General features: G+C 71.4%; 42 protein-coding genes, 1 tRNA gene and 1 pseudogene (1 of these 44 cut by a window edge). 22 read left to right on the plus strand and 22 right to left on the minus strand.

Annotated elements, in window-relative coordinates; genetic code table 11:
- Window positions 1-176 precede the first annotated feature (176 nt).
- Together ACFVX4_RS23565 and ACFVX4_RS23570 are read right to left on the minus strand one after the other, a co-directional pair.
- On the minus strand, window positions 177-770 hold the full coding sequence (locus ACFVX4_RS23565; RefSeq protein ID WP_389980514.1) for a dienelactone hydrolase family protein: 594 nt from the start codon (window positions 768-770) through the stop codon (window positions 177-179).
- Window positions 771-932: 162 nt separating this feature from the next.
- Entirely contained in the window at window positions 933-1,376 is a 444-nt protein-coding gene (locus ACFVX4_RS23570) for a hypothetical protein (protein WP_389980516.1), read from the minus strand.
- A 398-nt stretch (window positions 1,377-1,774) separates the two neighbouring features.
- Between ACFVX4_RS23570 and ACFVX4_RS23575 the strand changes: the two genes are divergently transcribed.
- A complete protein-coding gene (locus tag ACFVX4_RS23575) occupies window positions 1,775-2,689 on the plus strand; it encodes a diiron oxygenase (protein WP_389980517.1) in 915 nt (304 codons plus the stop codon).
- Between the two features lie 28 nt (window positions 2,690-2,717).
- A complete protein-coding gene (locus ACFVX4_RS23580; RefSeq protein WP_389980519.1) occupies window positions 2,718-4,367 on the plus strand; it encodes an FAD-dependent oxidoreductase in 1,650 nt (549 codons plus the stop codon).
- 228 nt (window positions 4,368-4,595) lie between these two features.
- Here the strand turns inward: ACFVX4_RS23580 and ACFVX4_RS23585 are convergent, their stop codons facing one another.
- A complete protein-coding gene (locus tag ACFVX4_RS23585; RefSeq protein WP_389980521.1) occupies window positions 4,596-5,123 on the minus strand; it encodes a DoxX family protein in 528 nt (175 codons plus the stop codon).
- A 239-nt stretch (window positions 5,124-5,362) separates the two neighbouring features.
- On the opposite strand from ACFVX4_RS23585, the gene ACFVX4_RS23590 reads away from it, so the two are divergent.
- Together ACFVX4_RS23590 and ACFVX4_RS23595 are read left to right on the plus strand one after the other, a co-directional pair.
- A complete protein-coding gene (locus tag ACFVX4_RS23590) occupies window positions 5,363-7,378 on the plus strand; it encodes an FAD-dependent oxidoreductase (RefSeq protein ID WP_389980523.1) in 2,016 nt (671 codons plus the stop codon).
- Window positions 7,379-7,455: 77 nt separating this feature from the next.
- On the plus strand, window positions 7,456-7,995 hold the full coding sequence (locus tag ACFVX4_RS23595) for a PadR family transcriptional regulator (protein ID WP_389980525.1): 540 nt from the start codon (window positions 7,456-7,458) through the stop codon (window positions 7,993-7,995).
- 86 nt (window positions 7,996-8,081) lie between these two features.
- Here ACFVX4_RS23595 and ACFVX4_RS23600 read toward each other — a convergent pair whose 3' ends face one another.
- Together ACFVX4_RS23600 and ACFVX4_RS23605 are read right to left on the minus strand one after the other, a co-directional pair.
- Window positions 8,082-9,062 (minus strand): hypothetical protein, encoded by a 981-nt coding sequence (locus tag ACFVX4_RS23600; RefSeq protein WP_389980527.1) that lies wholly within the window; start codon window positions 9,060-9,062, stop codon window positions 8,082-8,084.
- A complete protein-coding gene (locus ACFVX4_RS23605; RefSeq protein ID WP_389980529.1) occupies window positions 9,059-9,940 on the minus strand; it encodes a phosphatase PAP2 family protein in 882 nt (293 codons plus the stop codon). The genes ACFVX4_RS23600 and ACFVX4_RS23605 overlap by 4 nt, the downstream gene beginning before the upstream one ends.
- 162 nt (window positions 9,941-10,102) lie before the next feature.
- Between ACFVX4_RS23605 and ACFVX4_RS23610 the strand changes: the two genes are divergently transcribed.
- The 6 genes from ACFVX4_RS23610 to ACFVX4_RS23635 all read left to right on the plus strand — a co-directional run bounded on the left by ACFVX4_RS23610 (window position 10,103) and on the right by ACFVX4_RS23635 (window position 15,031).
- Window positions 10,103-10,777: a TetR/AcrR family transcriptional regulator gene (locus ACFVX4_RS23610; RefSeq protein WP_389980531.1), complete on the plus strand. Its 675-nt coding sequence runs from the start codon at window positions 10,103-10,105 to the stop codon at window positions 10,775-10,777.
- Between the two features lie 259 nt (window positions 10,778-11,036).
- Window positions 11,037-11,858 (plus strand): SDR family oxidoreductase, encoded by an 822-nt coding sequence (locus ACFVX4_RS23615; RefSeq protein WP_389980533.1) that lies wholly within the window; start codon window positions 11,037-11,039, stop codon window positions 11,856-11,858.
- Between the two features lie 88 nt (window positions 11,859-11,946).
- Complete coding sequence (locus ACFVX4_RS23620; RefSeq protein WP_389980602.1) at window positions 11,947-12,960, plus strand: SPFH domain-containing protein; 1,014 nt, start codon at window positions 11,947-11,949, stop codon at window positions 12,958-12,960.
- Window positions 12,957-13,856: a hypothetical protein gene (locus ACFVX4_RS23625; RefSeq protein WP_389980535.1), complete on the plus strand. Its 900-nt coding sequence runs from the start codon at window positions 12,957-12,959 to the stop codon at window positions 13,854-13,856. The genes ACFVX4_RS23620 and ACFVX4_RS23625 overlap by 4 nt, the downstream gene beginning before the upstream one ends.
- A 124-nt stretch (window positions 13,857-13,980) precedes the next feature.
- A complete protein-coding gene (locus ACFVX4_RS23630) occupies window positions 13,981-14,481 on the plus strand; it encodes an NUDIX hydrolase (protein WP_389980537.1) in 501 nt (166 codons plus the stop codon).
- A gap of 55 nt (window positions 14,482-14,536) precedes the next feature.
- Window positions 14,537-15,031, plus strand: coding sequence for an FBP domain-containing protein (locus ACFVX4_RS23635; protein WP_389980539.1), 495 nt, complete (start codon window positions 14,537-14,539; stop codon window positions 15,029-15,031).
- A gap of 26 nt (window positions 15,032-15,057) precedes the next feature.
- On the opposite strand, the gene ACFVX4_RS23640 is transcribed toward ACFVX4_RS23635, so the two are convergent.
- Window positions 15,058-16,284: a cytochrome P450 gene (locus tag ACFVX4_RS23640; protein WP_389980541.1), complete on the minus strand. Its 1,227-nt coding sequence runs from the start codon at window positions 16,282-16,284 to the stop codon at window positions 15,058-15,060.
- A gap of 1,193 nt (window positions 16,285-17,477) precedes the next feature.
- Between ACFVX4_RS23640 and ACFVX4_RS23645 the strand changes: the two genes are divergently transcribed.
- A complete protein-coding gene (locus ACFVX4_RS23645) occupies window positions 17,478-25,574 on the plus strand; it encodes an Ig-like domain repeat protein (protein WP_389980543.1) in 8,097 nt (2,698 codons plus the stop codon).
- A 4-nt stretch (window positions 25,575-25,578) separates the two neighbouring features.
- Here ACFVX4_RS23645 and ACFVX4_RS23650 read toward each other — a convergent pair whose 3' ends face one another.
- A complete protein-coding gene (locus ACFVX4_RS23650; protein WP_389980545.1) occupies window positions 25,579-25,815 on the minus strand; it encodes a hypothetical protein in 237 nt (78 codons plus the stop codon).
- A gap of 792 nt (window positions 25,816-26,607) precedes the next feature.
- Here ACFVX4_RS23650 and ACFVX4_RS23655 point away from each other — a divergent pair.
- Window positions 26,608-27,037 (plus strand): annotated as a pseudogene (locus ACFVX4_RS23655) (tyrosine-type recombinase/integrase); the annotation flags it as partial.
- Window positions 27,038-27,136: 99 nt separating this feature from the next.
- Here ACFVX4_RS23655 and ACFVX4_RS23660 read toward each other — a convergent pair.
- Window positions 27,137-27,210 (minus strand) — tRNA-Pro (locus ACFVX4_RS23660).
- A 49-nt stretch (window positions 27,211-27,259) separates the two neighbouring features.
- Complete coding sequence (locus tag ACFVX4_RS23665) at window positions 27,260-29,893, minus strand: ATP-binding protein (RefSeq protein ID WP_389980547.1); 2,634 nt, start codon at window positions 29,891-29,893, stop codon at window positions 27,260-27,262.
- A 107-nt stretch (window positions 29,894-30,000) separates the two neighbouring features.
- On the opposite strand from ACFVX4_RS23665, the gene ACFVX4_RS23670 reads away from it, so the two are divergent.
- Window positions 30,001-30,537 (plus strand): DUF309 domain-containing protein, encoded by a 537-nt coding sequence (locus ACFVX4_RS23670; RefSeq protein WP_389980549.1) that lies wholly within the window; start codon window positions 30,001-30,003, stop codon window positions 30,535-30,537.
- A 133-nt stretch (window positions 30,538-30,670) separates the two neighbouring features.
- On the plus strand, window positions 30,671-31,039 hold the full coding sequence (locus tag ACFVX4_RS23675) for a hypothetical protein (protein ID WP_389980551.1): 369 nt from the start codon (window positions 30,671-30,673) through the stop codon (window positions 31,037-31,039).
- A 7-nt stretch (window positions 31,040-31,046) separates the two neighbouring features.
- Here the strand turns inward: ACFVX4_RS23675 and ACFVX4_RS23680 are convergent, their stop codons facing one another.
- From ACFVX4_RS23680 to ACFVX4_RS23690, 3 genes are read right to left on the minus strand one after another with little or no spacing between them, the layout of a single operon-like run.
- Window positions 31,047-32,279, minus strand: a complete 1,233-nt coding sequence (locus ACFVX4_RS23680) for an FAD-dependent oxidoreductase (RefSeq protein ID WP_389980553.1) — start codon at window positions 32,277-32,279, stop codon at window positions 31,047-31,049.
- Window positions 32,276-33,724, minus strand: a complete 1,449-nt coding sequence (locus ACFVX4_RS23685; RefSeq protein ID WP_389980554.1) for an NAD(P)/FAD-dependent oxidoreductase — start codon at window positions 33,722-33,724, stop codon at window positions 32,276-32,278. Before ACFVX4_RS23685 ends, ACFVX4_RS23680 begins: the two co-directional genes overlap by 4 nt.
- A gap of 19 nt (window positions 33,725-33,743) precedes the next feature.
- The gene (locus ACFVX4_RS23690; protein ID WP_389980556.1) at window positions 33,744-35,177 is read right to left on the minus strand and encodes an FGGY family carbohydrate kinase; all 1,434 of its coding nucleotides are present in this window, start codon (window positions 35,175-35,177) and stop codon (window positions 33,744-33,746) included.
- 443 nt (window positions 35,178-35,620) lie between these two features.
- Between ACFVX4_RS23690 and ACFVX4_RS23695 the strand changes: the two genes are divergently transcribed.
- Both ACFVX4_RS23695 and ACFVX4_RS23700 read left to right on the plus strand, forming a co-directional pair.
- Window positions 35,621-36,628, plus strand: coding sequence for a hypothetical protein (locus tag ACFVX4_RS23695; protein WP_389980558.1), 1,008 nt, complete (start codon window positions 35,621-35,623; stop codon window positions 36,626-36,628).
- Window positions 36,629-36,714: 86 nt separating this feature from the next.
- Window positions 36,715-38,244 (plus strand): amino acid permease, encoded by a 1,530-nt coding sequence (locus ACFVX4_RS23700; RefSeq protein WP_389980560.1) that lies wholly within the window; start codon window positions 36,715-36,717, stop codon window positions 38,242-38,244.
- An 89-nt stretch (window positions 38,245-38,333) separates the two neighbouring features.
- Here the strand turns inward: ACFVX4_RS23700 and ACFVX4_RS23705 are convergent, their stop codons facing one another.
- The 3 genes from ACFVX4_RS23705 to ACFVX4_RS23715 are packed head-to-tail and all read right to left on the minus strand — an operon-like array spanning window position 38,334 to window position 42,132.
- Window positions 38,334-39,599 (minus strand): MFS transporter, encoded by a 1,266-nt coding sequence (locus ACFVX4_RS23705; RefSeq protein WP_389980562.1) that lies wholly within the window; start codon window positions 39,597-39,599, stop codon window positions 38,334-38,336.
- 5 nt (window positions 39,600-39,604) lie between these two features.
- A complete protein-coding gene (locus ACFVX4_RS23710; protein WP_389980564.1) occupies window positions 39,605-40,210 on the minus strand; it encodes a DUF5825 family protein in 606 nt (201 codons plus the stop codon).
- Window positions 40,207-42,132 carry a RiPP maturation radical SAM C-methyltransferase gene (locus tag ACFVX4_RS23715; protein ID WP_389980566.1) on the minus strand — a complete coding sequence of 642 codons (1,926 nt, stop codon included), beginning with the start codon at window positions 42,130-42,132 and terminating at the stop codon, window positions 40,207-40,209. Before ACFVX4_RS23715 ends, ACFVX4_RS23710 begins: the two co-directional genes overlap by 4 nt.
- A gap of 426 nt (window positions 42,133-42,558) precedes the next feature.
- Between ACFVX4_RS23715 and ACFVX4_RS23720 the strand changes: the two genes are divergently transcribed.
- From ACFVX4_RS23720 to ACFVX4_RS23730, 3 genes are all read left to right on the plus strand, one after another.
- Window positions 42,559-43,695 (plus strand): substrate-binding domain-containing protein, encoded by a 1,137-nt coding sequence (locus ACFVX4_RS23720; RefSeq protein WP_389980568.1) that lies wholly within the window; start codon window positions 42,559-42,561, stop codon window positions 43,693-43,695.
- Between the two features lie 392 nt (window positions 43,696-44,087).
- Window positions 44,088-45,128, plus strand: coding sequence for a hydroxyacid dehydrogenase (locus tag ACFVX4_RS23725; RefSeq protein ID WP_389980570.1), 1,041 nt, complete (start codon window positions 44,088-44,090; stop codon window positions 45,126-45,128).
- Window positions 45,125-47,026 (plus strand): DUF2264 domain-containing protein, encoded by a 1,902-nt coding sequence (locus ACFVX4_RS23730; protein ID WP_389980572.1) that lies wholly within the window; start codon window positions 45,125-45,127, stop codon window positions 47,024-47,026. Before ACFVX4_RS23725 ends, ACFVX4_RS23730 begins: the two co-directional genes overlap by 4 nt.
- A gap of 50 nt (window positions 47,027-47,076) precedes the next feature.
- Here the strand turns inward: ACFVX4_RS23730 and ACFVX4_RS23735 are convergent, their stop codons facing one another.
- From ACFVX4_RS23735 to ACFVX4_RS23760, 6 genes are all read right to left on the minus strand, one after another.
- The gene (locus ACFVX4_RS23735; RefSeq protein WP_389980574.1) at window positions 47,077-47,709 is read right to left on the minus strand and encodes a lactate utilization protein C; all 633 of its coding nucleotides are present in this window, start codon (window positions 47,707-47,709) and stop codon (window positions 47,077-47,079) included.
- Complete coding sequence (locus tag ACFVX4_RS23740) at window positions 47,706-49,253, minus strand: lactate utilization protein B (protein WP_389980576.1); 1,548 nt, start codon at window positions 49,251-49,253, stop codon at window positions 47,706-47,708. The genes ACFVX4_RS23735 and ACFVX4_RS23740 overlap by 4 nt, the downstream gene beginning before the upstream one ends.
- The gene (locus tag ACFVX4_RS23745; protein WP_389980578.1) at window positions 49,250-50,017 is read right to left on the minus strand and encodes a (Fe-S)-binding protein; all 768 of its coding nucleotides are present in this window, start codon (window positions 50,015-50,017) and stop codon (window positions 49,250-49,252) included. The genes ACFVX4_RS23740 and ACFVX4_RS23745 overlap by 4 nt, the downstream gene beginning before the upstream one ends.
- Window positions 50,018-50,183: 166 nt before the next feature.
- Window positions 50,184-50,930: a FadR/GntR family transcriptional regulator gene (locus ACFVX4_RS23750; RefSeq protein WP_389980580.1), complete on the minus strand. Its 747-nt coding sequence runs from the start codon at window positions 50,928-50,930 to the stop codon at window positions 50,184-50,186.
- Window positions 50,931-51,075: 145 nt separating this feature from the next.
- Window positions 51,076-52,122 (minus strand): S66 peptidase family protein, encoded by a 1,047-nt coding sequence (locus ACFVX4_RS23755; protein WP_389980582.1) that lies wholly within the window; start codon window positions 52,120-52,122, stop codon window positions 51,076-51,078.
- Between the two features lie 92 nt (window positions 52,123-52,214).
- Window positions 52,215-52,994 carry a crotonase/enoyl-CoA hydratase family protein gene (locus ACFVX4_RS23760; RefSeq protein ID WP_389980584.1) on the minus strand — a complete coding sequence of 260 codons (780 nt, stop codon included), beginning with the start codon at window positions 52,992-52,994 and terminating at the stop codon, window positions 52,215-52,217.
- A gap of 108 nt (window positions 52,995-53,102) precedes the next feature.
- Between ACFVX4_RS23760 and ACFVX4_RS23765 the strand changes: the two genes are divergently transcribed.
- Both ACFVX4_RS23765 and ACFVX4_RS23770 read left to right on the plus strand, forming a co-directional pair.
- Window positions 53,103-53,987, plus strand: coding sequence for a DUF2510 domain-containing protein (locus tag ACFVX4_RS23765; RefSeq protein ID WP_389980604.1), 885 nt, complete (start codon window positions 53,103-53,105; stop codon window positions 53,985-53,987).
- 121 nt (window positions 53,988-54,108) lie between these two features.
- Entirely contained in the window at window positions 54,109-54,435 is a 327-nt protein-coding gene (locus ACFVX4_RS23770; protein WP_389980586.1) for a hypothetical protein, read from the plus strand.
- A 19-nt stretch (window positions 54,436-54,454) separates the two neighbouring features.
- Here the strand turns inward: ACFVX4_RS23770 and ACFVX4_RS23775 are convergent, their stop codons facing one another.
- Complete coding sequence (locus tag ACFVX4_RS23775; protein WP_389980588.1) at window positions 54,455-55,087, minus strand: class I SAM-dependent methyltransferase; 633 nt, start codon at window positions 55,085-55,087, stop codon at window positions 54,455-54,457.
- A 534-nt stretch (window positions 55,088-55,621) separates the two neighbouring features.
- Between ACFVX4_RS23775 and fusA the strand changes: the two genes are divergently transcribed.
- A protein-coding gene (fusA, locus tag ACFVX4_RS23780; protein WP_389980590.1) for an elongation factor G crosses the window boundary here: on the plus strand, window positions 55,622-57,671 show its 5' portion. It continues 56 nt past the right edge of the window; the window shows 2,050 of its 2,106 coding nt (coding positions 1-2,050); its start codon is at window positions 55,622-55,624; its stop codon lies beyond the right edge, outside the window.

A 57,671-nucleotide genomic window follows, 5' to 3' on the forward strand; every position in this document is an offset into this window, starting at 1 on the left:
CCGGGTCCGTGTTAGGGGTTCTTGCAGGTGTGGAGAGGGGGGAGAGCGGGCCCTGGGGTGGAAAAAAGACGGGAGTGACGTGGGCGCGGGCGGCCGCCCGGGAACAAGGGGTGTGCCCCCGGGCCGTCACCCGCCGGACAGGCCCTGGCGCTCCCGCCGGAACGCAGGGCGCCGCGTCATGCGTCGCGGTGGTCCGCGTCCCGGGAACGGAGGAACGCCAGCGTGCGGTCGAGCAGCAGCGCGGCGGCCTCGGCGTCGTAGGACGGCAGCGAGCTGTCGGCGAACAGGTGCTGATCGCCGGGATAGAGGTGCAGTTCGGCGTCGGTGGCCTCGTCGACGAGGGCGCGGGCGGCGTCCGCGTCGCCCTCGTCGGTGAACAGACGGTCCGCCTCCATGGCATGGATACGGACCGGGAGCCGCGACGGCCACGCTCCGAAGGCCGAGCTCGGGACGCAGGAGTGGACGAACACGGCGCCGAGTGCCCCCGGCCGGGTCTGAGCCAGCTTCTGGGCCGGCAGCACGCCGAGGGAGAACCCGATGTGGACCAGCTCCTCCGGTGAGTCCGCCGCCGCCCGGACGCCGCGGTCGAGCAGCTCGTCGAAGCCGGTCCTCTCCGCGTACGCCAGCCCCGCGTCCAGGGTGTCGAAGGTGTGGCCCTCGTACAGGTCGGGGGTGTGCACGATGTGCCCTTCGCCGCGCAGCGCGTCGGCGAAGGCGATCACCCCGGGGGTCAGGCCCTGGGCGTGATGAAACAGGAATACTTCGGCCACCGTGAGCCTCCAACAGCTTCCGGACAGGGATTGATCCATGAATCTAGAAGGTCCGGGCGCGTTGACCAACCGCGGCTTCCCGGGCCACGGAAGGTTCCATTGGCCAACGGCGGCTTCCCGGGCCACGGACCCGACGACCGGACCGCGCGGCCGACCGCCTCCTCACTCCTCGGGCGGGGGCCCCAGAAGCACCGGCCAGCCGTAATCGGCGTCGAGCATGCGATCCGGAGCCCCGGTGAACACCGCGGTCGCGGGCGCCGCCCGCGCGTAGAGTTCCGGGTCCGTCTCGGTCTCCGCCCGGAGAACCAGCAGCGCCTCCGGGTCGGCGGCCGAGCGGCCGGGGAACGCCGCAAGGTCCGCACCCGTCTGCCCGAGCGCGGACGGGTACACGGCGATGTCGACCGTCAGGCGGCGGCCGTCGAGGGTGTGTTCGGCCCAGCCGTCGGTCCCCGCCAGGAACAGGACGCCGTCGCCCTCGTAGCAGTGGTCACCGAGCCGGGCGACGGCACGCTCGCCGGGTGAGCCCTCCGGGTCGACGCAGAGCGTCACGACGGGCACATCGGGCTCGTCGGGGTTGACGCCGGGACGGATGTGGAGCCGTGCCATGGGCGGCCTCCGGTGACGGTGACGGGTGGGGCAGGTGGGGGACCAGTACAGCACGACGGCCCCGGCGTCCGGACCGCGGGCGGCCTCGGATGTCCGCCGGTCCGTCCGCCCACGCGGAACCGCCCAACGCCCTGGCTTCCGCGCCGTGTTCACCCGGGCGAACGGCCGGCGGGTCCCGGTCGATCCAGTCCGTCGCACCGAAGATCGATCGAGCGGATTCGCTACGAGGGGTAGGCCCGCACGGCACTCTTGCTATACGTTCCGTCCAACAGCTTGCTAGACATGGTGTCTAACAAGCGAGGGAGGCGCTCGGCAGCCACAGATCCCATCGAGCGCGCACGGGATGGGGTCACGGCCGGCCGGCGTGGAGTCGATCAGTCGATTCGAGGAGCCGCACCATGGCAAGCAGCACCGTTCGGCCGGAGGACCAGGACCGGCTCGACGAGCACGACGTCGCACGGCGCCTGCTCGACTCGTCGGCGAAGCTCTCGTACGACCCGGTCACCGAGGTGGACTGGGACACCCCGCTGGACAGGGACTTCCACGGTGCGAGCCCGGAGTGGAGCACGCTCTACGGCACCGCGTACTGGAACGAGTTGACGGACGCGCAGCGCAAGGAACTGACGCGACAGGAGGCCGCTTCGGTGGCCAGCACCGGCATCTGGTTCGAGATGATCCTGCAGCAGATGGTGCTGCGCGACATCTACACGACGGACGCGACCGACCCGCGGTTCCAGTGGGCCCTCACGGAGATAGCCGACGAGTGCCGGCACTCCATCATGTTCGCCCGCGGGGCGGCGAAGCTGGGCGCCCCCGCCTACCGGCCGCGCCGCGCGGTGGTCGAGCTCGGCCGGGCGTTCAAGACTCTCGCGTTCGGCGAGACCGCGTACGCGGCGATCCTGGTCGCCGAGGAAGTGCTCGACGTCATGCAGCGGGACTGGATGCGGGACGAACGGGTCGCGCCGTTCGTACGCACCATCAACAACATTCATGTCGTGGAGGAGTCACGGCACATGAAGTTCGCCCGCGACGAGACCCGCAAGCGGCTCCGGCACGCGGGCCCTCTGCGCCGGCAGATCAACGCGTTCGTGATCGCCGTCGCGTCCTACTTCATCGTCACCAGCATGGTGAACCGGCAGGTCTATGCGAACGCCGGGCTCGACACCCGGCGCGCGGTCGCCGAGGCCGGTGCGAACGAGCACCACAAGTCCCTGATGCGCTCCAGCTGTTCGGGCCTGATGGAGTTCCTGGCCTCGGCCCGCCTCCTCACCAAGCCCGCGCTGGCTCTCTACAAGCGCGCCGACCTGATCTGATCCGAGCCGAGCGACCCGAGCTGACGAGATGACCTACGCGATCACCCAGACCTGCTGCAACGACGCCACCTGCGTCGCCGTGTGCCCCGTCAACTGCATCCATCCGACACCGCAGGAGCGGGCGTTCGGCAGCACGGAGATGCTGTACGTCGACCCGAAGTCCTGTATCGACTGCGGTGCCTGTGCCGACGCGTGCCCGGTCGACGCCGTCTTCCCGGTGGACAGCCTGCCCGCCGCGCAGCAGGGCTACGCCGCGATCAACGCGGCGTACTTCGCCGGGCAGGAGCCCGAACAGGGCGGCCGGGGCCCCAACTTCCACCACTGGGACGCGCCGTCGTTCGAGCGCGGCCTGCCGTCCGACTTCGCGCCGATCCGCGTCGCGGTCGTCGGTACGGGCCCGGCGGGCATGTACGCCGCCGAGGACCTGCTGCTGCACACCAACGCCGAAGTGACTCTGGTCGACCGGCTGCCGGTGGCCGGCGGGCTCGTCCGGTACGGCGTGGCGCCCGACCACCCCGCGACCAAGAAGGTGGGCGAGACCTTCGCACGCTTCCACACCCACCCCCGGGTACGGATGCACCTGGGAGTGGAGATCGGCAAGGACATCACCGCGGAGGAGCTCGCCGCCCACCACGACGCGGTCGTCTACGCGGTGGGCGCCTCCACCGACCGCCGCATCGGCATCCCGGGCGAGGAGCTGCCGGGCAGTATCTCGGCGACCGCGTTCGTGGCCTGGTACAACGCCCACCCCGAGGTCGCGCCGGACACCGTCGACCTGTCCTCGGAACGGGTGGTCGTGGCCGGAAGCGGCAATGTCGCCCTCGACGTCGCCCGCATCCTCGTCGCGGATCCGTCGGCCCTGGCAGGCACGGACATCGCGGATCACGCGCTGGCGGCACTGCGCGACTCGAAGGTGCGCGAGGTGGTCCTGCTCGGCCGGCGCGGCCCGGAGCACGCGGCGTACAGCACCTCCGAGTTGCTCGCCCTCAAACATCTGCCCGGCGTGGAACTGGTCGTCGACGACCACGATCCGCGGACCGGCTCGACGATCGACGGCGCGGCCCCGGACGAGAAGGCGGGCCTGCTGCGGGGCGTGACCCGCGAGACGGTGGACTGGTCGCGCACACCGGCGCCGGGACGGCGCATCGTCTTCCGGTTCCACTCCGCACCTGTCCGGGTGCTCGGCGACGACAGCGTGCGGGCCGTGCGTGTGACAGGAGATCCGGGCGAGCTGGACCTTGCGGCCGGCACGCTTCTGCGGGCGGTCGGCTACCGCGGCGTGCCCGTCGCGGGGCTGCCCTTCGACGAGGCCACCGGCACCGTCCCGCACGAGGGCGGCCGCGTGACGGGGATGCCGGGGACCTACGTCGTCGGCTGGATCAAGCGCGGGCCCTCGGGCGGCATCGGGGCCAACCGCGCCTGCGCCGCCGAGACCGTCGGCACGCTCCTGGACGATGCCGTCGCAGGCGCCCTGCCCTCACCGGCGCCCGCGCCCAAGGCGTTCCTCCGTCTGGCCCGGAGCCGCAGCCGCCATGTCGTCGACGCCAAGGGGCTGGCCGCCATCGACCGGGCCGAGCTGGCGCGTGGCCGCGACGGCGGACGCCCGCGGGTCAAATTCGACACGGTGCCGGAGCTGGTCGCGGCGGCGAAGGGCAGCCGCTGGAAACTGTCGAGCTGAAACACCCGGACGGTGCCGGGCAGGCCCCGTCCGCAGGCCCCCCTCGACATCCCGGTTCGGGCACGGTCCGCGGTGGCCGGTACGCGGCACGGGTCGTCGCCGTCGACGCGTACGGGAACGCCTCCCCGGCCGCTTCGCTGACCTTCCGCTAGTTGCGGAGCGAGACCGGGTTCGGGACCGGGCGGCTCCCTCCCTGGGGTGCCGTCCGGTCCCTGTCCTGCCGGGCGGTCAGGTCGCGTCGGGATCGACCGCGACCCGCCCCTTGGCGCGCCTGCCGACCACGGCCGCCGCCGCGACAGCGCTGCCCGCGAAGACCAGGGCGACCATCCACGGCTGGTTGAAGACATGCCGGGTGGCATGGTCGACGGAGTAGCGGCCGGGCCCGGTCAGGCCGATCGCCGTGGCGGTGAAGCCGAGGAACGCCGGGTACTCGTAGCCACCGCCCTGCGCGAAGAAACCGGCGGGCGCGTGGACGGCCACGGCGCCCGCCATCGCCCCGGCCGCGGCAGCGCCGGCCGCCGGGGTGGCGAGGCCGAGGGCCAGCAGCGCTCCGCCACCCGCCTCGCCGAGCCCGGCGGCGACCGCGCTGTGCTTCGGCGGGTGGAAGCCCATCGCCTCCATCGCGGCGGTGGTTCCTTGGATGCCTCCGCCGCCGAACCAGCCGGCCAGCTTCTGGGTGCCGTGCGCGGCCAGTACGGCGCCGGTGCCGACGCGCAGGACGAGCAGGCCGAGGTCACGCCGATCGAGGCAGGCCATGGGGTGTCTCCGCAGGGGTTCGGGGGTGGTCCGGGTGTGAGGGGGCAGCCGCGCCGCGTCGGTCGGATGCCTCGGTTCCACTTTCCTTGGCGCGGGGCGCCGACGGGTCCTGGTGTTAGGCCGTCCGGGGGACGGCCCCGTGCGTGGTGCTGAGACGCACACCATTATGCAACTTGTTGCACAATGGCGTTCCGGTCGTCTACAACTGGCGCAGACGACACTGCGCGAGGAGCCGCCGCATGAGCCCGTACCCGAATCTGCTGAGCCCCCTGGACCTGGGGTTCACCACGCTCCCCAACCGGGTGCTGATGGGTTCGATGCACATCGGTCTCGAAGAGGTCGAGCGCGGCTTCGAGCGGATGGCCGCCTTCTACGCGGAGCGCGCCCGGGGCGGCGTCGGCCTCATGGTCACCGGTGGCATCGCCCCCAGCGCCCGGGGCTGCTCCTTCCCCGGCGGGGCCAAGATGACCACCGAGGCGGAGGCCGAGCAGCATGCGCGGGTCACCGCGGCCGTACACGAGGCCGGCGGCCGGATCGCCATGCAGATCCTGCATTTCGGCCGGTACGCGCACCACCGCGACCTGGTGGCGCCGAGCGCGATCCAGGCACCGATCAGCGCCTTCACCCCGCACGCCCTCACCGAGGACGAGGTCGAGGAGACCATCGAGGACTTCGTCAGGGCGGCCGGGCTCGCGCGCCGCGCCGGGTACGACGGGGTTGAGATCATGGGCTCCGAGGGCTATCTGATCAACGAGTTCATCGCCGCCGCCACCAATCACCGCACCGACCGCTGGGGCGGCTCGTACGAGAACCGCATCCGGTTCCCCGTCGAGATCGTGCGCCGGGTCCGTGAGCGGGTCGGCAGCGACTTCATCCTGATCTACCGGCTGTCGATGCTGGACCTGGTGCCGGGCGGTTCCTCGCTGGAGGAGGTCGTGCGGCTCGCCCGCGAGATCGAGTCGGCCGGCGCGACGATCATCAACACGGGGATCGGCTGGCACGAGGCCCGTATCCCGACCATCGCCACCTCGGTGCCGCGCGGCGCCTACACCTGGGTCACGGAGAAGGTGCGCGGGGCCGTCTCCGTGCCGCTGGTGACGAGCAACCGCATCAACACGCCCGAGGTCGCCGAGCAGATCCTCGCCTCGGGGCGGGCGGACATGGTGTCGATGGCCCGGCCGTTCCTCGCCGACCCCGACTTCGTCGCCAAGGCAGCCGAGGGCCGCGCCGACGCGATCAACACCTGCATCGGCTGCAACCAGGCCTGCCTGGACCACATCTTCAGCGGCAAGGTCACCTCCTGCCTGGTCAATCCGCGTGCCTGCCACGAGACCGAGCTCACCCTGTCGCCGACCCGGACCGTGAAGCGGGTGGCGGTCGTGGGCGCCGGGCCCGCCGGTCTCGCCTGCGCCGTCTCGGCGTCCGAGCGCGGGCACGAGGTGACACTGTTCGACGCGGCCGAGGAGATCGGCGGCCAGCTGAACGTGGCGCGCAGGGTTCCCGGCAAGGAGGAGTTCGACGAGACGCTGCGCTACTTCCGTACCCGGCTCCGGGAGGAGAAGGTCGAGCTCCGGCTCGGTACGCGGGTCACGGCCGGCGCCCTCGACGGTTTCGACGAGGTCGTCCTCGCCACCGGTGTCACCCCGCGCTCCCCCGCGATCCCGGGCCGGGACCACCCCAGCGTGGTCGGCTACCTCGATGTCCTGCGCGGCGGGGCGCAGGTCGGCGAACGGGTCGCGATCATCGGGGCGGGCGGAATCGGCTTCGACGTCGCCGAGTTCCTGACCGACTCGGGCGACGCGGCGAGCCGCGACCCCGAGGTGTTCTTCCGGCAGTGGGGCGTCGACACCGACTACCGCGACCGCGGCGGTCTCCGCGCCCCGGAGCGTCCGAGGACCCCCCGGACCGTCCACCTGATCCAGCGCAGGGCCGGCAAGGTCGGCGCGGGGCTGGGGAGGACGACCGGCTGGATCCACCGCACCGAGCTGCGGCACCGCGGCGTCACGACGATCGCGGGCGCCGCCTACGACCGGATCGACGACGACGGCCTGCACCTCACGGTCGACGGCGAGCAGCGCCTCCTGCCCGTCGACACGATCGTGCTCTGCGCGGGCCAGGAACCGCGCCGAGACCTGTACGAGGAGTTGCTCGCCGCGGGCCGTACGGCGCATCTCATCGGCGGCGTCGACGTGGCGGCCGAGCTGGATGCCAAGCGGGCGATCCGCCAGGGCACGGAGCTCGCGGCTTCGCTGTGACCGACGGCCTCGTGGCGCAGGGGCCGCGGGGCCACTGCGTCGTCGGGCCACGGCCGGCCGTCCATAGGATGCACCCCATGTCTCTCCCGCACGCGATTCTCACCGCCCTGCTCGAGAAGCCGTCCTCGGGACTGGAGCTGACCCGCAGGTTCGACCGGTCGATCGGCTACTTCTGGTCCGCCACGCACCAGCAGATCTACCGCGAGCTGGGCAAGCTGGAGCAGGCCGGGCAGATCCGGGCGCTGCCCTCGGAGCAGCCCGCCCGTGGGCAGAAGAAGGAGTACGAGGTGCTGCCGGCGGGCCGCGAGGCGCTCTCCGCCTGGGTGGCCCGCTCCGAGGACCCCAAGCAGGTCCGGGATCCGCTGCTGCTGCGCATGCGGGCCGCGGCGGTCGTCGGGGCACCTGGTCTGGACGCGGAACTCCGTCGCCACCTGGGGCTGCATCGCCGGCAGCTGGCGGAGTACCTGGAGATCGAGGAGCGCGACTTCCCGCCCGAGCGGAACTCCGAGGAGGACCGGCTGAGGCATCTGGTCCTGCGCGGCGGCATCGATCTGGAGAACTTCTGGATCGGCTGGCTGACGCGGGCACTGGATCAGGACGAGAAGCCGGGTCCGTAGACGGGTTGCTTCCGAACGTGACAGTTGGGCGGCAAATATCACGTCCCCGCGACACACCACCGGCCGACAGGCATCGCTTCCGCGCGCTACGAACCGCCCACCGGTGCCCGGCCCAGTTCCGGTCGCAACGCCGGCTGGTCCATCGGACCCCGGCTCGCGATGACGACACGTGACGGCGATCCGGCCCCGGGCTTCGGCTCGCCCCCGGCCGTACCGGCGACGGCCGTACCGGCGACGGCCGGGGTCTCCGCCTGGGCACGGCTGAGCAGGATCACGCCCCGGACGGCCGCCGCCGTCCCGAGCAGGGCCAGGAACAGGCTGGTCGTCCCGCCCTGGAGGCGTTCGCCGAGCAGGGCCAGGCCGATGGCCGCCGCGGCCACCGGATTGGCGAGTGTGACGACCGCCAGCGGTGCGCCCAGGCCGCCTCGGTAAGCGGTCTGGGAGAGCAGCAGCCCGCTCATCGCGAACGCGGAGACCAGCAGCGCGACGACGACCAGACGCCAGCTGAACAGCGGACCGGTGTGGTCGGTGACGGAGACGGTCAGGGTCTGGGTGAGCGCGGACGCGACCCCGGAAGTGATGCCGGACGCGGCGGCGTGCCGCAGGCCGGGGCGCGCTCCAGGCCTGCTGAGTCCGGCGACGACGGCCATGGTCCCCGCCCCGACGGCCAGCGCCTCGGGCAGGCTGAGTGTTTCGTGCGGGGCGGCGCCGCCCGCGGTCATCAGCAGGGCACCGAGACCGAGCAGGGTGAGGATCGTGCCGCGCCATTCGATCCTGGTGACCCGGCGCCCGGCGGTCCTGGCACCCAGCGGGACGGCGGCGACCAGGGTGAGGGCGCCGAGCGGCTGGACGAGGGTGAGCGGTCCGTGCTTGAGCGCCGCGACATGCAGCAGCGCGCCACCGGCGTTCAGCGCGACCGCCGACCACCAGGCGCCTCGCCCGAGCAGCCGCAGCACCCCGGCGTCCGGTTCGGTCCGCCCGGCGAGCCGGGCCTGCGCCACCGCGGCCGAGGCGTAGGCGGCGGCGGAGACCAGGGACAGCGCGACGGCCATCACGGTGGCGTTCATCGCCGGGCTCCGGTCGAGGCGTACGGGGACGCGGAGTACGTCTGCGATCCGGCGTACGCGGCCGGAACGGCGGCCTCGGCGGCGTACGGCACGGCCGACGGCGCGGGTCCGCCCGCCGTGGCCGGCCACGGGAGAGGTGCCCGCACCGGATCCGTGCGCGGCAGCCGCAGTGCCGCGAAGGCCACCGCGAGCAGTGCGGAGACCACGATCGAGTCGAGCCAGTAGTGGTTGGCCGTGCCGACTATCACCACCAGGGTGACGAGCGGATGCAGCAGCCACAGCCAGCGCCACCGCGTCCGGGTCGCGACGATCAGCCCGACGGCGACCATCACCGACCAGCCGAAGTGCAGCGAGGGCATCGCGGCGAACTGGTTCGCCATCGAGTCCGTCGCCGGCGTCGCCCCGTACACCGTCGGTCCGTACACCTGGCCGGTGTCGACCAGTCCGGCGGCGGCCAGCAGCCGCGGCGGGGCGAGCGGGAAGAGCAGATGGAGGGCGAGCGCGGCGCCGGTGAGCGCGGCGAGGATGCGGCGTGACCAGACGTAGTGGCGCGGGCGGCGCCAGTAGAGCCACCCGAGGAAGAGCAGCGTGGCCGGGAAGTGCACGGTCGCGTAGTAGGTGTTCGCGAGGTGGATCAGCGTCTCGTCGTGCAGCAGCAGGCTCTGCACGGCGCCCTCGCCGGGCAGGTGCACGGAGCGTTCGAAGTCCCAGACGTGCCCGGCGTTGCGATACGCCTCGTCGACATGACCGTTCGCGGCCTGTCGGCCGAGCTTGTAGATCACGAAGAGTCCCACGACCAGAAGCAGCTCGCGGACGAGGGGCGGTCGGGCAGAACTGTCCGGCTCCCGACCTGCTGGCTCGCTACCGGCGTACATCACCCGGTGCCCCTTTGCTGACGAAGCGGTGTTACGGCGGCATGGTCCAGTCCATGCCGTATCGATACGCCAGTGTACCGATACGCGAACGTATCGGTACACGCGCGTATCGGTACACTGGCGTATCGAAGGACCTCGTCGCAGCTTCGCCGAGAGGGAAGACACATGTCGCCGCAGGATGTCGCACAGGAACCGGCACACACGCCGCGCCGCTCGAAGATCACGCCGGAGCGGGCGCAGGAGTTCTACGCGGCCGTGCTCGACATGCTGAGAGAGTCCGGTTACGAGGCACTCACCATGGAGGGGGTCGCCTCGCGGACCCGCTGCGGCAAGTCCACGCTCTACCGGCAGTGGGGCTCCAAGCCCGAACTGGTCGTGGCCGCACTGCACGGCACCCGGCAGGCACTGCTTCCGCACATCGACACCGGCACGCTCGCGGGGGACCTCCGCGAGGCGGCGCGGGCGATCGGCGAGGGCTCGGGACGCGACACTCCGCTGATGCACGCGCTCAGCCATGCCGCGCTGCAGAGCCCCGAACTGCTGTGCGCACTGCGCGAGGCGCTGATCGTGCCCGGAATGGCGTCGATCGACGCCATGGTCCGGCGCGGTGCGGAGCGCGGCGAGATCCCGGCGGACAACCCGGCGGCGGAGTTCGTCTCCGCACAGCTCCTGGGCGTGATGCGCGCCCGGCCGCTGCTGGAGGGAAAGAACGTGGACGAGGCGTACCTCACCCGCTTCGTGGAGAACGCGATCCTTCCCTCACTCGGACTGGGCGCGTCCGCGCCCGAGCGTGCGCGCCAGACGCCGCGCGACAGACGGCAGTTTGACGACAGGACCTAGTCCCGACAGACGTGGGCCGTTGTCCGAGCGGATGACGACGACCCGCCGGCGCCGCACCGTGGGGACGGGGGCGGCGCACCATCCGGGCGGCCGGTGACCCCTCGGGGAGTCACCGGCCGCCCGCGGTTGCACCTCCTCTCGCCACATCCGCCCGGCAGGAGCGGCGACTACCCCACCAAACAAACAGTTGGTAGATTTACCGACCGATCGGCACGGACTTCGACTGCACGCGCATTCCGGAAAACGGCGGGGGCGAACCATGGACATCGGCAATCCCATCGACTTCACAGGGCGGGCCGTGATCGTCACCGGCGGCACGAAGGGCATCGGCGCCGTGATCGCCGAGGCGTTTCTCGCCGCCGGCGCGGATGTACTGGTCTGCGGTCGCGGCGAACCGCCGGAGCTGCCCGGGAGCGGCACCCGCCGGGCGCACTTCCGGCGGACCGACGTACGCGACCCGGCCGAGGCCGCCGCTCTGGTCGACGTGGCGATGGAACGCTTCGGACGGCTGGACGTGCTCGTCAACAACGCGGGCGGCTCCCCCGACGCCGACGCGGCCACCGTGTCACCGCGTTTCGTCGAGCGGATCGTCGCCCTCAACCTGCTGGCCCCGTTCTACGTGTCGCAGGCCGCCAACCGGGTCATGCAGGGGCAGGGCGACGGGGGTTCGGTCGTCAACATCGGCAGCGTCTCCGCGCACACCCCGCAGCCGGGCACGGCCGCGTACACGGCGGCGAAGGCCGGACTGCTGGCGCTGACCCGGGCACTGGCCCTGGAATGGGCGCCGAAGGTGCGCGTCAACCACATCACGACCGGACTCGTCCGCACGCAGAGCGCGGCATCGGTCTACGGCGAGGACGATGGCGCCGCGGTGGCCGGGGTCGTCCCGATGCGACGGATGGCGGCGCCGGACGACGTGGCGCGCGCCTGCCTGTATCTGACGGGCGGCCTGGCCTCCTACGTCAACGGCGCCGATCTGGCGGTGCACGGCGGCGGCGAGGTGCCGGCCAGATTCCTCGCGGCGAAGGGCTGCCGGAGCGGCGACCGGCCGGAGACGGTCCGTCCACGGGGGCCGCGCTGACCGAAGCGGGCAGCCGACCTTTCTCGTCCTCTTGATGATAATCAACATCCCCGTTATCGTCCCCATGACGAGAATAAAGGGGGCCGACATGGCCGACATCACCAGGCGCTTCGGCTGGCGCCATCTGCGCTCCGCGCCCACCGCGCACATCCGCCACCACAAGCGCGGCCGACTCGCCCACGACGGGCCGGGACTGAGCTTCTGGTACCGCTCGCTCACTGCCGCGCTCTCGGAAGTCCCGGTGAACGACCGGGAGTTGGCGATGGCGTTCCACGCCCGTACGTCCGACTTCCAGGACGTCACCGTGCAGGCCACCGTGACGTACCGGATCAGCGAACCGGCCGAGGCCGCCGCCCGGCTGGACTTCTCGGTCGACCCGGACACCGGGGTCTGGCGCGGCGCGCCGCTGGAGCAGATCGCCACCCTGCTCACCGAGACCGCCCAGCAGCACACCCTGGACGTACTGGCCAGGACGGCGCTGGCCGAGGCACTGGTCGACGGAGTCGCCTCGGTACGCGACCGGGTCGCCGCGGGGCTCGCCGCCGAACCGCGGCTGCCCGCCACCGGCATCGACGTGGTCGCGGTACGGGTGGTGGCGATCCGCCCCGAGGCCGAGGTGGAGCGCGCCCTGCGCACCCCCGCCCGCGAGCAGATCCAGCAGGAGGCCGACCGGGCCACCTACGAACGCCGCGCCGTGGCCGTGGAACGGGAACGGGCCATCGCCGAGAACGAGCTCGCCAGCCAGATCGAACTGGCACGCAGGGAGGAGCAGTTGGTCGAGCAGCGCGGCACCAACACCCGCCGCGAGGCGGAGGAGCACGCGGCGGCCGACGGGGTGCGCGCCGAGGCGGAGGCGGCCCGCACGGTGCGGCTGGCCCGCGCCGAGGCCGAAGCCGCCCGTGAGGTCGGCGCCGCGCGGGCCGAGTCCCAGGCGGCCTGGCTGCGGGTGCACGGCGAGGTGGACACCGCGACCCTGCACGCCCTGGCAGCGACCAGTCTCGCCGAGAACCTGCCGCACATCGACAACCTCACCCTCTCCCCCGACGTGCTCACCGGCCTGCTCAGCAAGCTCGGCAGCGCCGGCCCGGAGACCCGGGCATGAGCCTCGCCCCGCGCGCGGTACTGGTCCACCGCACCACCGAGTACGAGGAGTTGCTGGCCCGGCACGGCACGCACGGGCAGGCCGCCTTCTTCCTCTCCAGCCGCGGCCGGTCCATCGACGAGGTGGCGCGGCGGCACCGGCGGACCCAGCAGGCGCTCGCCGATGTGGCGGCGGCCGTGCCGCTCCAGTGGCGTCAGTCGCGGGTGGAGCGTGCGGACCTCGACCGTTTCCTGTTCGGACCGGAGGACGTGGTGGTCGTCGTCGGCCAGGACGGGCTGGTCGCCAACGCCGCCAAGTACCTCTCCGGCCAGCCCGTCGTGGGCATCGACTCCGAACCCGGACGCAATCCGGGCGTGCTCGTCCGCCACCGGCCCCGCGACGCGGCCGCCCTGCTCCGGGCGGCCGGGTCCCCAGGCGGCGCGGCGGACGAACTCACCATGGTCGAGGCGGTGGCCGACGACACCCAGCGCCTCCTCGCCCTCAACGAGATCTACCTCGGCCCGCCCGGCCATCAGACCGCCCGCTACCGGCTCGGCCCGGACGCCCCCGACGCCGCCGCCGAGTCGCAGGCCTCCTCCGGCGTGCTCGTCGGGACCGGCACCGGCGCCACGGGCTGGCTCCGCTCGCTGTGGCAGGAACGCCGCAGCGAGCTGCACCTCCCGGCGCCCACCGACCCCCGACTCCTCTGGTTCGTCCGCGAGGCCTGGCCGTCCCCCGCGACCGGCACCTCGCTGGTCGCGGGCGAGCTGGGGCGCGGGCAGGGGCTGAGGCTCACCGTCGAGTCGGACCGGGTGATGGTCTTCGGCGACGGGATGGAGACGGACGCACTGGAGCTGACATGGGGTCAGACGGTACGGCTCGGCATCTCGGGGACATCGCTGCGGCTGGCCGTCTGAGAGCCTGTCGGGTGACCTCTGATCGGGCGGCGACGCGGTTGTCCGTAGGCTGCCCCCGTACGACCGGAGTGCCGGGCCTCGTGTCCATGGCACTCCCCCACCTGCGAGGAGCACAGGGAGCACCATGAAGACCACGCCCGCGGACACCTCTTCCCGCAACACCCGTCCACCGCAGGCGCAGGCGGCGCTCGGCGTGGGGGTGATCGTGCAGGACGAACGGGGGCGGGTCCTCCTCGGCAGGCACCACGGCGGGACCTGGGAGCTGCCGGGCGGCAAGGTCGACCCGACCCACGAGTCCATCGCCGAGGCCGCAGCCCGTGAGCTCCGGGAGGAGACGGGTCTGGAGGCCGACGCGGAGAACGTACGCGTATTCGCCATGCTCCACGACGTGGTCGGGGGGATCAACCGCGTGTCGATGGGCGCCGCAGTGACCGTGCGGTCGGGAAGCCCGCAGGTGACCGAGCCCCATCTCATCAGCACCTGGCAGTGGACCGCACTCGACGCCCTGCCGGAACCGTTGTTCGGTCCCTCCGCCCAAGTGCTCGCGGCCTGGCGCCCCGATCTTCCGATCGAGCATCCGCCCGCGCACCGGCTGGCCGTCACGGACGTCGTGGACGGCGCATAACCTTGCCCCATTAACCATTTGCCTAGCAGTCGTAGGCAGAGTTAGCGTCCCTCGCATGAAGGCCGTGAGTGAGCAGGACATCCGCGCATCGTTCATCAACTGCTCCAAGGGGGAGGCCAAGCGTCTGCCGCTGCCCCGCGACCTCGACGAGCAGCCCTGGGACGATCTGGACTTCCTGGGGTGGCGGGATCTCTCCGCCCCCGGACGCAGCTATATCGTCACCGAACGCGACGGCGAACTCATCGGCGCGACGCTCCGCTTCCCCTCCCAGCAACGCGGCTTCCTCCATCGGAGCATGTGCTCCCTGTGTCTCACCACACACCCGGGGAGCGGCGTCTCGCTGATGACCGCCCGGAAGACCGGCGCCGCGGGGCGCGAGGGCAATTCGGTCGGCCTGTACATCTGCACCGATCTCGCCTGCTCGCTGTATGTCCGGGGCAGGAAGACCCCGGCGCCCGGCGGTCGTTTCAAGGAGACCCTGACGGTGGAGGAGCAGGTGGAGCGGACCAGGGCCAATCTCGACGCGTTCCTGGGCAAGCTCTTCGGCTGAGTCGGCGGGCGGCGCGGCGCACGCCTTCAGGCCGGGGCGTCGGCGGTGAAGGTGACGGGCAGTCGCTCGGGGCCCCGCAGCCCTCCCGGTCGCCACCGCAGCTCTTCGGGCGGCACGGCCAGGGCGAGGCGGGGCAGGCGGCGCAGTACGGTGCCGATGGCGATCTGCCCCTCCAGCCGGGCCAGCGGCGCCCCGAGGCAGTAGTGAATGCCGTGCCCGAACGCGAGGTGGGCGTTGTCCTGCCGTGAGATGTCCAGGCGGTCGGGTTCGGGAAAGTGGTCCGGGTCGCGGTCGGCGATGGCCGATGCGACGAGCACGGTCGCGCCGCGCGGGATGTCCACGCCCGCGATGGTGACGTCCTCGCGCGCGAACCGGGCGATGCCGGGGTTGACCGGTCCGTCGTAGCGCAGGAATTCCTCGATCGCGCCCGGCAGCAGCGCCGGGTCGTCCCGCAGCATCCGAAGCTGGTCGGGGTGGGCGAGCAGCGCCGCGATCCCGCTGCCGATCAGGTTGACCGTGGTGATGTATCCCGCTGCCAACAGCAGGAAGGCCATGGCGATCAGCTCGTCCTCGTCCAGGCTCCGCTCCTCGTCCCGGGCGGTCACCAGCGCGCTGAGCAGGTCGTCCCCGGGGCGGGCCCGCTTCGCCCCGATGAGCCCGGTCAGATACCCGCGCAGGTGCCGCCATGCCTCTTCGGTCCGGGCCGGGTCCGGTGGCTCGGCCCCCTGCAGGACCATGTCGTCGGTCCACCGCTGGAAATCGTGCCGGTCGGTCACGGGCACGCCGAGCAGTTCGCCGATCACGGTGACCGGGAGCGGCAGCGCGTAGCTCCCGACGAGGTCGGCACGGCCGTGCGGCCCGATCTCGTCGAGCAGTCGGTCGGCGATCTCCTGGACACGGGGCCGCAGCTGGGCCACGCGGTGCGCGGTGAACGCCCTGGACACCAGCCGGCGCAGCCGGGTGTGGTCGGGGGGATCGGTGCGGAGCATGTTGCGCAGTACGGACTCGCGGTCCGTGGCGGGCAGCCGCTCGATGAGCCGGGGATCCGACGCATCGCGGACGTCGCTGCTCAGCCGCGGGTCGGACAGGGCCGCGAGGCCGTCCTCGTACCGTGTGACCAGCCATGCCTCCAGGCCGCCGGCGATGATGGCGCGCCGTACCGGGCCGTCCTCGCACAGTTGCCGGTAGACCGGGAAGGGGTCGGCGACGAAGGCCGGATCGGCGTAGGGAAGAAGGACCGGCTGCCGGCTCATCATGCCTCCCGAAGGGCACCGCACCTCTTCGCACGGATGTGTGCGCTCGGAACCATGTGCGCGCTCTTCATCCCAGCGTAGTGGGCCCGAGGCGCCCCGGGCTGCGGGTGCGGTCCCGCGCCGGTCAGGACACCGGTTCGCCGTTCCGGTGGCACCAGGTCTCCAGCAGTACCCGCCGTCCCTTTGCCTCCCGCAGGACGGGCTCGTCCGCGGTGGGCCCGAATCCGGCCGATCGCACCACGGCGGCACTCGGGGCGTTGCCGGCTTCGATCCGGAGCAGCACCCGCCTCGCGTCAAGGCGGTGAACGGCGTATGCGTTCGTGGGCGTACCGGCACAGCGGCGAGTGGCCCTTGTCCTCGATCAGAGGGTTGGCGTTGGTGGTGTAGAGCCGGACTGCGGCCGTTCAGAATCTTGGGCACGGCGGCCTGAAGGACGGGGATGGCAACCCCGACGACAGGTGGCCGCAACTCGCCGAACGCATCAAGGGCGCCGCTTCCCGAGTGCCCCGTTCCCCCGAACCCTTCGGAGCGGCCCTCCTCGGCGTTGAACGTCGGCGCGTTGATGTACGCCTCGTGCAGCGGCCCCTCCAGGCCGTCCGGTTTCACCGTCTGCCGGTGGACCCTGTCGGTGTAACTCCTCGACCGCCGCGTCGAGGGCACCGGGGTCCAATCGCTCGGTGAGGTCGATGCCGAATTCCTCGCCCATGCCGAACACGCTCTTCGCCGGCATCTTCAGGGTGAAGAAATCGGGATGCGTCTCGATGTCACAGGCCGCGCCCAGCAGTGCTTCGCGGGAGCTGCAGTACTGACGCACCGCCCCGTACCACTCGCTGCTGTGCTGATCGGTGATTCCGGAGACCAGCCCGGCGGCCGGCCCGCGCTGCGTCCGCTCCGTCGGCGCCCGATCAGCGGTGGGCTGCCCGCTCCGCCAAATGGGTGACAATACGTCAAGGCTCTCGTGCATACAGCCACTCCAATGGCTTACTGAGGTATCCGAACCGGCGGGCCGCCCATCCCTCTCCGGGGAGCGCGCCCATTGGCCGTCCGCTGACCTCGATTCAGGTGGGGCAGCGTCCGGGCGCTTTGCGTCGTGAAGGGCATCCCCGTAGAGGACTTGCAGCCGTCAGTTGCTGCCGTGGTCTGGCATCAGCTGGTGCAGCAGCGCTCCGCCGCCTCGACATCTAGGGGGCGTCATGAACGGTGTCTTCCCGGAGCAGGGATCCTCAGCCGGCGGGACGCAGGTGGTCATCGTCGGGCGCCACCTCGGCGGCGCGACCGCTGTGCACTTCGGCGCCCGCCCGGCCCTGAGCTTCATGGTCGCCGACGACCAGACCGTGAACGCGGTCGCTCCGTCGGGCAATGGCGTCGTACCCGTGAGCGTCACCACCCCCGGCGGCACCGCCACGATCGGCTCCTTCTTCTATCTCCCCGCGCCCCGCCTGTCCGGGATCGCCCCCGGTGGCGGTCCGCTGGCCGGCGGCGGCAACGTCGCTCTGACCGGCGTGAACCTGTACACCGCGCAGAGCGTGCACTTCGGGGACGCGACGGTGCCCCCGACGGTGCTCACTGACGAGCGGCTGGCCGTCGTCGCTCCTCCCGCTGCGGTGCCCAGCACGGTTCCGGTCTACGCCGTCGCGGTCGGGGGCGTCAGCAACCGGCTGCTCTACATCTACGCCGCGGTTCCGGCGGTCCTCGGCGTCACCCCGGCGAGCGGTCCCATTGCCGGCGGGACGACCGTCGTTGTCAGCGGCACCGGGCTGGCCGGCGCCATCAGCGTGACATTCGGCGGATTCGCCGCGCCCTCCTTCCGCTCCTACTCCGACACCCTGATCGTCGCCGTGACACCGCCCGGACTCACAGGGCCCGCCGCGGTCACCGTCACCACCCCCGGAGGCAGCACCACCCTTCCGAACGCCTTCACCTATCAGGCGGCGTCGGCGACCGTGGTGACCTCCGATCCCGACCCTTCCGTCTCCGGCGAGCCAGTAGCGGTCACGGCCACCGTGACGGGGATTCCGACCACTTCGGTCACGCCGACCGGCACCATCACCTTGGACTTCGGCGACGGGACGCCGGGGGTGACGGCGCCGCTCGCCGGCGGTGCGGCCACCGTCATGCACGCCTACGCCGACCCCTTGGGAAGCCCGTACTCCATCACCGCCGTCTACGACGGCGACAGCGCTTTCCACCCCTCCACCGGTACGGGCTCCCACACCGTCGCTCAGGCAGCGACGACCACGACGATCGCGGGGACGCCGGACCCCGCGGCGTTCGGTGAGGCGGTCTCCCTCAGCGCGATGGTGACCGCTGTGCCTCCAGGGGCCGGCGTGCCCTCGGGCACGGTAACGTTCACCGTCAGCGGCACGGGCGGAGGTACGTTCACCGGCACCCTGAACGGCAGCGGCATGACGACAGTCGTCGTCAGCACTCTCGGCACGGGCGAACACAACATCAGCGCCACGTACAACGGTGACACAAACTTCACCAACTCGACCGGGACCAGCACACAAAGCATCGCTCAGGCGGTGACAACGACGACGTTCACCACGTCGCCGAACCCGTCGGTGTCAGGGCAGACATTCACCTCGACCGCCGTGGTCGCCCCCGTCGCCCCGGGCGCCGGCATCCCCACCGGGACCGTCACCTTCACGCTGAGCGGCGGAGCGAGCCAGGACGCGCCGCTGGACGCCACCGGCACCGCGACCGTCAGCAGCAGCCTGACCGCCGGCGCCTACCTCGGCACCGCCCTCTACAACGGCGACCCCAACTTCACCAACTCCACGGGTACCGACACCCAGACCGTCAACCAGGCATCGACCACCACTACCATCACCTCCGCCCCCAACCCCTCACGCTTCGGGCAACCCGTCACCGTCACAGCGACAGTCGCGCCCGTGGCCCCCAGTACAGGGACGGCCACCGGTTCAGTCACCTTCACCATCGACGGCGGCGGGCCGATCGACGTGCCGTTGGACGGTTCGGGACAGGCGTCGCTTGTCACCAGCGCGCTTGCCCCCGGCGGGCATTCCGTCACCGCGATCTACAGCGGTGACACCGACTTCACCGGCTCGACCGGTACCGGTTCGCAGACTGTCGTCCAGGCAGGGACGACCACGGCGGTCACGTCCAGGCCGGATCCGTCGGTATTCGGTCAGTTGGTCACGGTCACCGCAATCGTCGAGCCCATCGCGCCGGGTGAAGGCTCGCCGACGGGCACGGTCGTCTTCACGATCGGCGGGCCCGGTGGTGGCACCTTCACCGACCCCCTGGACGCAAGCGGTACCGCCGCCGTGACCGTGAGCGGCTTGGAGGCGGGCACCCACACGGTGACCGCGGTCTACGGCGGCGACGCGAACTTCACCACCTCAACGGATACCGACACCCAGACCGTCAGCCAGGCGGCCACTTCCACAACGGTAACGTCCTCGCCCGACCCGTCCGCTTTCGGTGAGGCGGTGACGCTCACCGCGACGGTCGTTCCGGCCACACCGGGGGCAGGGACGCCGACCGGAACAGTCACCTTCACCGTCAACGGTTCAGGTGGTGGCACGCTCACCGGCACGGTGGACGCCAACGGCGTGGCCACCGCGTCCATCGACACCCTGGACTTCGGCGCCCACGCGATCACGGCCGTCTACAGCGGCAACGGCAACTTCGGCGGTTCGACCGGCACCGACTCGCACAGTGTGGTGACTCAGCCATCGACGACCACCGGGGTGACCTCCTCACCGAACCCCTCGCTCTACGGCGAGACCGTCACCTTTACCGCCATCGTCGCCCCGGTGCCACCGGCCACCGGTATCCCGACGGGCACAGTCACCTTCACCATCACCGGCTCCGGCGGCGGAACCCTCACCGGCACGCTGAACACGAGTGGCGTGGCAACCGTGACCACCAGCAGTCTGGGTGCCCAGATCCACGGCGTGACCGCTTCCTACAGCGGCGATTCGACCTTCGACCCGTCCAGCAGCAGCACGACCCATACGGTCGCCCACGCGGCCACCGCCACGGCGGTCCTCACCTCGCCGAACCCCTCACTGTTCGGGCAGCCGTTCACGGTCACGGCGACGGTCGCACCGGTCGCACCGGTCGCGCCGGGCGCGGGAGTTCCCACCGGCGCGGTCACCTTCAGCGTCGCCGGTGGGGAGACGGCGAGGGTGCCCCTGGACGCCGGCGGGGTCGCCGACTTCACCACGAGCACGCCGGCGGGAACCGGCGATCACACCATCACCGCCGTCTACAGCGGCGACGCCAACTTCACCACCTCCACGGGTACCGACACCCAGACCGTCAACCAGGCATCGACCACCACGACGGTCACCTCCTCGCCCAACCCCTCGACGTTCGGTGAGCAGATCACAGCCAGTGCGAGTGTCGCCCCGGTCGCCCCAGGCACGGGCGTCCCGACAGGGACGGTGACCTTCACGATCGGGGGTTCCGGCGGCAGTACCCTGACGGCGTCCGTCGACGTGGGCGGCACCGCCACCGTGACCACCAGCACCCTGGCGGCAGGCAGCCACACCGTGACGGCGGTCTACAACGGCGACGCCGACTTCGCCACTTCCACCGGCACCGACAGCCAGGCCGTCAGCCAGGCGGCGACCACCACGACGGTGACCTCCTCGCCCGACCCCTCGGTTTTCGGGCAGCAGTTCACGGCTACCGCAACTGTCGCCGCTGTCCCGCCCGGTGCGGGCGACCCGACGGGAGCGGTGACATTCACCATCGACGGCCCCGGCGGCGGCACGTTGACGGCACCGGTCGACGCGGGCGGCACCGCCACCGTGACCACCAGCACCCTGGCGGCAGGCAGCCACACCGTGACGGCGGTCTACAACGGCGATGCCGACTTCGCCACGTCGACGGGCACCGATACCCAGACGGTCGGTCAGACGGCCACCTCCACGACGGTGACGTCCTCGCCCGACCCTTCCGTTTTCGGGCAGCAGTTCACGGCTACCGCGACCGTCGGCGCCGTGCTGCCCGGCGCGGGTGTCCCGACGGGGACGGTGACATTCACCATCGACGGGGCGGACCCGTTCGACGTCGCAGTGGACGCCTCGGGGCAAGCGAGCATCACCAACAGCACCCTGGCAGCCGGGAGTCACACCACCACCGCCGTCTACAACGGCGACGCCAACTTCACCGGCTCCACCGGCACCGACACCCACACCGTCGCCCAGGCGGCGACGACCACGACGATCGCGGGGACGCCGGACCCCGCGGCGTTCGGTGAGGCGGTCTCCCTCAGCGCGATGGTGACCGCTGTGCCTCCAGGGGCCGGCGTGCCCTCGGGCACGGTAACGTTCACCGTCAGCGGCACGGGCGGAGGTACGTTCACCGGCACCCTGAACGGCAGCGGCATGACGACAGTCGTCGTCAGCACTCTCGGCACGGGCGAACACAACATCAGCGCCACGTACAACGGTGACACAAACTTCACCAACTCGACCGGGACCAGCACACAAAGCATCGCTCAGGCGGTGACAACGACGACGTTCACCACGTCGCCGAACCCGTCGGTGTCAGGGCAGACATTCACCTCGACCGCCGTGGTCGCCCCCGTCGCCCCGGGCGCCGGCATCCCCACCGGGACCGTCACCTTCACGCTGAGCGGCGGAGCGAGCCAGGACGCGCCGCTGGACGCCACCGGCACCGCGACCGTCAGCAGCAGCCTGACCGCCGGCGCCTACCTCGGCACCGCCCTCTACAACGGCGACCCCAACTTCACCAACTCCACGGGTACCGACACCCAGACCGTCAACCAGGCATCGACCACCACTACCATCACCTCCGCCCCCAACCCCTCACGCTTCGGGCAACCCGTCACCGTCACAGCGACAGTCGCGCCCGTGGCCCCCAGTACAGGGACGGCCACCGGTTCAGTCACCTTCACCATCGACGGTGACGGCGGTGGCAGCTTCACCGCACCCGTCGACACGGCGGGACACGCCACCGTCACGATCCGCACCCTGGAAGCCGGCAGTCACAACATCGCGGCAGTCTACAGCGGCGACACCAACTTCACCGGGTCCAGCGACAGCAACACCCACACCGTCGAACAGGCATCGACCACGACGACGGTGACCTCCGCGCCGAGTCCGTCCGCCTTCGGGCAGGCGGTGACGGTCAGCGCCACGGTGACCGCCGACCCGCCGGGGGCCGGTGTCCCCACGGGCACGGTGAGCTTCGCGATCAGCGGCACCGGCGGTGGCAACTTCACCGCACCCGTCGACGCCGCAGGACTGGCCACCGTCACGATCAACACCTTGACCGCGGGCAGCCACTCCGTCACGGCGGTCTACGGTGGCGACGCCGACTTCACCGGCTCGACCGGCACCCACACGCAAACGGTCACCCAAGCGGCGACGAGTACCACGGTCTCATCGGCGCCCGATCCCAGCGCTTTCGGCGACACGGTGACCCTGACCGCCGTCGTCGCCCCAGCCCCACCGGGGGCGGGTACGCCGACCGGCACGGTCGTCTTCACCATCAGCGGCACCGGCGGCGGCACCCTCACCGGCACGGTGAACACCAGTGGCGTGGCCACCGTAACCACCAACACCATGGGTTTCGGCACCCACGCCATCACAGCGCTCTACAGCGGAGACGCCAATTTCACGTCATCGACGGGCACCACCACACACGGTGTGGCGACGCTGCCCTCGACCGCCACCACCGTCACCTCATCCCCGGAACCGTCCGCCTACGGCCAGTCAGCCACCTTCACCGCCACCGTGAGCGCACTACCGCCGGCCACGGGTACGCCGACGGGCACGGTCACCTTCACCATCAGCGGCACCGGCGGGGGCAGCTTCCCCGGCACCCTGGACGGCAGCGGCGTGGCCACCGCCGCCATCGCCACCCTCGGCGCCGGCACACACAGCGTCACCGTCACCTACCACGGCGACCCCGCCTTCGCCCCGTCCAACGGCAGCACCACCCACACCGTCAGCCAGGCGGCAACCACCACCACCGTCACCGCCACACCCGATCCCTCCACCTACGGCCAACAAGTCACCGTCAGCGCCACAGTCGCCGCGGTCGCGCCGGGTGCCGGCATTCCCACCGGCACGGTCAGCTTCACCTCCAGCACCGGCCGTAACCTCACCGTGCCCCTCAACACGTCCGGCACAGCGACCTACACCACCGACAGCCCGCTCCAAGCCGGCACCGAGACCGTCACCGCCGCCTACAACGGCGACACCAACTTCGCCACCTCCACCAGCACTCACACCCACACCGTCAACCAGGCAACGACGACCACGACGATGACGTCGTCTCCCGATCCGTCCGTGTTCGGTCAGCCGGTGACCTTGACCGCGTCGGTCGCGGCGGTCGCGCCGGGTACGGGAACGCCCACGGGCTCGGTCACGTTCACGGTGAGCGGCGGGGGAACGGCGGTCGTTTCGCTGGATTCGGCCGGGGCGGCGACATTCGTCACTGGTCCGCTCAGCACGGGAAGTCACGCGGTCACGGCGGTCTACGGCGGTGACGCGAACTTCACGTCATCGACCGGTGGCGACACCCAGACGGTCAATCAGGCGGCGACGTCCACCACGGTCACCTCGGCGCCCGCCCCGTCCACCTTCGGGCAGACGGTGACCCTCACCGCGACGGTCGCCGCAGTTCCGCCCGGCGCGGGCGTCCCCACCGGCACCGTCAACTTCAGCATCGACGGCGCCGCCCCCGTCAGCGCGCCACTGAACGCTTCCGGACAGGCCACGGTCACCACCAGCACGCTCGCCGCCGGCAGCCACACGATCACGGCGGTCTACGGCGGCGCGGAGAACTTCTCCTCCTCGACCGGCACCGACACCCAGACCGTCAACCAGTCCGCGACCACCACCACGGCCACCTCGGTGCCCGACCCGTCCACCTTCGGGCAGACGGTGACCCTCAGCGCGACGGTCGCCGCGGTCCCGCCCGGCGCGGGCATCCCCACCGGCTCGGTGACCTTCACCATCAGCGGGACCGGCGGCGGCACCCTGACCGGCGCCCTCAACGCGAGTGGCGTGGCCACGGTCACGAGCAGCACGCTCGCTGCGGGCACCCACACGATCACGGCGGTCTACGGCGGCGCGGAGAACTTCTCCTCCTCGACCGGCACCGACACCCAGACCGTCAACACCGCACCTCCCACGGCGAGTTCACTCGTCCCCACCTCCGGCACCACTGCGGGCGGCACCGCGTTCACCCTGACCGGAACCAACCTCACCGGCGCCGCTGTCACCTTTGGCGGCACCACCGTCACCCCCGTCACCGTCAACGCTGCTGGAACCGTCCTGACCGGCACCACCCCGGCCCATGCCCCCGGCAACGTCATCGTCCAAGTCACCACCACCGCCGGAACCACAACCGTCCCAGGCGGATACACCTACACCCTGCAACGCGCCTACATCACCAACCAGAACTCGAACAGCGTGTCCGTGATCAACACGGTCACCAACCTGGTGATCGGCACCCCCATCACCGTCGGCACCAGCCCGCAGGGTGTGGCGATCACCCCGAACAGCGCCACCGCCTACGTCGCCAACTTCGCCTCGAACAGCGTCTCGGTGATCGACACTGGCAGCAACACCGTCATCAAGACCATCCTCCTGGGCACCGGCCATGGCCCGCAGGGAATGGCGATCACCCCGAACGGCGCCAGCCTCTACGTCACCAACCAAAGCTCGACCACCGTGTCCGTGATCGACACGGCCACCAACGCCGTCATCGGCGCTCCCATCACGGTCGGCACCACCCCGAGTGGTGTGGCGATCACCCCGAACGGCACCCGCGCCTACGTCACCAACTTCAACTCGGCCACCGTGTCGGTCATCAACACCGCCACCAACCTGGTCATCGGCTCTCCCATCACCGTCGGCACCAGTCCGTACGGTGTGGCGATCACCCCGGACGGCACCCGCGCCTACGTCACCAACCAGAACGCGAACAGCGTCTCAGTGATCAACACGGCCACCAACCTGGTCATCGGTGCCCCCATCGTTGTCGGTACCAACCCGCGTGGTGTGGCGATCACCCCGGACGGCACCCGCGCCTACGTCGCCAACTTCAACTCGGCCACCGTGTCGGTGATCAACACGGCCACCAACCTGGTGATCGGCTCTCCCATCGCTGTCGGCGCCAACCCGATCGGTGTGGCGGTCACCCCGGACGGCACCCGCGCCTACGTCACCAACAACGGCTCGACCACCGTGTCGGTGATCAACACGGCCACCAACCTGGTCATCGGCACCGTCACCACCGGCACTGCCCCGGACGGCGTGGCGATCACCACTTTCTGACGACTCACCGGCCGGGGAAGCGGGTGAGGTCGCCGTGAATGAGCTGGGCCGCCGTCTGCCGTACCGGGTGTCTGAACTCCGGTGGAACCGAAATGGTGACCACGCCCGGGAGCGCGAAGGCCGTCACGGGCACGGCGCTCGTCTCGCCGGGCGGCACGATCTCCTTCGCCGGTGAACCGCCCGCGGGCCACCAAGCGTCGTCGGCGTACTCCAGCGCGCCTTCGGCGAACACCGACGCCATCGAACGGGCGGTGCCGCGCGAGACCCCTCCACCGGGTCGACGCAGGCCAGAGCGAACACCGCCGCGAAAGTGGCCCTGTGCCCACTGTGCCGGCACCACGCCCATGGACAGACTGTGCGCGGTAGCTGTTCCGCACGACACACAGCAGCGAACACGCCTGCCCGCGCATCAACGAGCCGTTGCTTGCGAGAGCCCTCATGGCGTCGAGTGTCACTCCCCCGCAGCACAGGGGGTTCGTATTGCTGTGTTGTCGGCCATGGGCCGGCATCCCACAGCGGCTGGGACATGGGCCGGAGCTGACGGCAGGGTGGATGGCCCACTGACTCTGACCCGAGTTCGTTCCGTCGTCGCCAATCCGAGGCAGGACGTACGCATTACAGCGGCCGGGGCTCTCACTGCTCGCCCCGGCGTGCACCAGCAGACGAAGAACCTGCTGGGCGTTCCGCACGCGTGGATCAGCGACACCGCGTTGCGCCACGAAACTCCCAGCGCCCTGCCACACTCACGCAGCCAGCAGATCGCTGACCAGCGACGCAGCACGCCTGATAACCCATCAGAACGAGCGTCAAATGAGCGTCGTTTCAGCGTCAAGATATCACCCGTAACGCCCACACCGCACATGATGCGCATCGACAAAACCGCAGCTCAGAAGCCCTTAGCGGCCGATTCAAGGATGGCAACGCACTCCAAATGATGCGTCATAGGAAACACATGGAGCAACTTAACGAACCGCCCGCTGTGCGCGTTACCCTTCGCCCCGGCGTTCCGGTCCATAGGGACTACACCCCCATCAAGGGCACCAAGGGCAAGCGAGCCCGCAAAGGTTCCCATCGTCGAGGAAATCCGCCCACTCGTCGCCCAGCGCATCCTGTCCGCCGGCCCCAATCCCGACGCCCGCCTGTTCACCGGCCCACGCGGCGGACGCATCTCCACCGCCGTCCTGCACGATGCCACGCACTGGGACGACGTGGTCACCAAGCTCGGCTACGAGCACCTGCGCCGCCACGACCTCCGGCACACCGGACTGACCTGGTTCGCCGACGCCGGAGTCCAAGTGCACGTCCTACGCAGGATCGCCGGCCACGGGTCACTGACCACCACCCAGCGCTACCTTCACCCGGACGTACACAAGATCACGGCTGCCGGCGCAGCGCTTTCCGCGCACCTCAGCGTGCTGCGCGCACCGCGCTCCCTGCCGGGCCCGATCGTCATGACCCGCTGACACCGGTCAAGGAGACTGGTCCCCAACTGGTCCCCAAGAATGACCAAGGGCCGGTTTCGGATGTCTCCGAAACCGGCCCTGACCTGCGACTGTCTCCAGTCGGGACGACAGGATTTGAACCTGCGACCCCTTGACCCCCAGTCAAGTGCGCTACCAAGCTGCGCCACGTCCCGATGCGATTCCCCCGGTGTTGCCGGGCGGCTTCGCAGGACAAACACTACCTCACTCGGAGGCCCGGATCGACGCCCGTGCCTGGTGGGCGCGGTTTGCCAGGGATTCCGCGCCGCATGCGGTGGCCAGTTTGTGAGCTCTGGCGAGTTCGCGCGGTGAGCGGATCGCGATGCCGTAGTCGACGAGGGCCAGCGCGTGTTCGTACGCGGACGGGGATGCCTCCAGGTGGCGGACCGACTCGGCCAGCAGGTGGACGGCGTCCTCGGGGCGGGCGAAGAGGGAAACGTAGCGCAGGGCTTCGCCGATCGCGGTGTCCGTGCCGAAGCGTTCGGCGTGCACCCGGGCCGAGGTGGCGAGTTGGGCGGCGCGCGCCGGGTCCTCCTCGGCCAGGGCGCGGGCGAGGTCGCCGGCCCAGGGAGCCCACACCCCGTTGAACCTGCCGCGGGGTTCGAGGGCCTGGCCCGCCGCTTCGAGTTCGACGATCGCTTCCTTCGTACGGCCTTCGGCCAGCAGCAGCCGACCGCGTACGCACGGCCCGTCGGGCAGCACCATCGCGCTGGGGTAGGGCGCGCCGAAGGAGTAGCGGTCGGCGATCTCGCGGGCCTCGGTGACACGGCCGCGGGCGACCAGGGTGTCGATGAGCAGACAGGCCGCGTCCCAGTGGACCGGAAGTCCGCTGCCGACGCGGTCGGCGAGGCGCAGCCCTTCGCGCAGGAAGCCCTCGGCCTCGGCCAGCCGTCCGCGACGGCGGTGGACCAGTCCGAGCAGGGTGTGCGCGAACGCGAGGTGCGCGCCGCTCCAGCCGGAGATCTCGAAGGCGCGGACGGCCTCGCCGAAGAGTTCCTCGGCCCGGTCGAGCTGGTCGGTGAAGGCGTAGGTGATGCCAACGAGGGTCGGCAGTTCGAAGCCCCACTCCGTATCGGTCCAGCCGAGCCCCCGGGCGGGGTGGCCGTCGACCAGGGCGCGTTCGCAGAGGTCGACGATGAGCTGGGAGTTCTCGCCGCGCAGCATGGCGTCGAAGGCGCGGAGTGTGAGCAGGGCGCGTTCGGCGTTGTCGCGGCCGTGCAGATGGTCGGCGTTCCGTGCGAGCCGGCCGGAGCGCCCGGGGCCGTCCTCCTCGCCGGCCTGCATGCCCTCCCAGAGGAAGTGCGCGGCCTGGAGCCGCATGAGGCCGGGGCCGGGCGCGGTGCGTGCGGCCTCCGCCGCGAGGGCGGTCGCCGCTTCCTTGAGCTGGTTGTTGTGCGAATGCGCGGCCGCGAGCCGGTAGGTGGCGTCGACCCGCTGGTCGTCGTCGAGTCCGGGCATCTTGAGGGCTGCACGCAGGTGCTGGACGGTGGTGGCCGGGGAGCTGAGCAGTGTGGCGCAGCCCAGTTCGTACAGCAGGGTGGCCTTCACGCGCTGGCGCGGTGGTTCCTGCAGGGCGCGTTCGAGGCAGCGGCGGGCGGCCTCCGGGGCACCGACGGCGAGGTGTTGTTTGGCCGCTTCGCGGAGTTGCTCGACCAGTTCCTGGTCGTCGTCCGGATGCACTTCGAGCAGGTGCCGGGAGGCCGCCGCGGGGCCGAGTCCGGCCCGGGTGATCGCCCAGGCGGCCCGGCCGTGCATGGCGGTGCGGGTGGCCGGCGGGATGGACCGGTAGACCGCGCTCGCGATGAGCGGATGGACGAACTCCAGCGGGTCGAAGCCGGTGACGATACGGGCTTCGCGCAGTCGTGCCGTGCAGTCGGCGGCCTCGGCCGGGCTCATTCCGGCCAGTGTGGCGGCGAGGTCCTGGGAGATGTCCGTGCCGAGGACTGCGGCGGCCCAGGCGAACCTGTTGGCGTTGGTGCCGAGCCGTTCGAGCCGGGCGACGAGTCCGCTGCCGCGGGCCGAGGCGCCGAGTTCGCGCAGCAGCCCGGCCGACTCCTCCAGCGGGGCCAGTTCGCGGTCCTGCACCTTGGCGACGAGCTCGACCGCCTCGTAGGGGTTGCCGCCGGTGACGGCCCACACCTCGCGGCAGAACGGGTCGTCGGCGTGTTCGCCGAGGGCCGCGCGGACCAGTTCCGCGGTGGCGTCCGGGGTGAGCGCGCGCAGCGCGACGCGTACCTGGGACGGGTGGGCACTGCCCGGTCCGCTCTCCTTCTGGCGCGCGGCCAGCTCTTCCGGGCGGTGCGCCTGGACGACCAGGACGGGAAGTTCGCCGAGGCGGGCGGTGAACGAGGCGAGCCAGGCGAGGGATTCGCCGTCCGCCCAGTGCGCGTCGTCGATGATGGGCAGCAGCGGGCGGTGGCTCAGCCGGGACGCGAGCCGGGCGACGACGAAGTCGAGGCCGTCCCGCACACCTTGCGGGTCCGGCTGCGGACCGGTCGGTTCGGCCAGCCCGAGGGCCGGCGCGGCGATCTCGAACCACGACCCGAACAGGGCCCGCACCTCGTCGGGCGGGAATCGGTCGAGTGCGGGCTGCAGCAGTTGGCGCACGACGTGGAACGGCACGGATGTGACCGTTTCGCCGCCTCGTGCGGACCAGACCGTGCAGCGGTCGGCGGCGATCGTCCGGATCTCGCCGAGCAGTGCTGTCTTGCCGATGCCTGCCTCGCCGCTGAAGATCAGCAGCCCGCCGGCGGCCTGGGCGCCGCAAAGGGCGTCCACGGCTTGTGCGGCGGCGGCGAGTTCCGGTTCGCGCTCGTACAGCGGCCGGGACGGCTTCATGCCTACCCTCCCCAGGGTGGTACGGATGGCTTTCGACACTAGTCGTGTCCGGGGTCCACGGACAGTGGTTCGGACAGTTCGCCGCAGGTGCGGGGCACAATCGTGGAGTGGACGAGACGCGCAGGGACCGTGACACCGAGGGCAGGGCACGCAACGCACGCCCGCGTGACGGGCTGGGGCGCCCCCTTCCGTACGGGGCGCCGGGAGTCGAGCGGCAGCCGGAAGGGGTGGTCCGCACCCCGGAGGAAACAGTGCGGGAGGCACAGCGGTTGCTGGACGCGGGGATGCCGTTCCATGCGCACGAGGTGTTCGAGGACGCGTGGAAGTCGGGCCCGGTGGCCGAGCGGGAGTTGTGGCGCGGGCTCGCGCAGCTGGCCGTGGGGCTGACCCATGCGGCCCGGGGCAATTCGACGGGCGGGGCGCGGCTGTTGCGGCGCGGCGCGGCGGCGCTCGCGGAGTTCGCCGCGGTCCGGCCGTACGGGATCGGCGTCGACGGGCTGATCGGCTGGGCCGAGGAACTGGCCGGACGCGTGGCGGCGGGGACGGCCGCGGACGACGGGGGCACGGCAGGCGGACGGGCGGCGCGTGCCGAGCCCGTCGACGCGGCCACCGAGGCACCGCATCTGCGGCCCCCGGCCCCGTAGCCCGGACCGGGCCCGGGTCGTACCGGCGCGGGGGGCGGTAAGTGGCCGGGCAGGCATCGGACCTGCGTCATATTCGCCGCCCATCGCCCGGAGCGGTGAACAGGGCGGCCCGCAGCCATTACGATCGCGCGTCATGAGCACTTCTGACCAGGACCAGGCCGTGGACACCCCGATACCCGTCCCGGAGGCCGACCCCGAGGCCGTCGCGGAGACGGCCCCCGAGGAGGCCGACAGGACCGGGGACCGGAAGCTGACACCACGCCAGGCGAGACGGCTGCGCATGGTCCTCTCGTCGGTCGGCATGGCCGCGATGGCGGTGGTCCTCGCGCTGCGGATAGCCAGCCGGTCGTCCGTCCTGGTGGTCGGGGTGTACGGGCTCGCGCTGATCCTGTGCGGGATCGTGATCGAGCTCAGCCGCAACGGCCGCACCCGACTGGGCAGTTGGCTGCTGGCCTTCGGTCTGGTCGCGGCGATCGGATCGGACTGGCTGCTCATTCCCTGACGTATGGTCAGCGCACCGCGATCCGTACGGTCCCGCCGTGCGGATCGACCCGGTCGAGCCAGTCGGCGCGCAGATGGAACGCACGATCCGGGACGGCGGGCAGCAGCAGCCGCTGCCGGTGGAGCTCCCGGCCGTCCTGGCGGACGACGAGCAGCGGCGAGGCGAGTCTCCCGGTGGTGCGCAGGGTGAAGCGGCCGCGGCGCGGGAGGCCGCCGTCGGGGCCGATGAGGTTCGGTGCGATCCACCGCAGCGGGGCGTCGACCGCGATGGGCGTGCGTCCGGTGGGCCACGTGCCTGTGGTCAGGTGGCGCAGTACGGGCGCGGCGGCGGCCCGGCCCTCGGCGAGGGCGACGCCCGCGCTCTCCACGCCGTGCAGCAGATTGCCGACGGCGAAGATTCCGGTCCCGGTCGTACGGTGGGCGACGTCGTACGCGGGGCCGCGGGTGCCGGGGTCGAGGGCGAGCTCGCCGCGCCGGGCCAGTTCGTGGTCGGGGATCCAGTCGCCGGTGAAGACGACGGTGTCGCAGCGCAGGGTCGTGGTCCGGCCGTCGTGGTGGCGCACCGCGACGCCGGTGAGGCGTTCCCGGCCGGTCAGCGCGGTGACGGTGGTGCGGCCGAGGACCGGGGTGCGGTCGCCGGGCCGGGTCAGGGCGGCGAGCCGGGAGGACGGCTGGTCGGTGACCATGGCGACGACGTCCAGGCCGGCGACGCGCAGGGTGTCGGCCGCGGCACGGCTGACCGGTTCGTTGCCGATGACGACGGCGCGGCTGCCGATCCGCTGCCGGTGCAGATGGACGGCCTGCTGGAGTTCGCCGGTGGTGTAGACGCCGGGTGGGCGGCTGCCGGGGACCAGGCGGGCGCTGCGGGGGCGCTCGCGGGCGCCGGTGGCGAGGACGATCGCGCGGGCGGTGATCCGTTCGAGGCCGGTGGGTGCGGTGGTGTCCACGGTCAGCGGTCCGGCCCAGCCGGTGACGGTGACACCGGTGCGCAGGGTGGCCCCGGCGCGCACGGCCGCGGCCACGCAGCCGCGGGCGTAGGCGGGTCCGGTCGTCCCTCCCCCGATGGCGTGGCCGCCGAATCCGCCGTGGTGGCAGTGGCGGGGAATGCCGCCCGCGGTCTGTTCGCGTTCCAGGATCTCGACCCGGCCCGCTCCGGACGCGGCGAGTTCGGCCCCGGCGCCGAGGCCGGCCGGGCCGCCCCCGACGATCAGCACGTCGACGGTCCGCTCGCGCCGGGTCATGTCCGGGCCTCCTCGAACAGTGCACGGACCGCGGCCCCGCAGTAGAAACCCTGGCACCTGCCGTTCCCGGCTCTCGTCCTGCGCCGCAGGCCGTCCGGGGAGTGCGGCGGCACCGTACCGGCCAGGGCGTCCCTGATCTCGCCCGCGGAGACCCGTTCGCAGTGGCAGACCAGCGTGCCGTACGCGGGGTCCGCCGCGATGAGTCCGGCGTCCTGGTACGGGCGCGGAAAGGCCTCGCCGAGGTTGGGCATGGTGACGGGCGGCAGTTCGGACGGTGTCCCGGGATCGAGGCCCGAGTCGCCGAGCAGTTCCATGACATGGGCGGCGATGGCCATGGAGGCGGTGAGCCCGGTGGAGCGGATGCCGCCGACGGCGATGTACCGCCGGTCCGGCCGGGACCGGATGCGGTAGTCCTCCTGGCCGGTCGCGGCGCGCAGTCCGGCGTAGACGGCGGTGACTTCCTCGTCGAGCAGTTCCGGCAGGATGCGGCGGCCCTTCTCCCGCAGCATGGTGATCGCGTCGGCGGTCGATCCGGTGGCGGTCTTGTCGTCGAGGTCCTCGGCGGTGGGGCCGAGCAGCACATTGCCGAAGACGGTCGGTGCGACCAGCACGCCCTTGCCGGCGGCGGTGGGCACCGGGAGCAGGATGTGGCCGACGAGACCGCGGGCGAGCTTGTCGAAGACGATGAGCTGGCCGCGGCGCGGGGTGACGGTGAAGTCGTCGTGGCCGAGTTCCCGGTCGAGTTCGTCGGCGTGGAGTCCGGCGGCGTTGATCAGATGGCGGGTGTGCAGCGTTCCCCGGGTGGTGGTGAGGGTGTGGACGTCGTCGCCGCTGTCGATGTGCCGCACCCGGCAGTTGAGGTGCAGATGGACTCCGGCGCGCACGGCCTGGGTGGCATAGGCGAGCGGCGTCGTCCAGGGGCAGATGATGCTCTCGTCGGGGATTTCGAGTGCGCCGAGGGCGCCGGGGCCCAGATGGGGTTCGCGGGCGCGCAGTTCACCGGCGTCCAGGAGCCGTGCCGCGTGGTAGTCGTTCCGTTTCGCCTTGGCCAACAGGGCGGGCAGTGCCGCAAGTTGCTCCTCGTCCCAGGCGACAAGCAGGGCTCCGACGCGTTCGACGGGAATGCCGGTCTCGGCCGCGTACGCGCGGAGTCTGTGCTGCCCCTCGCGGACGAGCCGGGCCTCCAGTGAGCCGGGTACGGCGTCGAAACCGGTGTGCAGGATGGCGGTGTTGGCCTTCGACGTTCCGTTGCCGATGTCGTCGGAGGCGTCGAGGAGCGCGGTGCGCAGCCGGTAGCGGGCCAGTTCCCGGGCGATGGCGGCGCCGACGACGCCTGCGCCGACGACGGTCACGTCGTAGACCGGGGCGCCCGGCCCGCCGTCCGGCCGGGTACCGGGCAGGTCGTCGGCCGTCAGTTCTCCGGCGGTGGTGATCGTGGGGCTCATCGTGTGACTCTCGTACGTCTCAGGCATGGTCCAGCAGGGTCTGCACGGCGGTCCGGAAGCCGGCGAGCCGTTCGGCCGCCTCGTCGGCGCCGATCCGGGGTTCGTACACGGCGGCGGGCTTCCAGTCGGGCACGGCCCGGCGGAGCGGGAGGCGCGGGTCGAGGCCGAGCCGGGCGACCGCTCCGACGCCGAGGGCGGTGACGTCGGGCAGGGCGGACACCTCGACGGGCCGTTGCAGCAGGTCCGCCTGGGTCTGCATGAGCAGCTCGGAGCGGGTCAGACCACCGTCGACGCGGAGCGAGGTCAGTGGCGAGCCGAGGTCGGTCGCGGCCGCCTCGGTGAGCTCGACGACCTGTGCCGCGATGCCTTCGCACAGCGCGCGCACCAGATGGCCCGCGGTGGTGCCGAGGCCGAGGCCGGTCACCGATCCGCGCAGATCACCGCGCCACCAGGGGGCGGCGAGTCCGGCGAGTGCCGGTACGAAGGTGACGCCGCCGGAGTCGGGGACGGTCGCGCCGACGGGGTCGAGGTCGGCCGCGCCGGAGATCACCCCCAGGCCGGAGAGCCAGTCGACGGCGGACGCGGCGGTGTAGACCTGCCCGTCGAGGCAGTAGTTCGTTCGGCCACCGAGTCGCCATGCGACACAGCTGACCAGTCCGGTGGAGCCGCGGCGCGGGGCGGGCCCGGTCTGGGCGAGCAGGAAGGCGCCCGTCCCGTAGGTGCATTTGGCATTGCCCGGGTCCAGGGCGTTCTGGGCGAGCAGGGCGGCCTGCTGGTCCACGAGCAGGCCGGTCAGCGGCAGTTCACCGCCGAAGGCGGTGGTCGTACCGACGGTGCTGTCGCAGTCGACGACGTCCGGCAGCCGTTCGTCGCCGAGCTCGAAGATGTCCAGGGCCCGGGGTGACCAGCCGACCCGGTCGAGGTCGAGCAACTGGGTGCGCCCGGCCGTCGCCGCGTCCGTGACGAACGCTCCGGTCAGCTGGTGGACGAGCCAGGAGTCGGTGGTGGTGACGACGCCCTCCCGGGTCAGTTCCCGGCGGATCCAGGCCATCTTCGGCGCGGCGAAGTACGGATCGAGGGGCAGTCCGGTGAGATGGGTCAACTCTTCATCGTACGGGGAGAGTTCTTCGCAGATCGCGGCGGAGCGCCGGTCCTGCCAGACGATCGCATCGGTGAGCGGCCGCCCCGTTTCCGGATCCCAGGCGAGCACCGTCTCGCCCTGGTTGGCGAGGCCGACCGCCGAAACCGGTTCGGCGGCTTCCCGCAATGCCCGGCGGCCCGCTTCGACGACCGAGCCGAGCAGTTCGGCCGGGTCCGCCTCGACCACTCCCCCGGCGCCGTGCCGGGGCCTCACCGGAACGGAAGCGGAACCGATCACGCCGCGCTCGGGACAGATCACCAGAGCCTTCGTCCCCGACGTGCCCTGGTCCACGGCGAGTACCGGGCCTGTCATCGACTCTCCAGCGGTGCGGAAGCTCTGCGGCTTGAACGGAAGCGTGATCACTGAACTCGCCGCCCAGAGTGGTGCAGACCACCGCGTACGTCAAGAGCCGACCAGGTCACGACCGGAAGAACCGGTACATCTTTCAACGTCCGGGGGAATCAGCTGACTTGAGTAAGATCCGCGAATCGGTCCGGAGTTCGGAGTGACTGGCCTTACACTCACCGCCGGGCAACAACCGGACACTTTCGAGCAGTTCGTTTTTCAACAGACTGCTTCACCCCCCACGTCCTTGAGGATTGATGAGACCGACACCCTGTACCGAGCCCCGATTCACCGGTTCCCCGGCCTTTCGCATCTGCACGGGTTCCATGCCGCCGCCGGGTTGCGTGACGTGCTGAGGAGATCTTCCGACCGTCGCATGCCGGCCTGTCGTACGGGGGCAGGGCGAGTCCATGGCCAACAGTGATTTCCGGCCGGTCTACCACCCGGCCGGCCATGACAACGATCTGCGCGTCGCGTTACAGGATTTGCGCACCGGCCGCTGGATGTCCATGCGGAGCCTGCTGGAGAGTACGCCGGACTGGACCCTGTGGACCCAGCGCACCCAGGTGCTGGGGGCGGTCGCCGCCGGTTCGGACGCGGTGCAGGCCTGGCTGGCCGAGGACCCCCGGAGTGTCGCCGCCGCGGTGATGCAGGCGCGGGTCGTCGTCGAGCGTGCCGTGCGCGCCCACCGCGAGGGCCATCACCGGGCCCAGGAGCTGTGGGCGGAGGCCTGGCAGGCCTGCCGGACGGCCGCGAACGCCTCGCCCGCGGACCCGGTGCCATGGGTGTGCCTGCTGGCCCTGTCCCAGCTGGACGAGCGGCAGCAGTTGGAGGAGCACCGGCTGCATCCGCCGGGACCGATGCTCTTTCCCGGTCCGTGGGGGCTGCTGGCGGAGGCCGACAAACGCGATCCGTGCAACCGCGAGGCCTATCACCGGATGCTCCAGTTCGTATACGCGCGAAAGGGCGGCGGTTCCCTCTCGGAGGCGGTCAACTTCGTCCAGTGGGCGGCCTCTTCGGCACCCGACGGCTCCGCGCTGCACGTGCTGCCCCTGTATGTGCGGGTCGAGCGCTACCGCCGCGAACAGGGCCACGAGAAGGCCCTGGACCTGCACTGGGTCACCGAGGACGCGGAACGGGACGCGGCCCGTGCGCTGGAACTCTGGTTCCGCCGTACGACACCGATCTCCCACTCCCTGCTCGACCTCAACCATCTGGCCCACGCCCTGTGGGGAGCCCTCCAATTCGCCGAGGCCGCAGCGGTGTTCGAGGAACTTGGCCCCTATTTCACCTCGGTTCCCTGGGCGTACCGCACACGTGGCCGCAAGGGCCCGGGAGACGCCGAGGATGTCTTCCTGCGCGCCCGCAGCCGCTGTCTCGCGGCGCCCCGTACCCCCGGGCGGGGGCCCCAGCGCTGACTGGAGGCGCCGCGACGCCGTGCCTCCTGCCCGCCCCGAACCGATCCTGTCCGTCCCTTTCCATCCCGCTCACGGAGGTTTTCCCGATGTCCATATCCACCCCGACCCAGTCGGGTGCGGAGGCAACCCCGCCGAAGGACGAGGAGGAGCGACTGCGCGAACTCGGCTACCAGCCGGTGCTCGCCCGCCGTATGGGAGGCTTCGGCAACTTCGCCATCAGCTTCTCCGTCATCTCGATCCTCTCCGGCTGCATGACCCTGTACGGCTTCGGCATGTCGACCGGTGGACCGGCCGTGATGCTCTGGGGCTGGGCCGGTGTCGGTCTTTTCGTGCTCTGCGTCGGCATGGCGCTCGCCGAGGTCACCAGCGCCTACCCGACCTCGGGGGCGCTGTACTACATGGCCGACCGGCTCGGCGGCCGCAAGTGGGGCTGGTACACCGGCTGGCTGAATCTGCTGGGTCTGCTGGGCGCGATCGCGGGCATCGACTACGGTGCGGCGCTGTTCACCGGTGCGCTGATGAATCTGCAGTGGGGCTTCACTCCCACACCGGGCAAGACAATGATCATCTTTGTCTGCATCCTGCTCCTGCACGCCGTGCTGAATCTCTTCGGCGTCCGCCTCGTCAGCGTGCTCAACTCCATCAGTGTGTGGTGGCATCTCGCCGGTGTCGCGGTGATCGTCACCGTGCTCGCGATCGTGCCCTCGCACCACCAGTCGCCGTCGTTCGTCTTCACCGAGTTCGTCAATGACACGGGCTGGCACAACCCGTTGTACGTGGCGGCGATCGGCCTGCTCCTCGCGCAGTACACCTTCTGCGGCTATGACGCCTCGGCCCACCTGTCGGAGGAGACGTCCAACGCCTCCGTGACGGCCGCCAAGGGCATCGTCCGCGCGATCTGGGTCTCCTGGGTCGCCGGTTTCGTCCTGCTCGCCGGGCTGACCTTCGCCATCCAGGACTACGCGGGCACCCAGAAGAGCGCCACCGGTGTGCCTCCGGCGCAGATCCTGATCGACGCGCTGGGCACCTCCGGGGCCACCGCCATGCTGCTGATCGTGATCGCGGCACAGCTGTTCTGCGGCAACGCCGAGGTCGCCGCCGCAAGCCGGATGGTGTTCGCGTTCAGCCGCGACAACGCCCTGCCGGGCTCGGCTCTGTGGCACAAGGTGAGCGCGCGCACCCAGACGCCCGTCAACGCGGTGTGGCTGTCGGTCGTCGTCGCCGGAGTGCTCGCGCTGCCGTCGCTGTACTCCGCCACCGCGTACGGTGCGGTCACCGCGATCAACGTCATCGGCATCACGCCCGCCTACGCGATCCCGATCTTCCTGAAGCTGCGCTCCGGCAGCCGGTTCGAGCGCGGACCGTGGCACCTGGGCCGCTGGAGCAAGCCGATCGGCTGGATCGCCGTCGTGTGGGTCGCCATCGTGACCGTTCTGTTCCTGCTCCCGCAGTCCTCCCCGGTGACGGTCGACTCGATGAACTACGCGTCGATCGCGCTGGTCGCGGTGCTGGTCCTGGCCACCGTGTGGTGGTTCGTCGCCCGCCGTTCGTACAGCACCCCGTCGGCGTACGGGAACGCCCGCGAGCAGGCGGAGATCGAGGAAGGCATCGTCTGAGCCGGCTCTTCCCCGGCCCTCCCGGAACAGCCCCGACGGCAGGGGGCGCTCCGGGAGGGCCGAGTGCGTGGCGGACCCCGCGGCCCCGGCTATCGCAACCAGAGACAGGCGGCGGCCAGGAGCGACACCGTCGCCCCGCCGGTGAGCACCGGGACGTTGCCCAGCCAGGCGGCGAGCGCACCGCCGCCGAGCGCGCCGATCGGCACCGTGCCGATGAGTGCGGCCTGCAGGACCCCGGCGACCCGGCCCTGGAGCTCGGGCGGTGTGATCAGTTGCTGGGTGGTGGTCATGGAGATGGCCCAGACCGTGGCCGCGAGGCCGAAGAGGAACTGGTACGCGAGCAGCGCCGGGAAGCCGGGTCCCAGGGAGGCGCCCGGGATCAGGAAGATCGCGAGGGCGGCCACCACCGCGCAGATCCGGGTGGCCCTGGCCAGCCCGATGGTGGCGGCGAACCGGCCCGCCAGCAGCACACCGAGGACGGTGGCGACGCTGAACGCGGCGTAGATCGTCCCCAACTGCCAGGCGGGCAGGCCGAGATCGCGGGTGGCGTAGAGCACGAAGAGCGCGTCGGCGGCCCCGCTGCCGAGGTTGAATCCGGCCCCCGCGAGCACCTGCCGGCGCAGCAGCCGTTCGCCGCGCACGACTTCGAGTCCCGCGCGCAGCGCGGCGGTTCGGGATTCCGACGCGCGATTGCCCCGCTGTGCCGGGGTGTTGAGTGCGGCGGGGAGTGCGAGCAGCAGCAGTGCCTCGACGCCGTACGCCACACAGGCGGCCAGCAGCGCCGTCGAGGCCCCGGTCAGCCCCACCAGCACGCCGCCGAGCGCGGGGCCGCCGATCTGCCCGGCGGTCCGGGCGCCGGTCAGCGCCGAGTTGGCGGACAGCAGCTGCTCGGGGTGCACGACCCGGGGCAGGGCCGCCTGGAGGGCGACGGCGAGCATGGAGGTCAGCGCGCCCGACACGGTGGCCACCACGTACAGCTGGGGCAGTCCGAGCCGGCCCAGGGCCGCCGTCAGGGGGACGGAACCGACGACGAGCACCTGAAGAACGGTGAGGAGCACGGTCAGGCCGCGCAGCCGCGCCCGGTCGACCAGCACACCGGCGAACGGGCTGAGCAGCGCGCCCGGCAGATAGCTCAACGCCATCAGCGCGGAGGCGCCGAACGGTCCGGCGTCCAGCAGGGTCACGGCGAGCAGCGCGAGAGCCAGGGTGGTGACCTGACGCCCGACGGAGCTGGCGATCTGTTCCCCGCACAGCAGCGCGAACGGTCGGTGGCGCAGCAGGGTACGTCCGGGACGGTCGGTCCCGGCGGTCTGTGTGCGGGCGGAAGGCGGAGGCGGGTCCGGCAGCTGCTCCATCCGGCTCAGATGTCGGTGCAGGGGACGGGCCACCGGCGGATGCGGGGTGGCAGGGCCACCACCCAGCCGTCGGTCACCCAGGCGAGGCGTTCCGCCGCCAGCAGCTCCACCGCTTCCCGCCCGATGGTGCTCAGTGCGGCGACGGCGGTGGCGTCCTGGACGGTGTGGAACGTGGCGAGCAGGTCGGGGTCGTCGATCGTGAAGCGGGCCGCGGCCGACGGCTCCCGGCGGTCCATGACGGTGACGAAGTCCGGTCCGCGCCGGTGGTAGAGCTGTCCGTAGGCATGGCGGTCCCGCCATGCGGTGAGTTCCGGCGGTTCGCCGGGCAGCGGGCCGGGGGCGGGCAGGTGACGCAGCAGCCCGGCCGTCTCGGACACCTCGTGCGCGGGCCCGGCGAACAGCGGGTCGTCGGTCGCCGGGAGCCAGCGCACGACGAGATCGTGGCTCTGGCACTCGCGCAGGAACTGGACCGCCGCCGTCGCCGGTCTGCCGCCCGCGCCCAGCCGCAGGGGTTCGTCCACCGTGACCAGCCGTCCTCGGATCCGGTGCGGCACCTGTCCGGCCGGCAGGACGGGTGCGGTACGGGTCGGGGGTGCGGGCAGGGGGCTCATCCGGTGGCCTTCTCTCCGTTGTCCGACGCGCCCGATGGCCCGTCGGTCGTCCCGTCCGGGCCCCGGGTGCGCTCGACCGACCGGACCGGGACGTGCCAGGTCGGCAGCGACACGTACGACCGCCCGTCGTCGAAGAGGAGCCCCAGAGCGACCGCGTCGCCCAGCCAGGTGCCGAGTTCCTCGGCGGACGGCGGGTTTCCGTCAGCCGTGAGCAGCCGGTGCAGCGCCGACCGGGTGCGGCCCGCCTCCAGATGGCGGAGGGCGGCGGCCCGCCAGCCGGTCAGGCGGTGGGTACGGTGCGGCCAGCCGTGCCGTCGGTCGTGGACGAGGAGCACTTCCTCGCCGTCCGTGCCGTCGGGCTGTTCCAGGACCAGGGTCGAGGAGGGGTGGCCGGTGTACCAGTCGCGGGCGGCGGCCTTCAGCCGTGCCTCGGTCTCGCCGCCGATCCCGGCGGGCGGGGTGTCGAAGAGATAGACCAGGTCGGCCAGCTGTTCCTCGGGCAGGTCGTAGACGTGGCGGTACATCTCGGCGGGCTGCCGTCGGTGGAAGCCCAGCGCGGGGTTGGCGAAGTTGGGGCTGAACCGCTCCAGTTGGATGCGGTGGGCGCCGCCGGGCGGCTGGAGGTGGACGAGAGCGGGCATCTGGTCGATGACGGGGGCGTAGTCCTCGGCGCGCTCTCCCGGGAACCCGTAGAGATAGTTCCAGGAGCAGGTGAGCGAGTGGTTCTCGCACTCGCGGAGCGTACGGATGTTGCGGGCCGCGCTGACCCCCTTGTCCATCAGCTCCAGAGCCTTGTTGTCGAGGCTCTCGATGCCGGGCTGGATATGGACCGAACCGGCGCGGGCGAGCAGTTCCAGCTGCTCCGGAGTGAGATTGGACTTGACCTCGTAGTGCATGCGCAGGTCCCAGCCGCTGTCGGCGGCGAGCGGGAGGAAGTCCTTGAAGTACGCCATGTCGATGATGTTGTCGACGGTGACGATGTCCAGGATGCGGTGGCGCCGGACCAGGCGGTCGACCTCGTCCCAGAGCCGGTCTCCGGTCTTGGCGCGGAAGGTCATCGCCGATCCGTTGAGTCCGCAGAAGGTGCAGTGGTGCTTCTCGCCCCACCAGCAGCCGCGGGCCCCCTCCACCACCAGTTTCGGATGGACGTACTCCGCGAGCGGGGAGGCGTCGATGGCCGCCTGCCAGAGGTCGTAGTCGGGAGAGGGGATGTCGCCGGGTGCGACGGTGCGCCGGGACTCTTCGTTGGCACGCGACTCGGGCCCGTCCCACCAGCAGAGTCCGGGCACATCGGCCGGTGCGGTGCCCGCTTCGACGTGGGCGAGCAGGGCGGGCAGGGCGTACTCCCCCTCCCCGCGCACCACATGGTCGACAAAACGGTGGTTGCGGTGCAGCGCGTGGCCCATCGGGCCGTCGCAATTACTGCCGCCGAACACGACGGTCAGCCCGGGGCGGCGTCGTTTCAGCTCCGCCGCGAGCGCCAGCGAGGAGACGTTCTGCATGAACGTGGAGGTGAATCCCACGACATCGGGTGCGTCGTCGACTATCGCGCTCGCGCTCTCGTCGATGAACTCCGCCGCGTGGACCCGCATCGCGGTCGCGGTGGATATGTCGGTACCGCGCCGGGTGGCGTACTCCTTGAGCTGTGCCACACCCCATTCGGGATCGTTGTACAGGACGCCGGAGAAGACCCAGTCCCCGAGACCGTCGAAGATGGATTCGCTCCCGACCGCGACATGGTCGCCGGGCCGCAGCGCCCCCCGCGAGCGTTCCAGCAGGAATTCCGCCCAGCGCAGGGAGCCGTGGAACTCGCGCACCTCGTCGTCCGGCCGGGTACGGTCCAGCAGCGAGTGCAGCAGCCCCACCTGGAGCGAGGGAAGCTCGATCGGCTGCCACGGCATGGTCACCAGATGTATGCGCACTGCGTCTCCCACGGCACGGGGGCGGACGCCGGGTCGTGCCCGGCGTCCGCCCTTTTCGTCACTGTCCGGCCGCGGCGCGCCGTCCCCGGCGGGTCGGTCGCGTCCTGCGCCGGCTGCACCGGAACACCCCGGTTCAGCGCGTCGGGCGTTTCTCGATCGTCTGCCGTTCGCGGTTCTTCGCCTCTTCCTCGCGGACCACTACCTTCTTGATCTCCATGTGCCCCTCCCCTCGGCGATCGGCCCCAAGTCCGTTGACGTTAGGCGCCGTTGTGCGAGAGCCGCAAGAGCCCCCCTGGGGCTGGTGGGGTGTACGGGACGGTCCGCACCCGTGGACACCCGAGGGCTGATCGCTATGCTGCGACCCGAACGCTCACTGGAAGCGTTCAAACGAACAACGCGCGGCGGTACGGCGAGGGGGCCAGCAGCATGCGGGAGCCGGTTGAACTCAGGCGTCAGCGAATCCTTTCGGTGGTGGAATCGCGCGGCGCCGTCAAGGTCAGCGTGCTCGCGGCCGAGCTGGACGTCTCGGTGGTCACGGTCCGGCGGGACGTCGAGGAGCTGGCCCGGGTCGGGCGGCTGCGCCGCGGCCACGGGGTGGCCCGCCCGGCGCGGGAGCCGGTGCCGACCGCCGCGGTCCCGGCGGCCCGGGGCGAGGAGCCGGCCGGGGACGCCGGGGCGGTCGCCCTGGTCGTCCCGGAGCGGCATACGTACCTGTACGAGACCCTGCACGGCGCCCGGTCCGTCCTGGAGGAGTCCGGGATACGGATCGCCCTGCACATCGCGCCCCCGTCGGCCGGTGCCGAACGTCCTCTGGTGGAGCGGGCGCTGGCGGACGGGGCACGCGGGCTGCTGATCGCGCCCCGCTGGCCCAGCGCCCGCTCGGAGGAGCTGGACTACGGCTGGCTCGCGGACGTGGCGGTGCCGACCGTGCTGATGGAGCGGCGGCCCCGGCCGGGCAGCGCGCTGCACGCCCTGGACTCCGTGTGTTCCGATCACTGGTACGGAACGCATCTCGCCGTGGAGCACCTGGTGTCGCTGGGGCATCGCCGTATCGTGCTGGCCGCCCGTGACGACAGTCCGACGGCACGCAGCATCCGGGCGGCGTTCGCCGAGATCGCGGCGGCGCGCCCGGAGGTGGAGGACTGGTCGGTGGTGCTGAGCTCCCCGGGGGCCGCGGCGGAGCCCCGCGGGGCCGCGCCGGCGGCCGACGGCCGGGCCGCTCTCGACCTCGCGGCGCTGCTGCGGGAGCGGGGCGCCACGGGGGCCGTGCTGCACGGCGACGTGGATGCGCTGATGCTGGTGCAGCGGCTGGCGGAGAGCGGTGTCGAGGTGCCGCGGGACTGCTCGGTGGTGGCGTACGACGATGTGGTCGCGGCCCTCGGCAGCACGCCGTTGACGGCGGTGGCACCGCCGAAGGCGGAGATCGGCCGGGCCGCCGCCGAGCTGCTGCTCCACCGGCTGTCCGGGGCCGTCGGGGCGACAGGTCCGGTGCGCCGGACGGAGCTGCTGCCCACTCTTGAGGTGCGCGGATCGGCACAGGAACCGCCGCTTTCCATGAAGTGAGCGTTTGACCGCTTTGATCTTCCTCTGAGCGATCTATTGACCAGTACCGATCAGCCGATCAGGATTCCCCGTGAGCCGTTTCAGAAGCCGCGGGAGGCGCACATGCCCGGTCGACAGAGCCCTCGATCCGTGCTTGCCACGATCGCCGCCCTGCCCCTGGCAGGTGCGCTCGGCGCCTGCGGCGGCGCCGACGGGTCGTCCGGACCGGTCAGCACCGTCACCCCGGGCAACCGGGGCGGGAAGCGCGCCGCCCGCATCACCTTCTGGTCCGCGCTGCGCGGGTCCGGTCCGTACCGCGCTCCAGGTCAGGACTCCACTGGTGCGTCCGTCGATCGTGCTGGTCGCGATGTTCACCCTGACCTGCCATCAGTCCGCCCCCTACCAGGAGAAAGATGCCCACCACTGCCTCTGGCACCCCGGTCGCCCGCAGCCGTCCACGCGCCGCAGTCGCCATGAAACCGGCCGCCGCGGCCGCGCTCCTCGATGCCCGGTCCCTGGCCGCGCTCGACGAGGTGTGCGACCTCTCGCCCCTGCCCGTTCTCGACGACTTCGGCACCGACCGGGCCCGCGCCGTGCTGGCCGACGTCGAGATCCTGGTCACCGGCTGGGGCTGTCCACCGCTCGACGCGGCCGCCCTGGACGCGGCGCCGCGCCTGCGCGCGGTCGTCCACACCGCGGGCAGCGTCCGCGGACACATCACCGAGGCCTGCTGGGAACGCGGCATCGAGGTGTCGTCGGCAGCCGCCGCCAACGCCCTGCCGGTGGCCGAGTACACCGTCGCGATGATCCTGCTCTCCGGCAAACGAGTCCTGGAACGGGCCCGCGACTACCGGGCGGAACGCCACCGCGACAACTGGCTCGCCACCCCCGCCCGGGTCGGGAACTACGGCCGCACCGTGGGCATTCTGTCCGCCTCGCTGATCGGCCGACGCGTCATCGAACTGCTGCGGCCCTACGACCTGCCCGTCCTGCTGCACGATCCGTACGTCTCCGACGCGGAGGCCGCCGCGCTCGGCGTCCGGCCCGTCGGCCTGGCCGAACTGTTCGCACAGAGCGATGTGGTGAGCGTCCACACCCCGCTGCTGCCGGCCACCCGCGGGCTCGTCAGCCGTGAACTGCTCACCTCGATGCGCCCGGACGGCGTGCTCATCAACACCGCGCGGGGCGCCGTCGTCGACCAGGACGCGCTCACCGACGTACTCCGGCAGAACCGGATCCGGGCGATCCTCGACGTCACGGAACCCGACACGCTGCCCGCCGCACACCCCCTCTGGGAGTGCGACAACGCTCTGATCACCCCGCACCTCGCCGGCTCACAGGGCAACGAGTGGCGGCGACTGGTCGATCTGGCGGCGGCCGAGGCCGGCCGCTGGGCCGCGGGCGACGGCTTCGCCCATCCCGTACGACGCGAAAGGCTGGCATTTCTCGCATGACCGCTCCCCACCCGACCTCTCCCATCGAACTCCCCGCCGAGGACCGGGCGTCGAGCCCGTACACCGGCTACACCCGCGCGCACTGGGAGGCCGCTGCGGACGGGCTGCTCCGGGCCGCCTGGCAATGGGCCACGCCGGGCGGCGCGCTGCTGGATCTGCCGGGAAGGCCGTCCGCGTCCGGAGTGCGCTCCGACGGTCTGGAGGGCTACGCGCGCACCTTCCTCGCCGCCGCCTTCCGGGTCGCGGGCGCGGACGGCAAGGACCCGCACGGCTGGCTCGGCCGGTACGCGGACGGGCTCGCGGCCGGTACCCGTACCCCCGGCCGTGAGGATGCCGAATCCTGGCCGCTGATCCGCGACCACACCGTCTTCGGCCAGCCCATGGTCGAGTCCGCCTCGGTCGCCATCGGCCTGCGGCTGACCCGGCCGTGGCTCTGGGACCGGCTGGACGCCGGGGTCCAGGACCGGACCGAGGAGTGGCTGCGCGACGCACTGCGGCACGTCCCCTCCCCCAACAACTGGTATCTGTTCCCCTACTCCGTGGCCGGCTTCCTGGAATCCGTGGGCCGTGGTGACGCCCAGACTGCACGGGCGAAGCAGCGTGCCCTCGATCTGCTGGAGGGCTGGTACCGGGGAGACGGCTGGTACGCGGACGGCGACGGCCGGGCCTTCGACCACTACAACGGCTGGGCGCTGCACCTCTACCCCGTGCTGGACGCGTATCTGTCGGGCGACGCGGAGCTGTCCGCGCACTACGGCGCCCGGCTGCGCGAGCACCTGGAGGGCTTCTCGCTGCTGTTCGGCGGCGACGGTGCGCCGATCCACTTCGGCCGCTCGCTGACCTACCGTTTCGCGGCCGCCTCCTCCGTCGCGCTCGGCGCCGTCAGCGGGCACACCCCGCTCACGCCCGGCGCCTCGCGGCGGGTGATCAGTGGATCGTTGCGCTACTTCCTGGACCGGGGCGCGACCGGCACGGACGGGCTGCTGAACCTGGGCTGGCACGGCCCGCACGAGGCGTCGCTGCAGAACTACTCGGCGCCCGCGTCGCCGTACTGGGCGTCCAAGGCATTCGTCGCGCTGCTCGCGCCGGACGGCCATCCGCTGTGGGCCGCGACCGAGGAGCCCGCGCCGAGCGGGGGCCCCGACCGGGTGCTCGCGCTGCCCGCGCCGGGCCTGCTCGTCCAGTCGACCCGTGCGGACGGGATCGTACGGCTGCACAACCACGGCAGCGACCATGTGCGCCCGCACGAGGGCGAGTCGGGTGTGCAGGACGATCCGCTGTACAGCCGCCAGTCGTACTCCACGGTGACCGGCCCCACGTCGAGGGCGAACGCGGCGGACAACCATCTGGCCGTGGTCGTCGCCGGGGCGCGCAGTGAACGCCGCGTCATCCGTGCGCTGGGCGCCGGAGGGGGCGACGGCTGGGGCTGGGCCGCCTCCTGGCACCGCCCGGTGTTCACGTCGGGTTCGCCGATGGTGCCGGGGATGCGGGTGGAGAGCGTCACCGTGGCGCGCGGCCGGTACGAGCTGCGGGTGCACCGGGTGCTCGGCGCGCCGGACGGGGCCCGGGCGGAGCAGACGGGCTGGGCGACCGGCCGCGACGACACCCTGACCTCCGCCCTGCACGGCCTGTACGGCTGGGAGTCCCGGGACGGCGTACGGGCTCCGCAAGGCACCGCGTACACGCCCTGGGCTGTGGTGCCCCGGCTGTCCGCGCCCGCCGAGGGCACGGTGGTGCTGGTCGCGCTCGCCTCGCTGACCGCGGACGCCGACGCGACGCCGCTCGACGCGGTGGTGAGCGGTGTGACGGTGGACGGGGACGTGGCGGAGGTCAGCTGGGCGGAGGATGCGGCGACGACCCGTATCAGCTTCGAGCCGGTGACGGTCACGCACGGGTGAACGCCGGGGTGCGCGGTCTTCGCGCCGCGCACCCCGCCCTCCGAAAGGCCCTACACGTCCGTTCTGATCACCACGGCCAGGGTGCGCGGACCGTGCACACCCTCCACCCGCTCCAGCTCGATGTCGGACGTGGCCGAGGGTCCGCTGATCAGCGTCGTCGGCCGCTGCGGCACCAGCCGCGCCACCGCCTCCGGCACACCGGCCTCGACCGTCGACAGATCGACGACGCAGACATGCAGGTCGGGGACGAGGGACAGCGCCCGCCGCCCCTGGTCGGGCGAGCCGTCCAGGAAGATCGTGCCCGTCTCGGCGCAGCTGACGGCCGAGGCGGTGAGGACCCCGTCCAGGGCGTCGAGCCGGGGCGCCGGGATGTCGCCGGAGTCCTGCTGGACCTCGCCGTCGTAGCCGTCGAGCCACTGCGGGTCGAGTCCGGCCGGCACACCGATCCGCCGCGCCCCGCGCTCCCGCAGCACCTCGGCGACGACCTGGGCCGTGCGGTCGGCGGTGCAGGTGTGCACCGTCGCCTTGTAGTCGACGAGCCGGTCGGTGAAGAGGGCCAGGCGTTCGTCGTCGGGGAGGGTGCGGCCGGTGCGGTAGGCGCGGGGAACGGTGGTGTCCGGGACGGGGGCGAGAGCGAGGGCGTCCTTGATCCGGCCCAGCACCGTTTCGCGAGCGGTCGTCACTTCTCCTCCTCCTTGTGCTGCTTCCGGTTCTTCTCGTACTCGCCCGCGGCGGCCCGCAACGTCGCGGCGCCCTCGGCCGATGCGAGCCAGGAGCGGAAGGTCTGCTTCGGCGGCGCCGCGGTGTCCCGGCTCTCGCTCCAGCCGTCGAACGGCGGTGGCAGATGCGAGATCTTGCCGTCCCGCCCACCGATGACGCGGCCGATGCCCGCGCCCTTCTGCGCGGCGGTGAAGAGCTTCGGGTGCTTCATGACGGTGGCCGCGGCCTTCATGGCCAGCTTCTCCGCCGTCATACCGGACTGTTCGGTGTTCTGGTGGCGCAGTTCGACCAGGAGCGACGGAATGTCGATCTTGACCGGGCAGGCGTCGAAGCAGGCGCCGCAGAGGCTGGAGGCGTACGGCAGCGAGCTGTTGGGGTCGTCCTTGGCCGCGTGCATCCCGGCGAGCTGCGGAGTGAGGACCGCACCGATCGGTCCGGGGTACGTCGATCCGTACGCGTGGCCGCCGGCCCGTTCGTACACCGGACAGACGTTGAGGCAGGCCGAGCAGCGGATGCAGTTGAGGGCCTCGCGTCCGATCCGGTCGGCGAGCGCCGCGGTGCGTCCGTTGTCGAGCAGGACCAGGTGGAAGTCCTGCGGTCCGTCGCCCGGGGTGACCCCGGTCCACATCGAGGTGTACGGGTTCATCCGCTCGCCGGTGGAGGAGCGCGGCAGCAGCTGAAGGAAGACTTCGAGGTCCTGATGGCGCGGCAGCACCTTCTCGATGCCCATGACGGTGATCAGGGTGTCGGGCATCGTCAGACACATGCGGCCGTTGCCCTCGGACTCCACGACGGCGAGGGTCCCGGTCTCGGCGATGCCGAAGTTGGCGCCGGAAACCGCCACCTTGGTCGTCATGAACTTCTCGCGCAGATAGGCGCGGGCGGTGGCGGCGAGATGCGCGGGTACGTTGTCCAGGGCCGGGTCGACGCCCGGGATCTCCTTGAGGAAGATCTGCCGGATCTCGTCGCGGTTGCGGTGGATCGCGGGCACCAGGATGTGCGACGGCTTGTCGTGCGCGAGCTGGACGATCAGTTCGGCGAGGTCCGTCTCGTACGGGGTGATGCCGACCGATTCGAGGTGTTCGTTGAGGCCGATCTCCTGCGTGGCCATCGACTTGACCTTGATGACGTCGCTGCTGCCCGTCGCCTTGACCAGCCGGGTGACGATCTCGTTGGCCTCGACACCGTCGCGCGCCCAGTGGACGGTGCCGCCGCGTTCGGTGACCTTCCGCTCCAGCTGTTCCAGGAGTTCGGGGAGCCGGTTCATGGTGTCGGTCTTGATGGCCGAACCGGCATCGCGCAGTGCTTCCCAGTCGGGCAGCTCACCGGTGACGTCGAGGCGTTTGGCGCGGATGGTGCGGGTGGCCCGGCCGAGGTTGCGGCGCAGTTGTTCGTTGCGCAGCTCGTCGTGTGCGGCCTTGGGGAACTTCCGGTCGCCCCGCAGATTGCCCGTTCCGTACGGGGAACGGGGCGGGGTCGCGGGCATGCCGAGGAAGGTGCTGCTCATCGGACGGCCTCCGTGGGGACGTACGGCGAGGTGCGGGTGGCGGAGAGGATCTGTGCGAGGTGCAGGGTGCGGGTGCCCGACCTGATCCGGGAGAGTCCGCCGCCGATGTGCATCAGGCAGGACGAGTCGCCCGCGGTGCAGACATCGGCCCCGGTGGTGGCGATGTTGCGCATCTTGTCCTGGAGCATCGCGGTCGACGTCTCGGCGTTCTTGACGGCGAAGGTGCCGCCGAACCCGCAGCAGGAGTCGGCTTCGGGGAGCTCGACGAGGTCGATGGAGTCGACCGCACGGAGCAGCTTCAAGGGCTTGTCGCCGACGCGGAGCATGCGCAGGGAGTGACAGGTGGGGTGGTACGTCACCCGGTGCGGGAAGTACGCGCCGACGTCCTCGGCGTCCAGGACGTCCACGAGGAACTCCGACAGCTCGTATGTCTTGGCCTTGACGGTGGCGACGCCCGCGCGCAGGGCCGCGTCCCCGTACCGCTCGGCGACGATCTCGTGCTGATGGCGGACCGAGCCCGCGCACGATCCGGACGGCATGACGACGGCGTCGATCGAGGTGTCGCCGAACTGGTCGGCGAAGTTCCGCACCAGGGGCACGGGTTCACGCTGATAGCCGGTGTTGACATGCATCTGACCGCAGCAGGTCTGCCCCGGCGGGAACACCACGTCGTGGCCCAGGCGGGCGAGCAGGACCGCGGTCGATTTCACCGCCTCGGGGAAGAGCGTGTCTCCCAGACAGGTGGCGAAGAGTCCGATGCGCATGGGGTCTCTCCGATCTTCTGCATTTTATGGTCCGACCATACTAGCCTCGGTCCGGAACATGAAGGCTGTGGCGCCACGAGCCGGCGTCATTTTGCATGCACCTGACAACACCTGAACCCACGTGCACCGGGCTCCGGCCCACCCGGCCGGAGCCCGCGTCCATGTGTCAGGAATCCCGTCGCGCCCGGTCGGAGTTCTCGTCGACCAGCGTGCCGTGGAGACTGCGGATGTGCCGCTCGACCAGGTCGGCGGCCTTCGCACCCTTGCCCGCGCGCACCAGCCTCAGCAGTTCGGTGTGCTCCGCGTTGAGCGCGGCGGCCGTGGCCGGCCAGTCCTCGGCCTCCTCCAGCGCCCGCAGGATCAGCGGTCGCACCGACTCGCGGACGGCGGAGGTGAGCGTGGAGGTCAGTTCGTTGCCGGAGCTGCGGGCGATGTGCACATGGAACCGGGTGTCCAGATCGTTGAACTCCGGCACCGCGACATCCGGCTCCCCCATACGTACGACCAGCGTCTCCGCCTCGTCGAGGTCTTCCGGGGAGGCATGCCGCGCGGCCGCCTCGAAACTGGACCTCTCCAGCACGACACGCGCCTCCAGGACATCCTCCAGGCTGTAGCTGCCCAGCGCGAAGTGCAGTCGCAGCAGCCGCCCGAGCGCGTCGTCGGGGTTGCGTACGATCCGTGCCCCGGCATCCGGCCCCCGGCCCGGCTGTGCGACCAGCACACCGATGGTCTCCAGCACCCTCAGCGCCTCGCGCAGCGCGGACCGGCTGACCCCGAGCACCGGCGCGAGCTCACGCTCGGGCGGCAGCCGGTCGCCCGCCCGGAGTTCGCCGGCGAACACCCGCTCCTCGATGCTCTGGAGCACGAGCTCATGCGTACGGGACTGCCGTACGGGTTGCCATTCGACAGGCATCCGTCACCCCCTGCCTCGGCCGGAATCGTCCGGTTGCCGTCGCTTCTGCTGCCCGGTCTTCAACTATGTCACACACCACATATGGTCGGACCAAAGATCCGGCGCCGCCCGCGCCCCCGCGCCCGCTTCCCCGCCCCTTCCCGGCTCAGTAGGTGACGACGATGCGGCGGCCCACTCCGTCCACCTCGATCTGTCCGCCGAACGGTATGACCAGCTGCGGGTCGGTGTGACCGAGGTCTACGTCGAGGACGGCCATGGTCTCGGGGGCGTACTCGCTCAACGCCCGCAGAACCGCCTGCCGCTGCTCCTCGCGGAACCGCTCCCCCGCCTCGGCGTCGAGCGGCTGCTCGAACGACCAGTTCTTGGCCCGGCCCATGAGGAGGGCGGGGAACTGTGCGAGCAGACCCCGCTCCCCCATGTTCCGCAGAATCCGGTGGACCTCCTCCGCCGAAGGCATCTCCTCACACGTTTCGAGGAACAGCACCCGTCCCGCGTAGCTCTCCACCGGCCGGATCTCGCGATCGGCCATCAGCATCCAGGACAGGATCTCCAGACTTCCGCCCCAGCTCTCGCCCTTCACGGTCCGGCCGTCGGCGTTGTGCCATATCCAGCCGTTGCAGGGCCGCATCTCGGGTTCGGAGTTGAAGGTACGCGGCTCCTCCCACCGGCCGTTCGCCCCGTTGGTCTCCTTGGACGGGGTGAGTTCGAAGGCACCGCGGGTGAAGAGCGCGGCCCGCAGGGAGTCGGCGGTCAGCGGGTGCATCGCGCCGGGACGCCCCATCTCGACCATCACCGTGCCGCCGTGGTAGCCGACGATGCCCAGGTTTTCGAGGAACACCAGCAGGTTGGTGTTGTCGCTGTACCCGAAGAAGGGCTTGGGGTTGGCGCGCAACAGGTCGCGCTCCAGGTGCGGCAGCACGGTGATCTGGTCGTCGCCGCCGATGCTGGAGATCACGGCCTTGATGTCCGGGTCGGCGAACGCCGCGTGGATGTCGGCGGCCCGTTCCTGCGGGGTGGAGCCCATCTTCCGCGTCGTCGGGTATTCCACGGGTTCGAGCCCGAATTCGTCGCGGAGCCTGCGCAGTCCCAGTTCATGGGGCAGGGGCAGGATGCCGGGGAGGCCGGAGGAGGGGGACAGCACGGCGACACGGTCACCGGGCCGGGGCTTGGCGGGGTACTGGTGGGTCGACATCCGATGAGCGTAGGCGGCTCGCGAGGCGGCGTAGTCGAAATTTTCGGTCCGGCCGACGGCGGCGGGGCAGGGCCCCGCCACCGGTCCACCGGTCACTCGTCGAAGGATCCGTGGCGGCCCGCACCGCCCCCGAACCGTTCGGCCCCGGCCTGCGTCTCCCCCGCGGTCAGCGGCACCAGACCGTGCCGGTACTCCGCGGCCAGCGCCTCCGGCTCGCTCAGACCGTGCTGCTCGCGCACCGACAGCCGGTCGTGGCGCAGGCACAACTGCGGGAACACGGCGATCTCCCGGGCCAGCCGCTCCGCCGCGCCGCGTGCCTCGCCGGGTGGCACGATCCGGTTGGCGAGCCCCATGGCGTACGCCTCGGCGGCCGGGACGGGCCGCCCGGTGAGGATCATGTCCATGGCCCGGCTCTCACCGATCAGCCGCGGCAGCCGTACCGTTCCGCCGTCCACCAGCGGCACACCCCAGCGGCGGCAGAACACCCCGAACACCGCGTCCTCCTCGGCCACCCGGAGATCGCACCAGAGGGCCAGCTCCAGGCCTCCGGCCACCGCATGACCGGAGACCGCCGCGATGACCGGCTTACTCAGCCGCATACGGGTCGGCCCCATCGGCCCGTCGCCGTCGGCCAGGACCTTGTTGCCCCGCTCCGTACCGATGCCCTTCAGGTCTGCGCCCGCGCAGAACGTTCCGCCGTCGCCCCACAGCACGGCGACAGACGCGTCCGGATCCTCGTCGAACTCCCGGAAGGCGTCGGCCAGTCGGCTCGCGGTCGGCCCGTCCACGGCGTTGCGGACCTCGGGCCGGCTCAGGATCACCGTGAACACGGCGCCGTCGCGCTCGATCCGCACGGCTGGTTGTTCGCTCATCGTTCGACCTCCCACAGTGGCTGACGCGGGGACGGCGGAGGACCCCGCCGGCACAGCTGATTCATGCGATTCTCACGCAACCGTTCTACGGTGGGGCGCGTGACCCAGATGAGCCCTCCCGGCTGGCACCCAGACCCCGGGTATACAGGAATCGGCCCCATCCACGAGCGCTGGTGGGACGGCACCCGGTGGACCGACCAGCTCCGCGTGCCGCCCGCCGTGGTCCGGCGCCGCCGGACGCGCATCGGACTGGGCATCACCGCCGGTGTGGTGGTCCTCGCCGCCATCGGGGGCGGCGTCTTCCTGCTGTCGGACAAGTCCGGCGACACGGACGAACACGCGGCCCCGACTCCGTCCACCGCACCGTCGGAGGCTCCCGGCCGCGGGCCGGGCGCGCCGGGCGGAGGCGGCGGCGGTGAGAGCAGGGGCCCCGAGCGGCAGATGCCGCAGACCGAGGACGGCTACGCCACGGACCTGACCAGCGGGATCAGTCTGCCGGTGCCCGACGGCTGGAAGGGCAGCTCCGGGATCGCCGGCGCGGGAGTGACCACGGGTGATTACCCCTGTCCCGGCGACACGTCCGAGCAGTGCGTGCGCGGCGGGGTGTTCTCCATGCCCGCGAAGGGCCTGAAGCTCGACACCACGACGGCGAAGGCCACGGCGGTGAAGGACATCTCCGCCAATGCCACGGAGTCGTACGGCGAGAAGATCTACGGCGGCATCACCTCGCATCAGGAACTCAAGTCCGAACCGGTCACCGTGGCAGGCGAGCAGGGCTACGTGGTGCGCTGGAAGGTGGTGACGAAGAGCGGTGACGACGGGTACGTCCAGTCGCTGGCCTTCCCGTCGCCCCGTTCCAAGGACATGCTGATCGTGGTCCGGTCCGGCTTCGACATCAATGCCAAGGCCCCCGCGCTCTCCGTCATGGACGACATCACCAAGGGGATCAAGGCCGCCTCGGGAGCGGGCTCCGGTCCCGGCACCAACGCGTAGGGCCCGTCACCGGACGGGCGTGGTGGCCAGCCCTCGTGCATCCGGGCGTGAGTACGAGGGCGGGTCGAGCTGAGTACGTCGTCCGATCCGGCGGCGGGCAGCCGCTGGTCGAATGACAGTCATGCTTCCTGACGCACCGCTCCGCCCCCGCATCCAGCAGGTCACCGCAGCCGGCACGACCCTGGCACTTTCCCTGGCCCCGCTGGTGATCGGCGTGCTGCTCGCCAAGACCATGGCGACGGATCCGATGACTCCGGTGAACGCGCTGGCCACGCGGGGCGGGCAGGCCGTACCCGTCTCGCCCGCGCAGTGGCGTGGGTGCGGCAGGCAGGCACTGCGGCACTGGAAGGGCCCGCTGCGGTCGGGCGGGCGCCCCGGCGCCCTTGCCCGGCGGTGTCCCGGGGTCCGGCGCGCGCGTCGCCCGGAACGGCTGCCGGTCGAGCGTTGAAAAACCGCCGGGCCCGGTGTCAGGCCCGTCGGCAGTGCAGGAACAACTGGGGCTCGGCCACCGCCGCTTCGTACTCCGGCGTGAAGAGGGTGCTCTGCTCCCACAGCACCGAGAAGCCGGCTTCGGCGACCAGCTCGGTGAACTCCTCCGGACCGAAGCTCGTGGCCCGCACCTCGTGCCCCATGAAGACGACGTCGAAGTCCTCGACGTCCAGCGGCACCGTGGCCACGACCAGATGGCCACCGGGAACCAGCAGCCGCCCGAGTTTCCGCAGGAGCCGGGACTGGTCCTCGCGGGACATCTGAAGCAATGAGAAGTACGCGCAGACCGCGTCGAAACTTCCCTCTTCCAGGGGGAGTTCGTGGATGTCGGCGCACTCGAAGGCCGCGCCGGGAACCTGCCGGGCCGCCAGTTCGACCATGACGGGCGAGACATCGACCCCCAGCACCTCATGGCCGGCCTCGGTCAGGGTCCGTGCGGTCGGCCGCCCCGTTCCACTGCCGACGTCCAGGACCCGGCTGTGCGGCGCGAGATCGCCCAACAACCGGTGCAACGAAGCGCGGTGGGCGGCGGATCCGCCGAATGCCCGCTCGTAATCGGTGCCCAGTGCGTCGAACACCGTGGCGGCGGCGAGGCCGTGATCCTCGTCCATCGATGCGGTTCCTTCCCTTGCCCCCTGCGGTCCACCGGATCGTTTCATCATTCGCCGCCGCCTTCAACGTCCGTTTCTGGCAAGGCACATGTGGACAGACGCCGGTACACGCATCGACGGAACGGGAGCGCAGCACGCCCGCTCTCCCCGGCAGCGGCGGCCTCGAAATCCGGTTCCCTGCCCGTACCGGGGTTCACTACACTCGCCACGAATCGCACGCCGCGACAACACTGCGGCGCGCACCGTGACGAGCGAGGGGAGACCGGCCGTGCGCTACCGCACCGCTGTCGTCGTTCCCCCGTCGCGGTACGAGGTGATCCTGGTGTCTTCGTGCGCCCGGTACGGGCTGCGCGGCCCGTACCGGTCCCCCGGTACGAACAACTGACCCAGCACTGCCCGGTGTTGATATCAACGGGCGGCAGCACACCGGTGTGACGCACCGCTTCAGGGGTCTTCGCCCGGCCTGATCACAGGCCGGTTCGTCCGGGAATCGCGCGCCATCCCATTCCGGATCATTCCGAAAGGCCATGGGCCGTGCGTACCGAACTCCACCGTCAACCCACCAGTCCGTTGACCGCCGTCCGCAATCTGGGCATCCTCGCCCACGTCGACGCGGGCAAGACCACCGTCACCGAGCGGATCCTCTACCTCACCGGCGCCGTCCACAAACGGGGCGAGGTCCACGACGGGACGACCGTCACCGACTTCGACTCCCAGGAACGCGACCGCGGGATCACCATCTTCGCCGCCGCGGTGAGTTGTGACTGGGACGGTCACCGGATCAACCTGATCGACACCCCGGGCCACGTCGACTTCTCCGACGAGGTGGAACGTTCGCTGCGGGTGCTCGACGGCGCGATCGCGGTGTTCGACGCCGTCGCGGGCGTCGAGCCGCAGAGCGAGTCGGTGTGGCGGCAGGCCGACCGGCACGGGGTGCCGCGGATCGCGTTCGTCAACAAGCTCGACCGTGCCGGCGCCGACCTCGACGCCGCGGTCGACTCGATCAGGGACCGGCTGCACACGGTCCCGCTGGTGGTCCAGCTGCCGATCGGGAACGAGGACGGTTTCACCGGAGTGGTGGATCTGCTGCGCATGCGGGCGTTGGTCTGGGCCGACGGCCGCGACACCTACGAGGAGGGGCAGGTGCCTGACGGGCTGCGCGAAGAGGCACGGCGCCGCAGGCGGCTGGTCGAAGAGACGGTGGCGGAGCTCCATCCGGCCGCGCTGGAGGAGTTCTGCGCGGACTCGTCGGTCTCCGAGCGGACTCTGACGGCCGCGCTGCGCGACCTGACCCGTACCGGTGAGGCCGTCGTGGTGCTGTGCGGCTCGGCCTACCGCAACCGCGGGATCGAGCCGCTGCTGGAGGCCGTCGTGGCCTATCTGCCCTCGCCGCTGGACGTGCCGCCGGTACGCGGCACCCTGGACGGCGCGGTGCAGGAGCGGGCCGCCGATCCGGCGGCGTCGTTCGCCGCGCTGGTGTTCAAGGTGAACTCGACGGCCACGGGACGGCTGACCTTTCTGCGGGTGTACTCGGGAACGATCAGGAAGGGGGACACGGTGCTGGACGCGGGGAGGCGGCGCCACGAGCGCATCGGGCGGATCCTGCGGGTGCAGGCCGGCCGGCACTCGGACGTGGAGACGGCGGTGGCCGGGGACATCGTCGCGGTGATCGGGCTGAAGGCGGCCCGCACCGGGGCCACGCTGTGCGCTCCCACGGCGCCCCTGGTCCTCGAACCGCCGACCTCGGCCGACCCGGTCGTCTCCGTGGCGGTGGAGGCCCGCCGGAGCACCGACACCGAACGGCTGGTGACGGCGCTGGCGCGGCTCGTCGAGGAGGACCCCTCGCTGACGGTCCGTACCGACCCCGAGACCGGGCAGACGGTGCTTTCGGGAATGGGGGAACTGCATCTGGAGGTCGCCGTGGAGAAGATCCGGCGTGCTCACGAGCTGGAGATCGGCGTCGGCAGGCCGCAGGTGGCGTACCGGGAGACGGTCACCCGCGGGGTGTCCGGGCTGGTGTACCGGCATGTGAAGCAGGACGGGGGCGCCGGCCAGTTCGCCCATGTCGTCCTCGACGCGGAGCCGTTGGAGGCCGGCGGTGACCACGACAGTGGCAGCGGCGGCGATGCCGGTTTCGTGTTCCGGTCGACCGTCGTCGGTGGACGGGTGCCGCAGGAGTACGTCCGGGCGGTGGAGGCCGGCTGCCGGGACGCACTGGCCGAGGGCCCTCTCGGCGGACACCCGGTGACCGGGCTGCGGGTCACGCTGACCGACGGAGCCACCCACTCCAAGGACTCCTCGGAGATGGCGTTCCGCACGGCCGGCCGGTTCGCGCTCCGTGAGGCCTTGCGCGCGAGCGCGATGGTGCTGCTGGAGCCGGTGGCGGAGGTCACCGTCACCGTGCCCGACGACGCCGTGGGCGGGGTCCTCGGCGATCTGGCCGCACGGCGCGGCCGGGTCTCGGGCTCCACCACCCGGGCGGGCACGGCGGTGATCACGGCGACCGTGCCGCTGGCGGAGCTGTTCGGTTACGCGACCCGGCTGCGCAGCCGGACCCAGGGGCGGGGAACGTTCACCACCCGCC

Source organism: Streptomyces sp. NPDC058240 (genome assembly GCF_042882135.1).
In the GTDB taxonomy this organism is placed as follows: domain Bacteria; phylum Actinomycetota; class Actinomycetes; order Streptomycetales; family Streptomycetaceae; genus Streptomyces.

Coding starts and splice junctions, on each gene's coding strand:
- ACFVX4_RS23570 (WP_389980516.1), bottom strand. CDS start 1,376: ATGGCACGGCTCCACATCCGTCCCGGCGTCAACCCCGACGAGCCCGAT.
- ACFVX4_RS23575 (WP_389980517.1), top strand. CDS start 1,775: ATGGCAAGCAGCACCGTTCGGCCGGAGGACCAGGACCGGCTCGACGAG.
- ACFVX4_RS23580 (WP_389980519.1), top strand. CDS start 2,718: ATGACCTACGCGATCACCCAGACCTGCTGCAACGACGCCACCTGCGTC.
- ACFVX4_RS23585 (WP_389980521.1), bottom strand. CDS start 5,123: ATGGCCTGCCTCGATCGGCGTGACCTCGGCCTGCTCGTCCTGCGCGTC.
- ACFVX4_RS23590 (WP_389980523.1), top strand. CDS start 5,363: ATGAGCCCGTACCCGAATCTGCTGAGCCCCCTGGACCTGGGGTTCACC.
- ACFVX4_RS23595 (WP_389980525.1), top strand. CDS start 7,456: ATGTCTCTCCCGCACGCGATTCTCACCGCCCTGCTCGAGAAGCCGTCC.
- ACFVX4_RS23600 (WP_389980527.1), bottom strand. CDS start 9,062: ATGAACGCCACCGTGATGGCCGTCGCGCTGTCCCTGGTCTCCGCCGCC.
- ACFVX4_RS23610 (WP_389980531.1), top strand. CDS start 10,103: ATGTCGCCGCAGGATGTCGCACAGGAACCGGCACACACGCCGCGCCGC.
- ACFVX4_RS23615 (WP_389980533.1), top strand. CDS start 11,037: ATGGACATCGGCAATCCCATCGACTTCACAGGGCGGGCCGTGATCGTC.
- ACFVX4_RS23620 (WP_389980602.1), top strand. CDS start 11,947: ATGGCCGACATCACCAGGCGCTTCGGCTGGCGCCATCTGCGCTCCGCG.
- ACFVX4_RS23625 (WP_389980535.1), top strand. CDS start 12,957: ATGAGCCTCGCCCCGCGCGCGGTACTGGTCCACCGCACCACCGAGTAC.
- ACFVX4_RS23630 (WP_389980537.1), top strand. CDS start 13,981: ATGAAGACCACGCCCGCGGACACCTCTTCCCGCAACACCCGTCCACCG.
- ACFVX4_RS23635 (WP_389980539.1), top strand. CDS start 14,537: ATGAAGGCCGTGAGTGAGCAGGACATCCGCGCATCGTTCATCAACTGC.
- ACFVX4_RS23640 (WP_389980541.1), bottom strand. CDS start 16,284: ATGAGCCGGCAGCCGGTCCTTCTTCCCTACGCCGATCCGGCCTTCGTC.
- ACFVX4_RS23645 (WP_389980543.1), top strand. CDS start 17,478: ATGAACGGTGTCTTCCCGGAGCAGGGATCCTCAGCCGGCGGGACGCAG.
- ACFVX4_RS23650 (WP_389980545.1), bottom strand. CDS start 25,815: ATGGCGTCGGTGTTCGCCGAAGGCGCGCTGGAGTACGCCGACGACGCT.
- ACFVX4_RS23665 (WP_389980547.1), bottom strand. CDS start 29,893: ATGAAGCCGTCCCGGCCGCTGTACGAGCGCGAACCGGAACTCGCCGCC.
- ACFVX4_RS23675 (WP_389980551.1), top strand. CDS start 30,671: ATGAGCACTTCTGACCAGGACCAGGCCGTGGACACCCCGATACCCGTC.
- ACFVX4_RS23680 (WP_389980553.1), bottom strand. CDS start 32,279: ATGACCCGGCGCGAGCGGACCGTCGACGTGCTGATCGTCGGGGGCGGC.
- ACFVX4_RS23685 (WP_389980554.1), bottom strand. CDS start 33,724: ATGAGCCCCACGATCACCACCGCCGGAGAACTGACGGCCGACGACCTG.
- ACFVX4_RS23690 (WP_389980556.1), bottom strand. CDS start 35,177: ATGACAGGCCCGGTACTCGCCGTGGACCAGGGCACGTCGGGGACGAAG.
- ACFVX4_RS23695 (WP_389980558.1), top strand. CDS start 35,621: ATGGCCAACAGTGATTTCCGGCCGGTCTACCACCCGGCCGGCCATGAC.
- ACFVX4_RS23700 (WP_389980560.1), top strand. CDS start 36,715: ATGTCCATATCCACCCCGACCCAGTCGGGTGCGGAGGCAACCCCGCCG.
- ACFVX4_RS23705 (WP_389980562.1), bottom strand. CDS start 39,599: ATGGAGCAGCTGCCGGACCCGCCTCCGCCTTCCGCCCGCACACAGACC.
- ACFVX4_RS23710 (WP_389980564.1), bottom strand. CDS start 40,210: ATGAGCCCCCTGCCCGCACCCCCGACCCGTACCGCACCCGTCCTGCCG.
- ACFVX4_RS23720 (WP_389980568.1), top strand. CDS start 42,559: ATGCGGGAGCCGGTTGAACTCAGGCGTCAGCGAATCCTTTCGGTGGTG.
- ACFVX4_RS23725 (WP_389980570.1), top strand. CDS start 44,088: ATGCCCACCACTGCCTCTGGCACCCCGGTCGCCCGCAGCCGTCCACGC.
- ACFVX4_RS23730 (WP_389980572.1), top strand. CDS start 45,125: ATGACCGCTCCCCACCCGACCTCTCCCATCGAACTCCCCGCCGAGGAC.
- ACFVX4_RS23740 (WP_389980576.1), bottom strand. CDS start 49,253: ATGAGCAGCACCTTCCTCGGCATGCCCGCGACCCCGCCCCGTTCCCCG.
- ACFVX4_RS23745 (WP_389980578.1), bottom strand. CDS start 50,017: ATGCGCATCGGACTCTTCGCCACCTGTCTGGGAGACACGCTCTTCCCC.
- ACFVX4_RS23750 (WP_389980580.1), bottom strand. CDS start 50,930: ATGCCTGTCGAATGGCAACCCGTACGGCAGTCCCGTACGCATGAGCTC.
- ACFVX4_RS23755 (WP_389980582.1), bottom strand. CDS start 52,122: ATGTCGACCCACCAGTACCCCGCCAAGCCCCGGCCCGGTGACCGTGTC.
- ACFVX4_RS23760 (WP_389980584.1), bottom strand. CDS start 52,994: ATGAGCGAACAACCAGCCGTGCGGATCGAGCGCGACGGCGCCGTGTTC.
- ACFVX4_RS23765 (WP_389980604.1), top strand. CDS start 53,103: ATGAGCCCTCCCGGCTGGCACCCAGACCCCGGGTATACAGGAATCGGC.
- ACFVX4_RS23770 (WP_389980586.1), top strand. CDS start 54,109: ATGCTTCCTGACGCACCGCTCCGCCCCCGCATCCAGCAGGTCACCGCA.
- ACFVX4_RS23775 (WP_389980588.1), bottom strand. CDS start 55,087: ATGGACGAGGATCACGGCCTCGCCGCCGCCACGGTGTTCGACGCACTG.